Origin of the sequence: Pseudomonas brassicacearum, from assembly GCF_918698105.1 — a bacterium.
In the GTDB taxonomy this organism is placed as follows: domain Bacteria; phylum Pseudomonadota; class Gammaproteobacteria; order Pseudomonadales; family Pseudomonadaceae; genus Aquipseudomonas; species Aquipseudomonas brassicacearum_F.
In genome coordinates this window covers 1-55,443 of record NZ_CAKKMI010000044.1, presented here as the reverse complement: position 1 = coordinate 55,443, position 55,443 = coordinate 1, and the positions used below count along the sequence as shown (strand labels likewise).

53 protein-coding genes and 1 pseudogene are annotated in these 55,443 nt (G+C 59.8%); 23 read left to right on the top strand and 31 right to left on the bottom strand.

Annotated features, from left to right (window positions below; all coding sequences use genetic code 11):
* The 5 genes from LQ215_RS18045 to LQ215_RS18025 form a co-directional block, all read right to left on the bottom strand.
* A partial coding sequence (locus LQ215_RS18045) for a hypothetical protein (protein ID WP_230151826.1) occupies window positions 1-104 on the bottom strand: 104 nt, incomplete at its 3' end.
* Window positions 104-1,144: a hypothetical protein gene (locus tag LQ215_RS18040; RefSeq protein WP_230151824.1), complete on the bottom strand. Its 1,041-nt coding sequence runs from the start codon at window positions 1,142-1,144 to the stop codon at window positions 104-106. The genes LQ215_RS18040 and LQ215_RS18045, both read right to left, overlap by 1 nt.
* Entirely contained in the window at window positions 1,141-2,253 is a 1,113-nt protein-coding gene (locus LQ215_RS18035) for a DUF2169 family type VI secretion system accessory protein (protein WP_230151822.1), read from the bottom strand. Before LQ215_RS18035 ends, LQ215_RS18040 begins: the two co-directional genes overlap by 4 nt.
* Window positions 2,254-2,268: 15 nt before the next feature.
* Window positions 2,269-2,727, bottom strand: coding sequence for a DUF6484 domain-containing protein (locus tag LQ215_RS18030; protein WP_230151819.1), 459 nt, complete (start codon window positions 2,725-2,727; stop codon window positions 2,269-2,271).
* Between the two features lie 16 nt (window positions 2,728-2,743).
* Window positions 2,744-4,969, bottom strand: coding sequence for a type VI secretion system Vgr family protein (locus LQ215_RS18025; protein WP_230151817.1), 2,226 nt, complete (start codon window positions 4,967-4,969; stop codon window positions 2,744-2,746).
* A gap of 549 nt (window positions 4,970-5,518) precedes the next feature.
* On the opposite strand from LQ215_RS18025, the gene LQ215_RS18020 reads away from it, so the two are divergent.
* From LQ215_RS18020 to LQ215_RS17980, 9 genes are all read left to right on the top strand, one after another.
* The gene (locus LQ215_RS18020; protein WP_013693379.1) at window positions 5,519-6,223 is read left to right on the top strand and encodes a heavy metal response regulator transcription factor; all 705 of its coding nucleotides are present in this window, start codon (window positions 5,519-5,521) and stop codon (window positions 6,221-6,223) included.
* The gene (locus tag LQ215_RS18015) at window positions 6,223-7,596 is read left to right on the top strand and encodes a heavy metal sensor histidine kinase (RefSeq protein WP_003201917.1); all 1,374 of its coding nucleotides are present in this window, start codon (window positions 6,223-6,225) and stop codon (window positions 7,594-7,596) included. Before LQ215_RS18020 ends, LQ215_RS18015 begins: the two co-directional genes overlap by 1 nt.
* 128 nt (window positions 7,597-7,724) lie before the next feature.
* A complete protein-coding gene (locus LQ215_RS18010) occupies window positions 7,725-7,985 on the top strand; it encodes a DUF2790 domain-containing protein (RefSeq protein WP_003201919.1) in 261 nt (86 codons plus the stop codon).
* Between the two features lie 45 nt (window positions 7,986-8,030).
* Window positions 8,031-9,077, top strand: a complete 1,047-nt coding sequence (locus LQ215_RS18005) for an oxidoreductase (protein WP_052239519.1) — start codon at window positions 8,031-8,033, stop codon at window positions 9,075-9,077.
* A 70-nt stretch (window positions 9,078-9,147) separates the two neighbouring features.
* Window positions 9,148-10,470, top strand: a complete 1,323-nt coding sequence (locus LQ215_RS18000) for an NTP/NDP exchange transporter (protein ID WP_230151815.1) — start codon at window positions 9,148-9,150, stop codon at window positions 10,468-10,470.
* A gap of 71 nt (window positions 10,471-10,541) precedes the next feature.
* The gene (locus tag LQ215_RS17995) at window positions 10,542-11,042 is read left to right on the top strand and encodes a lipocalin-like domain-containing protein (protein WP_230151813.1); all 501 of its coding nucleotides are present in this window, start codon (window positions 10,542-10,544) and stop codon (window positions 11,040-11,042) included.
* Window positions 11,043-11,167: 125 nt separating this feature from the next.
* Entirely contained in the window at window positions 11,168-11,860 is a 693-nt protein-coding gene (locus tag LQ215_RS17990; protein WP_230151811.1) for a hypothetical protein, read from the top strand.
* Between the two features lie 109 nt (window positions 11,861-11,969).
* Window positions 11,970-12,422, top strand: coding sequence for a hypothetical protein (locus LQ215_RS17985; RefSeq protein ID WP_230151809.1), 453 nt, complete (start codon window positions 11,970-11,972; stop codon window positions 12,420-12,422).
* A gap of 77 nt (window positions 12,423-12,499) precedes the next feature.
* Window positions 12,500-13,552: a DUF6602 domain-containing protein gene (locus LQ215_RS17980; RefSeq protein ID WP_230151808.1), complete on the top strand. Its 1,053-nt coding sequence runs from the start codon at window positions 12,500-12,502 to the stop codon at window positions 13,550-13,552.
* Between the two features lie 205 nt (window positions 13,553-13,757).
* Here the strand turns inward: LQ215_RS17980 and LQ215_RS17975 are convergent, their stop codons facing one another.
* The 11 genes from LQ215_RS17975 to LQ215_RS17925 all read right to left on the bottom strand — a co-directional run bounded on the left by LQ215_RS17975 (window position 13,758) and on the right by LQ215_RS17925 (window position 24,578).
* Window positions 13,758-13,931: a hypothetical protein gene (locus tag LQ215_RS17975; protein WP_230151807.1), complete on the bottom strand. Its 174-nt coding sequence runs from the start codon at window positions 13,929-13,931 to the stop codon at window positions 13,758-13,760.
* Window positions 13,913-14,881 carry an ABC transporter ATP-binding protein gene (locus LQ215_RS17970; protein WP_230151805.1) on the bottom strand — a complete coding sequence of 323 codons (969 nt, stop codon included), beginning with the start codon at window positions 14,879-14,881 and terminating at the stop codon, window positions 13,913-13,915. The genes LQ215_RS17975 and LQ215_RS17970 overlap by 19 nt, the downstream gene beginning before the upstream one ends.
* Window positions 14,881-15,870, bottom strand: coding sequence for an ABC transporter ATP-binding protein (locus LQ215_RS17965; protein ID WP_230151803.1), 990 nt, complete (start codon window positions 15,868-15,870; stop codon window positions 14,881-14,883). The genes LQ215_RS17970 and LQ215_RS17965 overlap by 1 nt, the downstream gene beginning before the upstream one ends.
* A 2-nt stretch (window positions 15,871-15,872) precedes the next feature.
* Entirely contained in the window at window positions 15,873-16,754 is an 882-nt protein-coding gene (gene ddpC, locus LQ215_RS17960; protein WP_013693388.1) for a D,D-dipeptide ABC transporter permease, read from the bottom strand.
* Between the two features lies 1 nt (window position 16,755).
* Entirely contained in the window at window positions 16,756-17,772 is a 1,017-nt protein-coding gene (locus tag LQ215_RS17955; RefSeq protein WP_230151802.1) for an ABC transporter permease, read from the bottom strand.
* 76 nt (window positions 17,773-17,848) lie between these two features.
* Complete coding sequence (locus tag LQ215_RS17950; protein ID WP_230151800.1) at window positions 17,849-19,429, bottom strand: ABC transporter substrate-binding protein; 1,581 nt, start codon at window positions 19,427-19,429, stop codon at window positions 17,849-17,851.
* Between the two features lie 161 nt (window positions 19,430-19,590).
* On the bottom strand, window positions 19,591-20,130 hold the full coding sequence (ddpX, locus tag LQ215_RS17945) for a D-alanyl-D-alanine dipeptidase (RefSeq protein ID WP_230151798.1): 540 nt from the start codon (window positions 20,128-20,130) through the stop codon (window positions 19,591-19,593).
* A 38-nt stretch (window positions 20,131-20,168) separates the two neighbouring features.
* Window positions 20,169-21,023, bottom strand: a complete 855-nt coding sequence (locus tag LQ215_RS17940; RefSeq protein ID WP_003201957.1) for a MurR/RpiR family transcriptional regulator — start codon at window positions 21,021-21,023, stop codon at window positions 20,169-20,171.
* 243 nt (window positions 21,024-21,266) lie between these two features.
* A complete protein-coding gene (locus tag LQ215_RS17935) occupies window positions 21,267-22,178 on the bottom strand; it encodes a helix-turn-helix domain-containing protein (protein WP_230151797.1) in 912 nt (303 codons plus the stop codon).
* 92 nt (window positions 22,179-22,270) lie between these two features.
* Window positions 22,271-23,062, bottom strand: coding sequence for an SDR family NAD(P)-dependent oxidoreductase (locus LQ215_RS17930; protein WP_013693392.1), 792 nt, complete (start codon window positions 23,060-23,062; stop codon window positions 22,271-22,273).
* Window positions 23,055-24,578: an amino acid permease gene (locus LQ215_RS17925; protein ID WP_230151795.1), complete on the bottom strand. Its 1,524-nt coding sequence runs from the start codon at window positions 24,576-24,578 to the stop codon at window positions 23,055-23,057. Before LQ215_RS17925 ends, LQ215_RS17930 begins: the two co-directional genes overlap by 8 nt.
* A gap of 104 nt (window positions 24,579-24,682) precedes the next feature.
* Between LQ215_RS17925 and LQ215_RS17920 the strand changes: the two are divergent.
* Window positions 24,683-24,775: pseudogene (locus LQ215_RS17920) on the top strand (hypothetical protein); the annotation flags it as partial.
* Window positions 24,776-24,931: 156 nt separating this feature from the next.
* On the opposite strand, the gene LQ215_RS17915 reads toward LQ215_RS17920, so the two are convergent.
* The 4 genes from LQ215_RS17915 to LQ215_RS17900 all read right to left on the bottom strand — a co-directional run bounded on the left by LQ215_RS17915 (window position 24,932) and on the right by LQ215_RS17900 (window position 30,848).
* Window positions 24,932-26,554, bottom strand: a complete 1,623-nt coding sequence (locus LQ215_RS17915; protein ID WP_230151793.1) for an acyl-CoA synthetase — start codon at window positions 26,552-26,554, stop codon at window positions 24,932-24,934.
* 135 nt (window positions 26,555-26,689) lie between these two features.
* Window positions 26,690-28,246, bottom strand: coding sequence for an aminomethyl-transferring glycine dehydrogenase subunit GcvPB (gcvPB, locus tag LQ215_RS17910; protein WP_230151791.1), 1,557 nt, complete (start codon window positions 28,244-28,246; stop codon window positions 26,690-26,692).
* Window positions 28,243-29,646 carry an aminomethyl-transferring glycine dehydrogenase subunit GcvPA gene (gene gcvPA, locus LQ215_RS17905; RefSeq protein WP_230151789.1) on the bottom strand — a complete coding sequence of 468 codons (1,404 nt, stop codon included), beginning with the start codon at window positions 29,644-29,646 and terminating at the stop codon, window positions 28,243-28,245. Before gcvPA ends, gcvPB begins: the two co-directional genes overlap by 4 nt.
* A gap of 35 nt (window positions 29,647-29,681) precedes the next feature.
* Window positions 29,682-30,848, bottom strand: a complete 1,167-nt coding sequence (locus LQ215_RS17900) for an ATP-NAD kinase family protein (RefSeq protein WP_230151788.1) — start codon at window positions 30,846-30,848, stop codon at window positions 29,682-29,684.
* Window positions 30,849-31,012: 164 nt separating this feature from the next.
* On the opposite strand from LQ215_RS17900, the gene LQ215_RS17895 reads away from it, so the two are divergent.
* Both LQ215_RS17895 and LQ215_RS17890 read left to right on the top strand, forming a co-directional pair.
* Window positions 31,013-31,612: a TetR/AcrR family transcriptional regulator gene (locus tag LQ215_RS17895; protein WP_230151786.1), complete on the top strand. Its 600-nt coding sequence runs from the start codon at window positions 31,013-31,015 to the stop codon at window positions 31,610-31,612.
* A gap of 79 nt (window positions 31,613-31,691) precedes the next feature.
* Complete coding sequence (locus LQ215_RS17890; protein WP_230151784.1) at window positions 31,692-32,372, top strand: class I SAM-dependent methyltransferase; 681 nt, start codon at window positions 31,692-31,694, stop codon at window positions 32,370-32,372.
* Here the strand turns inward: LQ215_RS17890 and LQ215_RS17885 are convergent.
* On the bottom strand, window positions 32,361-32,933 hold the full coding sequence (locus LQ215_RS17885) for a phosphoglycerate mutase family protein (RefSeq protein ID WP_230151781.1): 573 nt from the start codon (window positions 32,931-32,933) through the stop codon (window positions 32,361-32,363). The two genes, LQ215_RS17890 and LQ215_RS17885, sit on opposite strands and share 12 nt — an antisense overlap.
* 269 nt (window positions 32,934-33,202) lie before the next feature.
* A complete protein-coding gene (locus tag LQ215_RS17880; RefSeq protein ID WP_230151778.1) occupies window positions 33,203-34,444 on the bottom strand; it encodes an OprD family porin in 1,242 nt (413 codons plus the stop codon).
* Between the two features lie 239 nt (window positions 34,445-34,683).
* Here LQ215_RS17880 and LQ215_RS17875 point away from each other — a divergent pair, with 239 nt between their 5' ends.
* From LQ215_RS17875 to LQ215_RS17825, 11 genes are all read left to right on the top strand, one after another.
* On the top strand, window positions 34,684-35,631 hold the full coding sequence (locus tag LQ215_RS17875) for a LysR family transcriptional regulator (RefSeq protein ID WP_230151776.1): 948 nt from the start codon (window positions 34,684-34,686) through the stop codon (window positions 35,629-35,631).
* Between the two features lie 92 nt (window positions 35,632-35,723).
* Window positions 35,724-36,515, top strand: a complete 792-nt coding sequence (locus tag LQ215_RS17870) for a putative hydro-lyase (RefSeq protein ID WP_230151774.1) — start codon at window positions 35,724-35,726, stop codon at window positions 36,513-36,515.
* A gap of 40 nt (window positions 36,516-36,555) precedes the next feature.
* Window positions 36,556-37,095 carry a hypothetical protein gene (locus tag LQ215_RS17865; RefSeq protein WP_230151772.1) on the top strand — a complete coding sequence of 180 codons (540 nt, stop codon included), beginning with the start codon at window positions 36,556-36,558 and terminating at the stop codon, window positions 37,093-37,095.
* Window positions 37,096-37,289: 194 nt separating this feature from the next.
* Complete coding sequence (locus LQ215_RS17860) at window positions 37,290-38,210, top strand: LysR family transcriptional regulator (protein WP_230151770.1); 921 nt, start codon at window positions 37,290-37,292, stop codon at window positions 38,208-38,210.
* Between the two features lie 93 nt (window positions 38,211-38,303).
* Window positions 38,304-39,095: a hypothetical protein gene (locus tag LQ215_RS17855; RefSeq protein ID WP_230151768.1), complete on the top strand. Its 792-nt coding sequence runs from the start codon at window positions 38,304-38,306 to the stop codon at window positions 39,093-39,095.
* Window positions 39,086-39,988, top strand: coding sequence for a fatty acid desaturase family protein (locus LQ215_RS17850; protein WP_230151766.1), 903 nt, complete (start codon window positions 39,086-39,088; stop codon window positions 39,986-39,988). Before LQ215_RS17855 ends, LQ215_RS17850 begins: the two co-directional genes overlap by 10 nt.
* Before the next feature lie 3 nt (window positions 39,989-39,991).
* A complete protein-coding gene (locus tag LQ215_RS17845) occupies window positions 39,992-40,759 on the top strand; it encodes a metal-dependent hydrolase (protein WP_230151763.1) in 768 nt (255 codons plus the stop codon).
* A gap of 93 nt (window positions 40,760-40,852) precedes the next feature.
* Entirely contained in the window at window positions 40,853-42,232 is a 1,380-nt protein-coding gene (locus LQ215_RS17840; protein ID WP_230151762.1) for a UDP-glucose dehydrogenase family protein, read from the top strand.
* A 178-nt stretch (window positions 42,233-42,410) separates the two neighbouring features.
* Window positions 42,411-43,118 carry an HPP family protein gene (locus tag LQ215_RS17835; RefSeq protein ID WP_230151760.1) on the top strand — a complete coding sequence of 236 codons (708 nt, stop codon included), beginning with the start codon at window positions 42,411-42,413 and terminating at the stop codon, window positions 43,116-43,118.
* A gap of 134 nt (window positions 43,119-43,252) precedes the next feature.
* Window positions 43,253-44,359, top strand: a complete 1,107-nt coding sequence (locus LQ215_RS17830; RefSeq protein ID WP_230151758.1) for an enoyl-CoA hydratase/isomerase family protein — start codon at window positions 43,253-43,255, stop codon at window positions 44,357-44,359.
* Window positions 44,360-44,362: 3 nt separating this feature from the next.
* The gene (locus LQ215_RS17825) at window positions 44,363-45,514 is read left to right on the top strand and encodes an acyl-CoA dehydrogenase family protein (RefSeq protein ID WP_003202007.1); all 1,152 of its coding nucleotides are present in this window, start codon (window positions 44,363-44,365) and stop codon (window positions 45,512-45,514) included.
* Window positions 45,515-45,843: 329 nt separating this feature from the next.
* On the opposite strand, the gene LQ215_RS17820 is transcribed toward LQ215_RS17825, so the two are convergent.
* The 9 genes from LQ215_RS17820 to LQ215_RS17780 all read right to left on the bottom strand — a co-directional run bounded on the left by LQ215_RS17820 (window position 45,844) and on the right by LQ215_RS17780 (window position 55,244).
* Complete coding sequence (locus LQ215_RS17820) at window positions 45,844-46,617, bottom strand: enoyl-CoA hydratase (protein ID WP_014338306.1); 774 nt, start codon at window positions 46,615-46,617, stop codon at window positions 45,844-45,846.
* A gap of 13 nt (window positions 46,618-46,630) precedes the next feature.
* Window positions 46,631-47,758: an acyl-CoA dehydrogenase gene (locus tag LQ215_RS17815; protein ID WP_230151756.1), complete on the bottom strand. Its 1,128-nt coding sequence runs from the start codon at window positions 47,756-47,758 to the stop codon at window positions 46,631-46,633.
* A 9-nt stretch (window positions 47,759-47,767) separates the two neighbouring features.
* Entirely contained in the window at window positions 47,768-48,958 is a 1,191-nt protein-coding gene (locus LQ215_RS17810; RefSeq protein ID WP_230151755.1) for an acetyl-CoA C-acyltransferase, read from the bottom strand.
* 12 nt (window positions 48,959-48,970) lie between these two features.
* A complete protein-coding gene (locus LQ215_RS17805; protein WP_230151753.1) occupies window positions 48,971-49,732 on the bottom strand; it encodes an SDR family NAD(P)-dependent oxidoreductase in 762 nt (253 codons plus the stop codon).
* Between the two features lie 16 nt (window positions 49,733-49,748).
* Window positions 49,749-51,413 (bottom strand): AMP-binding protein, encoded by a 1,665-nt coding sequence (locus tag LQ215_RS17800; protein WP_230151751.1) that lies wholly within the window; start codon window positions 51,411-51,413, stop codon window positions 49,749-49,751.
* 262 nt (window positions 51,414-51,675) lie between these two features.
* Window positions 51,676-53,133, bottom strand: a complete 1,458-nt coding sequence (locus LQ215_RS17795; RefSeq protein ID WP_436839586.1) for an ArnT family glycosyltransferase — start codon at window positions 53,131-53,133, stop codon at window positions 51,676-51,678.
* A 67-nt stretch (window positions 53,134-53,200) separates the two neighbouring features.
* Window positions 53,201-53,494, bottom strand: a complete 294-nt coding sequence (locus tag LQ215_RS17790; protein WP_230151748.1) for a lipid-A-disaccharide synthase N-terminal domain-containing protein — start codon at window positions 53,492-53,494, stop codon at window positions 53,201-53,203.
* A 1-nt stretch (window position 53,495) separates the two neighbouring features.
* Entirely contained in the window at window positions 53,496-54,239 is a 744-nt protein-coding gene (locus tag LQ215_RS17785) for a glycosyltransferase family 2 protein (RefSeq protein ID WP_038859625.1), read from the bottom strand.
* 33 nt (window positions 54,240-54,272) lie between these two features.
* Complete coding sequence (locus LQ215_RS17780; protein WP_230151746.1) at window positions 54,273-55,244, bottom strand: NAD-dependent epimerase; 972 nt, start codon at window positions 55,242-55,244, stop codon at window positions 54,273-54,275.
* Between the last annotated feature and the right edge of the window lie 199 nt (window positions 55,245-55,443).

Genomic DNA, 55,443 nt, shown 5'->3' with positions numbered 1-55,443 from the left:
GCCTGGGGCGGGGTGAAACAGACATCTGGAAAGCAGGCGATCGACTTGCCCGCCGCCGATTTGCAGGAAATTTCCATATTGTTGGCGTAGACCTCATTCGCCATCACGCAGCCCTCACAGTCTGATAACTGAGCAATGCAACAGCGCGTTCGCCAGCGTCGTTGCCCAGGTGGCAGAAGATATTCGGACCTTCGCCGTAGCCCTTGCGGCTGGCGGCCAACGCCACGGCGAGCATGGCCGGGCCGATGGCGGCGCCGACTTCGCCGATGCAGTCGGCCGGGTGCCAGAGATGGAAGAATTCCTTGCGCACGCGCAAGGTTCGGCTCAGGGCGAGGGAGGCTTCCTTGAAGTAGTACTGCTCGCCGGAAATGTCGGTGAGCCGATAATCCATTTGCTCCAACCCACAGCCGGCTTCGCTCAGCGCAGCGCGTACGGCTTGAGTCAGGCCTTCGGCGCGCAGGGGAATGTCTTCGGTCTCCACCGTGGCCTTCTCCACACCGAACCCCAGGCCGATGCAGGCCAGTTGCGGCGTTGCGCTGGCAACTGGAGCAGCCAGTACCACGGCCGCAGCACCTTCACCGGGAATAAAACCGTTCGAGTTCTCGCTGGTCAGCAGGCGTTCGCGTTCTTCGAAGGCGGCCAGGGTCGGTCCGCAAAGGAAGGAATCGACGCCGGCGACCAGCACGTGACGATGGCCGCCCCGGTAGATCAGCGTGCGCGCGTCAAGCAGGGCTACGGCGGCGCTGACCCGGCCGCGGGCGATGATGTCGGAGTCAGGATGAAAGCGCAGGCCCAGTTCAGCTTCGATGTCCTGCAACAGTCTTTTATCGAGACCGTCCAGACGGCCGGGGCGCACGGCTTCGGCCACGCCTAGCAGCAACGGGGTTTTTTCCGGGTCGACCCCAGGGGTGCTCTGTAATGCCTCGGCGATCGCTCGGGCGGCCATCTTGATCAGCTTGGTGCGGCCACGCCAGGGCTGTTCCAGAGGTACGCTGGCGGCAATCAGCCATTCGCCACCTTGGTCGATGAAGCGGGTTTCCTGGAAATTATCGATGGCGCAGCGAATCGCCGCGCAGCTTGCGGGCGCACTGAGGCCGACAGCGCTGACCATGCCAGAGCCGATGATGCAAAGCGCGGTCATCAGTCCGCCTCCTCGGGTGCCTGTTTGGCCTTTACCAGGGAGGAGAGCGACGGGTAGTAATCCTTGCCCAATTCACGGGCACGCCACCAACCCGTGGACATCGTGCCAACCAGCACCTGGGCGATCTCGAACAGGTTGCGTCGCAGGGGACGGGAAACACGCCAGGTCAGTTGCACCTGGCGCGTGTCGGTGTCGATCAGCAGGGTGTCGATCACCGCTTGCACAGTCTCATGGCCACCTTTTTTCAGAAAAAAGGTCACCGGCACGTCCATTTCCGGGATGCGAAAGCCCGCGCGCTCCTGGGGCGTGAGGTTGAGCAGCAACACATCCTCGCCGCCACGCAGGTAAGCAATTTGCTGATCTTCCGGGGCTGCCTGGAAGTAGCGACGGTCGAAATCTTGCGGCAGAAACGGAAAGCAGTCGGCCAGCCAGGCATCGTCGTAAGTACCGGCGAAGCGGGCGCGCTGCGGCCAGCTACGGCCGATGGGGCCGAGCGCCATCGGGCGGAAGTCGCCAGAGGGACTTTCGATCGGTTTGCCCAGTTCCTCCGTATTCGGCATTGGCTTGTAAGCGACTTCAGCACTGTCGATGCTGCCTGGGAACCAACCGCAACCGCTCGGGTTGTGCGGGTAGCAATGAAGCATATCCGGATTCTTGGCCATGGGATGGGAGCCCCCGTAGGCCTGGGCATAAGAGATGTCCTGCTCGGTAAAGGGCTGCGGTAAACCGGGAGAAACCCCCAATAACCCCGGTTGCCATTGCCTGGGGCCGAGAACGGAAAAGGCTTTGCTCATCTGACCGATACGAATGCCCGCGGCCAATTGCGTCACGGGCCGCCCGCCTGGGGCATAGGCTTTGCCGTGTACCAGTACATCGCAAAACGGCTTGATCGGGGCGAAGTCCATTTCCTGCAGCGGAGCGCTGAGGCCAGGCTCGCCGAAGAAAGTATCGGCCATCAGCAACGGTTGCTGGGTGTCGATGAGGGTCGCTGCCCGGCCGTCCAGCGGCAAATTGAACGTGCCTTTGGCCACTATCACCAGGGATTCGCGGCCATCGGGCTCCAGGCCCTGGGTGTAGGCAGCAAGCAGTTTGCTGGCGTTGAGCAGTTCCATAGGCCGACTACCTGTCTAGTTGATCTGCACCGAACCGCCCTTGATGCGGTTCACGCCGGATGATCGGCTCGAAAGATAGGTCCCTCGAATCAGTATTTTGCCCTCGCGGGTGAGGGTGATGCTGGCCTTGCCGCAGCGCAGGACGATTTCCCGTTCTGCGGTGAATTCCAAACGCTCGCCGTCGAGGTGGGCGACGGCAGGCGTCGTGGTTTGCGGCAGGCGCTGGATGCGGCCGATCACCAGCGGCCGGGTCAGGTCGCCGGCCTCGAACATCAGGGCGACCTGGGCGCCGATGTCCTCGCGGCTGAGCGGCGTGGTGGTGCGTGCGGCGAGGCCGCCGTCAGCAGGGCAGCCGGGAAATGCCACGACCGGCGCGTCGGCCTTGGGCACATCCAGCAACAGGCCGATCACCACGCCATCCACGCGCGGCGGCGCGGCAGTGGAGGAGGCGGGCAGGTAATATTCGACGGTCATCGCGCACGCTCCATGACTAGTTCTGCAGAATCTTCTGGCCTTTGACGACCACGTTTTTGTTGGCCTTGATCTTGATGGCGCCGGAGCCGTCGATGGTGATGTTCTTGCCGCTGATCATGATCGTGCCGTCCTTCTTCATGGTGATGCTGGCGTCGCCCGTCGTCAGGCTGATGGAGTCGCCGGCGGTAAGGGAGAAGTGCTTGCCGACGTCCAGGCTGTCGTTCTGCTTGATGTTGGTGGCGCGATTCTGGGCGACGTCGCGGGATTCGTTCTGGCCAATCTGGGTGCTCTGGTTGCCGTTGATCTCGATCCCTTCGTTGCCCTGGACCGTTTCGTTACGGTTGCCGGTGATGCTGATCGTTTCGTTGCCGCCCACGTCCTCGGTGCGGTTGCTGGCGATGCTGATTTTCTCGTTGGCACCGACTTTTTCCGTGCGGTCTGCGCCGATGGTGATGGTTTCATTACTGCCCACGTTCTCGGTGCGATTGGCGCCAATGGTGATTTTCTCGTTGCTGCCAACATCCTCGGTGCGGTTCACACCGATGGAGATGGTTTCGTTATTGCCGACCTTTTCCTTGCGATCCACACCAATGGTGATGGTTTCGTTGTTATCGACGGTTTCGGTGCGGTCGTGCTTGACGTGCACGGTCTCGTCGTTGTCGATGGTCTTGCGGCGATCATGGCCGACCCAGTGGGTCTCGTCGTTCTCGACCTCGATGTCCTGGTTCTTCTCGGCGTGGATAAACAGTTGCTCCGAGCCTTTCTTGTCCTCCATGCGGATTTCATTGAAGTTGGCCGGTGAACCGCCCTTGCTCGAGCGGCTTTTCACCCCGCTCTGGGTGGCATTGGCCGGCAATCCGTAGGGCACGGTCTGTTCAGCGTTGTAGACGCGACCGGTGATGATCGGCCGATCCGGATCGCCCTCGAGGAAACTGACGATCACTTCCTGACCGATCCGCGGGAGCTGCACGGATCCCCAGTTCTTGCCGGCCCAGGCCTGGGACACACGAATCCAGCACGAGCTGTTTTCGTTGGACTGGTCATGGCGATCCCAGTGGAAATGCACTTTGACTCGGCCATATTGGTCGGTCCAGATCTCCTCGCCACTGGGGCCGACCACCACGGCAGTCTGCGGCCCGCGAACAATGGGCATGGGTGTGAGGGGGAGAGGGCGGAAGACTTGGCTGGCATCCATGCAGTCCAGCTCGCTGACGAACTGTTCGGCGACGTCCGACTGGCCGCTTTCATAGGCATCCTGACGGATCTGATAACGGGCGGCCACCACCAGGTATTCACGGTTCTGGTCGGCACGGTCGTATCCCGTCAGCGTGAACACATGACCGCAACCGATGCCGCGGGCGCGACCGCGTAATTGCACACGCTCGAACTGGCTGTGAATGGCTTCGATGCGGGTACGCGCGTAGTGATCGCCATCGTTGCTCTGGACGTATTCACCCGGGTAGTCGTAGAGCGGGTAGTCGGCGTTGGTGTGGTTGCGCGGCACGCTGGAGCGCACCTCAAGACTGGCGCGTGGGCGCAGGAAGTCATAGTCGTTCAGCGCCAGCGAACCGGGTTGGACTTCCCGCGCCAGTTGCCAGTCGTAGAAATGATCGCGCTCGCGCATTTGCCGATCAGGCGGATAGAAGGGCACCGAGGCGTAGTCTGGCGCCGTGGAGTGGGCGCCATAGGCGTCGGCCAACACCAATACATGGCGCGCCTCTTCATGGCGAAAGTAGTAATAGATGCCTTCCTGCTCCATCAACCGACTGACGAAGTCGAAGCTGGTTTCGCGGTACTGCACGCAATATTCCCACTCGCGGTAGCTGCCGCTCAGGCTGTCCTCGAAATCGGAGAAACCGAGGTCGCGGAACACCTGCTTGATGATGTCCGGCACGGTCTTGTTCTGGAAAATCCGGCAATCGGAGGTGCGCGTGAGCAGCCAGAACCAGGGGCGCAAGCTGACGCGGTAACCGGCGAACTGACCGTGGCCGGTCAATTGCCGGCAACTGCAGACAATGCCGTGGAAGTAGCGTTTGCCGCCGTCATACAGTTCCAGGGTCAGGCCCATTGGCTTGCCCAGCAGCTGGTCGAACGTGATCGCCCGGTCTTCGGAGGTCAGGTCCAATTCGTAGTGGAACAACCGCCCCAACTCTTCGCTGCCTTCCATGCCTTGCAACAACAGGACATCGCCGCCGAGAGGACTGTCGACCTGTACCAAACGGTTGTTTTGCGTGATTGCCATGAACGGCTTCCTTTGGCTCGTGTTCGGGCGTCAGTTGGCCGTCGTAAAGAAGGTGGCGTCGCATGCATCGTCGTCGCCATAGGGGATGCCAGGGGGAATCGAGTCCAACAATTGCTGCACATCCACCACAGGGGGATCTCCTTATCGGTCTTGCGGTCTTCAATCAAACTGGACGTACGAGCAGATCCTTATCCTGCGGATTAACGTGTGTCTGGAGCCCGTTGGATAACGTTCCAGCATCGCCCCAAATGGGACGGATACCTGACGTCAAGATAGGTGACGGAAGGTCGTCTACATAGTTTCGTTAGCTATAACTGTAATTCCAAATTCGAATAACTCCACGAGAATGACGAACTCGGCCCTTGAAGCATTTTCTGACAAGAATGTCAGGAGGCGGTCAGCCTGCGGACACCTTCACAGCCTAGACTAGGGAAAATGTACATCCAGGCGATCTTGCAGGGGGGCTTGAAGCATCAGCACCAAGCCAAACATCGGGATCGACTATTTGATCTCCCAATTTGTGGCACCGTTTCAGAGAGGCGTTACCCGATGCGTTTGCTCATTGTCGAGGATGAAGAAAAAACCTCCTCCTACGTCCATCGTGGCTTGACCGAGCTCGGCTACATTGTCGACGTTGCCACGAATGGCATCGATGGCCTGCATTACGCGCTGGAATGGGATTACGACGTGGTGATCCTGGATGTTATGTTGCCGGGCAAAGACGGCTACGACGTGCTGCAAGGCCTGCGCCTGCAAAAGAAAACCCCGGTCATCATGTTGTCGGCCAGGGGGACGGTGGATGACCGCATTCGAGGACTGCGCGAGGGGGCCGATGATTACCTGGGCAAGCCTTTTTCGTTTGCCGAACTTGTCGCACGTGTCCAGGCCTTGATCCGTCGTCGCGCCGGTGACACGGTTGACCTGACACATTTGCGCATCGACGACCTGGAAGTCGATCTGCAAGCGCGCAAGGTGACCCGGGGAGGGCTGCGGCTGGACCTGACGGCCAAGGAGTTCTCCCTGTTGAGCCTGTTGGCGCGGCATCAGGGCGAGATCCTTTCCAAGTTGATGATTGCCGAGCAGGTCTGGGACATGAATTTCGACAGTGACGCCAACGTGGTCGAGGTCGCGATCAAGCGTGTTCGCGCCAAGGTAGATGCCCCGTATCCGCGCAAGCTGCTGCATACCGTCCGCGGCATGGGGTATGTGCTGGAAAGCCGTGAGGTCGATAGCAGGCAAAGTGGAACGCCTTGATGAAAAGATCGATCGCCAAGCGGCTTGCCCTGATGTTCGGCCTCGCTGTCCTGCTGATCATGTCGATCAGTGCGACGCTGTTGCGCTGTTCTTTGGACCAAACGCTCGATGAGCAGATGCAAAACGAGCTGGTCTTGCGCCATTCCGTGCTCGACCCGGTACTGGCGAAATACGATTCGCCGACATTCTGGGTCGGTTTGCGCCAGAAGCTCGACGGCTTGACGCCTGCGGATGAACGGGTGCGCTATTGGATCCTGGTTGACAACCCAGACTTCAGTTACGGCGGGGCGATGCCGGACGGGCAGGATTGGTCGAAGCGCTCCGATGGGCTGTTTACCCTCGACCTGCCTGAGCGGGAGCGTCCCATGATGGCTTTGCTCAAGACCATTCCTGCGATGGGCAACCGTCCGGAGCTGCGTTTTATCGTGGGGCTGGATTCAACGCCGTTCAGGAAGACCCTGGACCACTTCACCAAGATTTTGATCCTGACCTCGGCGTTGGGCATCGGGCTGGTTGCGCTGCTCGGTTACTGGATCGCGCGTTTCGGCCTGGGGCCGGTGAGACGACTGAGCCGTCAAGCCAATAGCCTGCCGCCGGGAGATTCGAAGCAGCGACTGGACACCGAGGCGCTGCCTGGCGAATTGCAGGAGCTGGCGGTGTCGTTCAACGGTGCCCTGGCTCGCCAGGAAGCGGCCTGGTGTCAGCTCGAAGGGTTCAATGCCAATGTGGCCCATGAGCTGCGAACGCCCTTGACCAATCTGATCGGACAGACCCAGGTGGCATTGGCCCACGGGCGCGATGTGGGTGAGCTGCAGGATCTGCTGCAGTCGAACCTCGAAGAGCTGGAACGGATGGGCACCATCGTCAACGACATGCTGTTCCTGGCGGGGGCCGAGAGCGGGCAACGGGCAACCGAGCTCAGTGATGTCTCGCTTTATGAAGAGGCGTTGAAAACGGTGGAGTATCTGGAGCCGGTCTTGCACGACAAACAGCTGGGCGTGGTGATCCAAGGTGACATGCGCGTGTGCATCGACCGACGCCTTTTTCACCGTTCCCTGGCTAATCTGATACAGAACGCGGCGCGCTACGCTGTGCCGACCAGCACGATCACGGTGAGCCTGGTCAACCACGGCATGCAGGTCGAGGTGAGCGTTTCCAATGCCGGAGAGCCCATCGACAATTCGCACCTGGAGCGTTTGTTCGAGCGTTTCTATCGCGCCGACACCGCCAGGGCGCGAAGCGATGCGCACCATGGCCTGGGCCTTTCCATCGTGCGGGCGGTGGCGTCCATGCACGGTGGCCGCGTGTTTGCCCACAGCGAGAATGGGCTCAACACCTTCGGATTCTCCTTGATGAACCAGGCGGCGCCTTAGTCGTCGCCTGCGAGTAAAGTCCATCCGCGTTTGACATCTTCCCGTCAGCCAGCAGTCACCTTGACGTCAGTCGCCCCCGCCTAGAGTGCTACGACCATCCCAACGAGGACTGTGTCGTGGAGCCCACTATGAACATTCGAAACCTGTCGATTGCCGGCCTGCTGGCAGTCATCTCCTTGAGCGGTTCACCGCTGCTCGCCAAAGAACAATCGCAGTTTCCGGCCTACGAATATGGCATGCCGCTGGACATCGCCAGGGTCATTCATATCGAGGCGGCGACATCGCCGGTATGCGAGGTCGTGCCAGCCAAGATGACCTACTTGAACACCCAAGGGGTAAAGAAACACGTCAGCTTTCTGCAGTTGGCTGAGGCGTGCTCGACACAGTGACCGTCCGGCGATGCCGGTTCATTTCTTCAGACAGGGACCATCACCATGTGGAATAGCACAACAACACCCACCATTGGCCGCATGAGCCGGCTTGGAAGACTGGCTCGAATCCTCGCTGCGGGCGTCGCGCTGCTCAGTGCGGTGAGTATCGAAGCCTCCACTCGCGTTGCACCGAAACCAGACTGGTCGACCGGCGACATACCGTCCCAAAAAGGTCGAATTGTCCTGATCACCGGTGGTACCAGTGGCATGGGCTACGAGGATGCGCTGGCCTTGGCGCGTGCCGGCGCCGAGGTCATCATCGCCGCGCGCAACCCGGAGCGCGGCGCACAGGCCATTGCGCGTATCCGCGAGTCCGAGCCCGACGCCAAGGTGCAGTTCGAGAACGTGGACCTGGCTGATCTTTCATCTGTGCGCGACCTGGCCCAGCGTCTCAATCAGCGGCTGCCACGCCTTGATGTGTTGATCAACAATGCCGCCGTCATGGCGCCGCCCGAGCGAGGCACGTCCGCCGATGGCTTTGAACTTCAGTTGGCCACCAACTACCTGGGGCACTTCGCGCTGACCGGCCTGTTGGTGCCGCTCTTGCGTCAAAGCGAGGATGCCCGCGTGGTAAGCCTGTCCAGCATTGCTGCGACGCGCGGCGCGATGAATCTTGATGATCTTCAGAGCGAGCAGAAGTACGACCCGTACGCCGCTTACGCGCAATCGAAACTGGCCGTCTTGCACTGGGCATTTGCCTTGCAGCGGCGCAGTGATGCCGAAAACTGGGGCATTCGCAGCATGGCGGCGCATCCCGGCGTTGCCGTTACCGAGTTGGTCGCACGGGGGCCAGGCCTCGACAGCGAGTTCGGTCGGCGCTGGGCAAAGGACCGTGACGCGTACCACTCAGCGGCACAAGGGGCGTTGCCCACCTTGTATGCCGCCACGGCTGCGCAAGCCGTGGGTGGGGCTTATTACGGCCCGACCGGTGACGATGAAAGACGCGGTCCGTTGGGGTTCGCCAAGACACCGCCTGCTGCGAGCACGGAGGCGGATGCCGAGCGGCTCTGGGTTGTCTCCGAGCGCCTGACCGGCGTGACCTATCGCTGATGCAACCCTGGGCGCGGGCGTCCGTTCCGCGCTTGACCATTGCCTTGTTGCCGTCTCCCCGGAGTCCCTTATGAGTGCGCCGTCCTATTTGCACCGGCTGAGTCTCGCCCTGAACGCCCGCGACGGTGAGTTGCGTCCGGCGCTGTGCGGGTTCCTGCTGTTCCTTTGTCTCTTCACCGGTTACTTCATGCTGCGCCCAATCCGTGAGTCGATGGGTATCGCGGCGGGGGTGGAGAACCTGCAATGGCTGTTTACCGCGACCTTCCTGGTCATGCTGGCAGCCGTCCCACTGTTCGCCTGGCTCAGTTCGCGGGTGCCGCGCCTGCGCCTGATCGACTGGGTGTACGGCTTCTTCGGTTTCAACCTGCTGATGTTCGTCGAGTTGTTCCAGTTCCAACCGGACAGTGTCTGGTTGGCCCGGGTCTTTTACGTCTGGATCTCGGTCTATAACCTGTTCGTCGTCTCCGTGGCCTGGAGCCTGATGGCGGATGTATTCGACAGCGAGCAGGCCAAGCGCCTGTTCGCCTTCATCGCCGCGGGCGCCAGCGTTGGCGGTCTGTTGGGTCCGGCCCTGAGCGCGCTGCTCATCGGCCCACTCGGCGCTTCGGGGTTGATGTTTCTGGCGGCCCTGTTGCTCGGTGCCACGCTGGTGTTGAAACGGGCGTTGATGGGGTGGCGCGAAACGGGCGGGGCTGGCCGTCCCGGCGCCGCGCCGACGCAAAGCCCCCGGCAGCCATTGCAGGGTAATCCGTTCAGCGGCCTGACGGCGGTGTTCAGGTCACCTTACCTGTTGGGCATCGCCGGGTTTGTCGTGTTGTTGGCGACGGTCAGCACCTTTCTCTATTTCGAACAGGCGCGCCTGGTGGCCGAGCTCTATCCCGATCGCGCGGCGCAAGTACGCATCTTCGGCACCATCGACATCATCGTGCAGGCCGGTGCGTTGCTGTCCCAACTGTTCATCACCGGTCGCATCGCGCCGAGGCTGGGGGTGCGTACTTTGTTGGCCGTCGTGCCGCTGCTCATGTGCATCGGCTTCCTCGGCCTGGCGTTGGCGCCGGGGTTTACTCTGCTGGCGGCATTGATGATCGTGCGGCGGATCGGCGAGTACGCGTTCGTCCGACCGGGCAGGGAAATGCTGTTCGCGCCGCTGGATGCCGAGAGTAAATACAAGGCCAAGAACTTCATCGACACCGTGGTTTATCGCGCAGGTGACGCCATGAGCGGCTGGGCCAAGAGCCTGCTCGACCTCCTGGGGCAAGGCGCCGCTCCGGCCGCGATAATCGGTGCCTGTTGCGCACTGCTGTGGGGTTACTTGGGCTGGCAACTGGGGAGGAGGGCGGATGATGCCACGTTGCGGGAGTTGCGCTTGGCGGTCATCTCGGCCAGGGCATGAAGACCGTGCCGACCAGAATGAAACCCACTCTATTGTCTGCTGCGTCGTTGCGGCGAGGAAAGGTGAAGCGAATGAGTCTGAAAAACAAGATACTGGCGGTCGTAGCAGTCATTGCCTTCTCGGCGTTCTCCACTGCGTTTGCGGGCAAAGAAAATTCCGTGGTCGGAACCTGGCGCATGGTCAGTGCAACCGTTGAGAGCCAGGGCATTAAATCGAATGCTTATGGCCCCGATCCTCATGGTTGGCTCGTCTTCACGCCAGAGCTGACGTTTGTCGAAGTACTCACGGATCCACGCGTGCCGGCGTTTCGATCCAACGTTCGTGGCGAAGGCACCGATGAGGAAAACCGGGCAGCGATGGCAGGGGGCATCGGTTTTTTCGGGCGATATACCGTCGACCAGAACGGTGAGTTCATAGGCAACACTGTCGAAGGGTCTACGTTCCCGAACTGGGTGGGCGCTGTGCGCACCCGGGACGACCTGCAGTTGAAGGTCGATGGCAACCGGATGGTAGAAGATTTTCGCCGCCCGGATGGGGCGAAGGTTCACATCGTCTGGGAGCGTGTAAGGTGATTTATTGTGAGTTCAAATGTTGACTGTGAAGGCTTCTACGAATGGTACCCCAGGCTTGTCAGAATCTGATTGCGGGGGGAGTGGGGAGGGCGTTTTCGCATGTGTTCCAAGGGGCATAGCGGGTTATGAATAGTTTGGAAGTAGCATCAAGAATGAATTTCCTGCGGTGGTTGGGTCAACCGCCGGAAAACCTGAAGGTTCTGTCGGATTACTGCGCCGCGCTTGAAAAAGGCACGTGGGCACAGTCATTTATCGACTGCGTTTATCAGTACAGCCATCATCACGTGCCCGATATGTATGACAAATACATACTGTTCGATGTTATTCAGGCCCTGAGACGGTGCAACGGAAACTACCTGACCTTTCAAGTGCAGGTGGTTGAAGGGCCTTTTGCCGACAAGGCGATCGATGAAAACAACGAAGTCCTGAGTCAATTGCCGGAGCCATTCGAGTCACGTTTTCTGGGGGGGAATCAGGATGAGGATGGGTATTTTCGGTGGAACCGTCCGATCCATGCGCCCATTGCGGTGGGGACTGAATTTCATTGGACATTGCTCGATGCGCTGTCGCTGCCGCTGGAAGTGGGGACCAACTCTTCTGCCAAGTTCCAGATGTATATGAATACCCGGGGCGGTGTCGCGCGATGGCCCTATGGTGCCGAGCACGTAACGGTGTTTATCAACTGCGACTTGATCAAGCCTTGTGGCAGTGAGGATGAAAAGCATGAAGCGTTACGCTTGGCGAGCAAGGAAAGCATCGCCCAATGCAGGGTAGGGAGGAGCCCTTGGGAAAGGTGGAGGGAAGAGGTAATGGGCTGATCGTTATTCAAGTGCTGTTGGATGCAGCCCCGATTGGGTATTTCATGCAAAAGCCATGATGGCAGTGATAGCATATAGCCTTCACTGGATGATCGATGGAAAACCCGCCATGCAAGAAGAAGGACGCACCTTAAAGAAGAATAAGCTGGCCATTGGAAAGCGCAACGAATTCGCCATCTGGGGGTACCTGCTCGGTGAAGGTTTCGACGTGTTCCCGTCTTTGGTCGATGATAAAGGGATAGACGGACTCGTCGGGTATCAGGGGCGTTATTTTGAGGTACAGATCAAGAGCGGCGTGAACTGGAACAATCAGCGTGGGCTCAGTCGTTTAACGGTCAGTGCAAATCCTGAACGCATTTTTTTGATCTATAACACCACGGTAGATGACGTCCGATATTTCACCGGCCAACAGATTCTGGACGAAATCGATTGGCAGGTTTCAATCGATTGGCCCATCTCGCAGCTCAAGTTGCCTAAACGAATGTTGGAAAAATATCAGGCTCATGACTGGGAAGGGTTCGTTGCATACTTGCGTACACCACAAACCTTAGCGGCACAATGATACGCTTCGGGCTGAAGCTGTCGATATCGATTCGATGACACTAGGGATGCACCTATAACAACCAAAGGAATGAGGCCGTGTTCAACGACGAATCAACCCCCGACTATAAAGTCGACCTCCTCGAATACCTCGAAAGGGAATTTAGGTCTTCAGAAAATTATTTGTCGACATTGAATATAAAAACGTCGCTAATGACGTCACAAGACAACATGGAGCACCAGTATGATTTTCTGCAGGCGGTTGTAGGCTCTGATAGTGGTACTGCTGGAAAAGAGTGCCAAGAAATTTTTAGGAAGTTTCTACGAGATTACCTGGACCCCGAAGTGGAAATCGTTATGGATGGCAGGGTGTTTCTAGGTAGAGATATAGAATCTCCGCAGCTTGATATCATCCTTGTAAAAGATATGCCACCCGTTGTTTCGCGGACTTATGTGCCTGTTCAGTATGTGATTGCCGCCTTTGAAGTAAAACTGACACTTGTGCCGGGACACTTAGAAAAAATTCATAAAACGGCCCAAAAACTGAGATTGCATCATCGTACAGGGACTGCGCGAGAGGAGCTTGTGTCTCCCATTGTCTATGGTGTGCTGGCGCTATCAAGTAAGTTCACGCCCGCCACCAGAAACAAACTCTCAAGAACCTTAGCGACAAATGACGCCGAATGCACAGCGCTTATTAAAAAACTAGAAAGTCTAGGTCCGCCCTCACATCCAGCCAAATCGATTGATCTATTGCTCGTAGCAGATGCATTTTCCATAGTCGCGTCAAAAACCATAAATTATTCTGAAAAGTATCCGGCCGATTGGCTTCCCGATGTACAGCTCTGCTATCGCTTCAGTATATCGAGTCACAGGCTGGCGGAACTCGAAGATGAACAATATTCAATGATGTGGAGATATCCCGGGCACAGTCATATAGGGGCTTTTTTGTCTGGTCTTTATTTGCTCTTGTGGCGAGAAGGGGCTATTTCTGAGCGTAACCCAAGCATTTACTATGATTTTGACTCTAGAATCCTGGCGCCTATTTATGGTTGGAGTATCGACACGCTTGGTGCTGAGTTCAAAAAACACTGGATAGCTAACATCGAAGACGAAACCAACCTAGAGTGGGCGTGGACGCACCCGCAATAAAAGTGCTCGGCTGGGTAAGCATCCACCTCAAAAATCAACCATGAACAAGGGCATGGCCCGTTGAGAGAGTCGACGGCAGAAACGGGCCTGTCGAATCAGTGCGTGACAGATGCTGTGAACAACCCCAAACATGCCGTTTAACATAATATACATTACACGTAACAATATATTTCAGATTCTGCCTGGTTACCCTGTGCAGCCATTCTCAATCGGTCATGATTCGCGAATTGACCTCGACCACATCGACCTGGCTGGACGCCGCTGCATTGGGCAAGTCGATGTTCAATTCCGCGCCGGTTGCGGTAATCAACGCACGCTCGATGACATTCTGCCGTTCGCGGATATTGCCCGGCCAGTGTCTCAATCCTGTAAATGACATCGCACACACTGCTGCTCATTCCCCAGCAATACCTGAGGATTCTCGCAGCCAGCGGTGCATAGATTGCACCGTTCACGAAAGAAGCAGCCACTCGGTAGTCGGCGGTTCCCTGGTAATTCGGTAGGCGCCGCGACTTGCTCGTCGTGCAGCGGCGCGCCCAGTCGTGGTACCGACTCGAGCAACAAACGGGTATAGGGGTGACGTGGCTGATCGAGTACTTGAGCCGCGCTGCCCAGTTCAACGATTTGCCCCAAATACATCACCGCTACCCGGTTAGCCATATGACGCACCACTGATACGTTGTGGGAAATCAGGATGTAAGTCAGATTGCGGGCACTTTGCAGCTCGGCCAGCAGGTTGAGAATCTGCGCCTGGACCGAGATGTCCAACGCCGAGGTGGGCTCGTCCAGGACAATGATATCCGGGTCTGACGAAAGGGCTCGGGCAATGGCAATGCGCTGACGCTGCCCCCCGGAAAACTGGTGCGCGAAGCGGTCCAGGTATTCCGGGCGGATGCCGACTTGGGCCGCGACCCTGGCGGCCACATCCCGCATCTGCGCATGGCTGACATGGCCTCGGGCGTATAACGGCTCGGTGATGATTCTCCAGATAGGCAGGCGCGGATCAAGGGACGACTGTGGATCCTGGAAAACAATCTGAACGTTGCTGCGGCCTTCGCCGCTGCGATTGGCCCAGTTCAGCCCCCCGCTGCTGGGCGGCACCAGGCCCATCAACAGCTGGGCCAAGGTGCTCTTACCGCAACCTGACTCGCCGACAATACCCAGGGTTTCGCCTGCCCGCACCTGAAGGTCAATACCGTTCAGGGCATGGGCATATCCGCGCGGCCGCCCCAACCAATCATTGCTCACGGGGAAACGAACGTGAACATCGTCAAGTTGAAGAATCGTGGGCGCCATTTGGGTGTTGGGTTGAAGGACGGCACTGTTCATCACGAAAGCTCCTTGGCCGGTAACCAGCACGCGCTTTTACGTTGGTCATTACCGTTGATAGTGTTGAGATTCGGGCGCTTGCTACAAATCGGCATGGCGTACGTACACCGCTCCTGAAAAGTACAGCCCACCGGCAAAGAGGCCAGGTTCGGCACTTGACCGGGAATGGTCAGCAGCGGCTGGCCCGGCTCGACCATTTCTGGCAGACCACTGAGCAAACCTTGCGTATAGGGATGTTGCGGATTTCCCATGACATCGGCCGTGCGGCCCTCCTCGACCACTGCCCCTGTGTACATGACGTAGACCCGGTCGCAGAACTGCGAAACCAACGCCATGTCATGGGTGATGAGCAAGATGGCCGTGCCCCGCTGCCTGGCTTTTTCTCGCAACAGCAACAACACCTGGCGTTGCACGGTCACGTCGAGGGCCGTTGTCGGCTCGTCGGCGATCAGCAATTGGGGCTCGCAGGAGAACGCCAGCGCGATCATCACCCGCTGACGCATGCCGCCAGACAGCTCGAAAGGATAGCTCTCCAATACCTGCTCCGGACTGGCAATGTGCATGTCGCGCAACAGTGCGATCGCCTTGAGACGGGCTTGGGCGGCGCTGATTTTCTGGTGATGAATGATCACATCGAGCATTTGCCTGCCGATACGCCGGGTCGGGTTCAAAGCAGTCATCGGCTCCTGGAAAATCATCGCGGCATCGCGCCCACGAATCGTCAGTAACTCCTTTTCAGGCGCTGCCAGCATGTCGCGACCGAGCATGCTCAGGCTGCCGGCGGTGATGCGATAGCTGCGCTCGGGCAACAATCGCATGCTGAGCATGGCCGTGACCGACTTGCCCGATCCGGACTCGCCGACAACGCCGACAATTTCGCCGGGATTGACGTGCAGCGACACGCCGTTCAGGGCTTTGACGTTGTTTTTGTAAGCCGGGAATTCCAGGCTCAGGTTGTCGATGGACAATACTGGACTCGACGCATGCATGGTCATTTCCCCTGTTGCCGTGGGTCGAGCAGATCGCGTACGCCATCGCCCAGCAAGTTGAACCCGGTGGCCGTGATCAGAATCGCCAGGCCGGGAAAGGTCGAGTACCACCAGTTATCGAGGATGTAGTTGCGCCCGGTGGCGACCATCGCGCCCCACTCGGCCGTAGGCTGCTGCGCTCCCAGGCCGATAAAGCCCAAGGCCGAGGCCATGAGGATCGCGCTGCCGATATCCAGGCTCAACTGCACCAGCAATGGCGGCATTGCGTTGCGCGCCACGTGCCAGTGCACCAGGTGCCAGCGCCCTGCCCCGAAGGTTTGGGCGGCCTTGACATAACCCATCTCGCGGATGCTCAAGGCCTGGCCGCGGGCTAGCCGGACATAGGACGGAATTCGTACCAGCGTAATCGCCAGCATCGCGTTGAACAGGCTCGCGCCCAACGCCGCCGCCAAGGCCATGATCAGCACCAGCGATGGCACCGACAGCATGATGTCCATCAGGCGCATGATCAATGCGTCGAAACGCCCACCGATGACCCCGGAAAAGCATCCCAGCAACCCGCCGATAAAACAGGATGCAAAAGCCACGAACAGACCGACACCCACCGACTGCTGGCTCCCGAACAGCACGCGGCTGAACAGGTCGCGGCCGACTTCGTCGGTGCCGAACCAATGGCTGCTGGATGGCGGCGCCAGGCGTTCGGCCAAGTTCAGCGCGTTGGGATCGTGGCTGGCGAGCCAAGGGGCGAAGATCATGCACAGCAAGACGATACAGGTGATCGCCAGGCCCGCCATGGTCAGCGGACTGCGGCGGATGCGGTAGGTCAGATAGGCGAATTTTTCGTTCCAGCGCGGGCGGCGCGTGGCCATCAGGGTAGCGGACATTTCAACTTACCTCGCCGATGCGTGGGTCGATCACGCGGTACACAATATCGATGGCCATGTTCAGCAGCACATAGATGAACGAAACCAGAATGGCGAAGCCCATCACTGCCGGGAAGTCCAGCGACTGGATCGACTTGACGACATAGGCGCCCATGCCGGGCCAGGCGAAGACCGTTTCGGTCAGTACTGCGCCATACAGCAAATCTCCGAGGGTCAGCCCCAGAACTGTCACCGAAGGGATGAGCGCGTTAGGCAGTGCATGGCGCAGGACCACAGTCCAACGGGACAAGCCGTAGGCGCGGGCGGTGCGGATATAGTCTTCGCCGAGTTGATCAAGCATGGCTGAACGAATCTGTCGTGCGACGACGCCCAAGGTCACGAACCCCAGGGTCGCCGCCGGCAGAATCAGATGCTCCACGGCATCGAGAAACAGCGCGCCCTCCCCGGCGAGCAGCGAGTCGAGCAGATAAAAACCGCTGATTGTCGGCGGCGGAGCAAGCCCTTCGGACAGCCGCCCTCCTCCTGGCAACCAGCCCAGATGCCCGTAGAACAGAACGATTGCGCCCAGCCCCAGCCAAAAGGCCGGCGTTGAAATGCCGGTGACTGCAAGCGTGCGGGCGATCTGGTCAATCGCCCGATTGTGGTAAACCGCTGATAGCACGCCAAGCGGCACGCCGGTCAGGATCGCGAGCACCAGCGCTACCAGCGCCAACTCCAGTGTTGCCGGGAAGAACGTCTGCAAGTCTTCCAGCACGGGACGGCTGGTGCGTATCGAGGTTCCCAGGTCTCCCTGCACCAGGTCCATCAGGTAACGACCGTATTGTTGATACAGCGGCAGATCCAATCCCAGTTGATGACGTATGCCTGCCACCAACGCATCACTGGCACGGTCGCCGGCGATCAATCGAGCAGGATCACCCGGGATCAGGTGCGAAATTGCAAAGGTAATCAGCGAAACGCCGAACACGACCAGCAACAGGCCGAGCAGGCGCTTGCGCAACAAAGTCAGGAAGGCCATTTTGGCACCTCAGTAGCACCCACGACGAAAACCAGAAACCGCGCCAGCCACGAATGGCCAGCGCGAGGGAGCCGGTTTATTTGCTCATACTGCCCAAGTTGAACACCTGTTCGAGCATGGGATTGAACACGTAACCCTTGACCGAATCACGCATCGGCAAGGTGTAGCTCTTCTGGTAGAGGTAGGCGTAGACACTGTCCTTGAGCACCATTTTCTGCGCGGTCTGGTACAGCTCGACGCGCTTCGCGGTGTCGCTATTAGCGGCCGCTTCTCGAATCAACTTGTCGACTTGCGGGTTGCTATAGAACGAGCGGTTGCCCTGCAGGCCCTGCATCTTGGAGTCGAACCAGAAGTTCATGAACATGTACGGGTCGGCAAAGTCAGGGCTCCAGGCACCGACCGCGATGTCGTAGTCCGCCTGGCCGACGCGCTCACGCAGCGTGGCGTTGGCGAGCTTTTCCAGCTTGAGGTTGATACCCAGCGGCGCCAATGCTGCTTGCAGGGTCAGGCCGATCGGTTCCCAGTTAGGATCCTTGTCCGAATACATGTAGCTGAGGTTGGTGATTTTCTGCGACGTTTTGGCGAGGCTTTCCTTGGCGGCTGCCATGTCCTGCTTCATCGGCGGCAACGAACTGTCATACGCCCACATGCCGTCCGGGATTGGCCCATTCAGGAGCTTGGCCTTGTCCCTGAGAATGCCTTTGACGATGCCGTTGTAGTCCACCGCTTCGGTGATCGCACGACGAGCATCGACGCTGGTCAGTGGGCCCTTTTTGTTGTTCAGGTAGAGATAGGTGACCCGTAGCGACGGGAACTCCTTCACCACCACGCCGGGCTTGCTGGCAAGAACGCCGAGCTGGTCTTCGGGCATGTCTTCGATGATGTCCAGGTCACCCCGCTCCAATTGCAGGCGACGCACGGAGGGCTCACCGATGATCTTGATGACCACGCTTTTCAGCGCAGGCTTGGGGCCGGCGAAGTAGGTGTTCGGCTCCATGGTCAACGACTGGCCTTTTTGCCAGTTGCTCAAGCGGAAGGGACCGGAGCCTGCGGTGTGGCTCGACAGCCAGGCATTGACGTCCGCGCTTTTATTGACCACAGCGGGGTTGATGATCGACGCACCGTTGTGGGCCAGGGTAAACAGGAACGGCGAGAAAGGCGTCTTCAGGGTGAACCGGATGGTCTGCGGGTCGACAACCGCGACCACCATGTCCTCCGGAAATGCACCGGAAGGTCCCTGCTTGAGAGTCATCAAGCGATCAAAGGAAAACTTCACCGCGGCGGCATCTACAGGGGCGCCGTCGTCAAATTTGTTGCCAGGTTTGATTTTGAATTCCCAGACCAGATTGTCCGGAGAAACGGTCCAACTCTCGGCCAGGTCACCCTGAACTTCGGTGCTGCTTTTGTCGCCTTCGACCTTGTAGCCGACCAGGCGCTGGTACGATGGGTAGGTAATGGTCCAGTCGTTGTTATCAAAGGTCACGGCCGGGTCGAGGGTCTGGGGATCAGCGGGTTTGCCGATGACCAGGGTGTCTGGTGGTACAGCCGCTGTCGCGGCCTGCCAGGCACCGAGGCTCAATGCACTGCACAAAACACTCAGCAATAGCTTGCCGGCGCCGGGAAAGGATTTGCGGGTCACGGTGTTCATTGGGTTCATGCCGGTTTCCTTGATCATTCGATAGAGGGAAGTACGTCAGGTTTTTTATAAAAGCTATAACCGGGCAGTTGCAGGTGAAACGTAAGTAATGCTGTCTTGTTATTGTTATCAGCCGCACTGAGCGTGGGCTGCGCGGTGCTATCTGTTGGTGAATCCGTGGTTTAAACGTCTTCCAGCAAGGGGTAATCGTCGGCATCCGGAAGTTCGTAATGCCACCACTCGGTGGCAATCGCCTGGAAGCCGGCGGCGAGCATGATTCCCACCAACAGCAGTCGATTGCGTTGCACGTCTACTGGCAAGTCGGGATAGAACTGGTGGGATTTCTCTTCCATTGCGTCGAATTCAGTCCCCATATCCAGCGGCTCGCCATCAGTACCGACCAGGGTCAGGTCCACCGCCACGCCACGGCTGTGATGGGAGCCCAAATGTGGGTCACGCACGTAGTCGTTGTTTGGCAGCGCGTCCCACAACAGGTACTGGGCATAAGGCGGCCGATAGGCATCGTAGATGCGAAGGGTAAACCCGGCCTGACGCGCGAGCTGGCTGGCCCTGTACAAACAGTCGGCAGCCTGGCGATGTAACAGGCAACGCGCATTTGGATAAATCACTCTTCCTGCCAGGTTGTCTGCACCGGCGTAGATCAAATCGATTTGCACTTGGTAGCGCTGGGCATCGATCTCTACAAGGGGGCTGTTGTTCACGCCAATACTCCAGTTGGGATTCAGTGGGACGATGAAGATCAGCCTTCGAACTGACCGAAAGCTTTTTGCAATTGACGGTTCTTGGCCAAGCGCTCATCGAGTCGATCCCCGTATTTCTCAGCAACGGCCGACACGATGAGATTCAACAGGCAGGCCAATGGCGCAGGTGAATCCCAGAACTGCCCGACATCGGTTTTCAGTTGCAAGAGGTCAAGTGGGTAGTCTCTGGCCCAGGGGCATTGCAGGTCGGTGATCAGGGCCAATGGGAGATTGTTGTCTATGGCCGCGTCGCAGAAAGTCTGAGTCACGCTGGAATAAGCACGGAAATCCGCAATGATTGCGTAGGGATTGGCAAAGCCGGAATTCAGGGTTTCAGCGTAAATGCCGGACAGTCCATCGACGTAGTAGACCTTGGGCCGGATGTACTCAAGGTGGCTATGGAACGCTGTGAGAATCCCTCGCGTGGACTGAATGCCGAGAATGAACACTGCATCGGCTTCGTAGATGCGTTGCACGATATCGGCGAAGGCGTCGCTGCGCGCCAGACCGTAGACATACCGAATGGCCTCGATCTCGCGACTCAGGGAACGATCAAGAGCATCTTGCTGGTTGCTTTCGGCACGAAAGGCGCCGATGCGATCGGTGATAAGCCACGACGCCGGCGTTTCAACGCGCAGGCTCTGTTTGACTTCATCGATGTTCTGGTAGCCAAGGGATCGAAAAAAGCGCCCTACGGATATTCCCGTGGTGGAGGTCTGCTGCGCGATGCTATCGGCCGACTCGAACGGAAGCTGTTCTGGGTTACCCAGCAGATAACTGGCGATCCGCTTGCCCGTCGGGGTCAGGTTGGAGAACTCTCGCTCCAGCAACTGCAGGAAGCTGTTCTTTTCCATGGATTTTCCAGAGCTCCCGAACGCGAAATGTTATTGTGTTGTCATCAATTTTTGCTGTGTTATAACAATAACATTCGATTTCGAAGCAATACAATGACTATTTTCAGCAGACGTCCTGCAGTGATTGGGCGGGGGCACAACGCGGTTGAGCTTGAAGGGAAACGAATCCCCACTCCCCCCCTTTTATGAAAAAACGGGCTCTTTTCGAGCGCGTGCTCCTGCGGCAATCAACCCTGAACTTCGTTAATGGGCAAAAGCTTCCTGGAACACTCGCGCGTTAACAGCATTGGCAAAGGGCACATTTGAGGTATGACTAAGGACAAAATTCACGAACAGATGAAACAGCTCGGATTGGCTGGAAATGCCGAGCTTGAAATACAGGTGCTTGCGGTGATTTTTTACCGTGCCCTCCGCGATACCAAGGTGCAGTGAAATCGAAAGGCTGGAGTGTCCACGCAGGATCATGCTGACGATCAATTGTTCGCGGGGGGTTAGCTGATCAGCGGCGAATCGCGAAAAAGCGTTGTTCAAATGCTCTTTCAAGGCTGATGCACTGTCGTCGTGATGGGCGCAAACGCCTTGATAGTGACGTTGCAGCAATACATCGACCATCGCACCGCAACCCTGTAAACCTTCGAACTGCAAGGCGGAAAACGTCGGAGAAGCGTTCTGCCGCATCAGTGAATAAGCAAGGTGACCAATGCCCGGCAATGCAGAGATGAAGACAATTTCTTCAGCCAATGTGCCCGACTGCATGGAAATACAGGGATGCACATCGGGGGAATTGAAGTAATCACCCTCGAAGAAAGCATCAGGGGCCAATTCGCTCATGCGATAAAGTCCGGTCGCCTTGCCGTGAGCGCAAGCGGTATAAACCGGGTCCAGCAAATACGTACCGTTAAGATAGCTATGCATCGCCCCCGGTTCGCAGATACCTTGCAGATTGTTGTGCAGTAACACCGGTGAGCCGTCCGTTGGGTAAAACAGCACGCAGCTTTGGTCGAAACTCGCAACGGCCCATAAAGACTCATCCAACTGTCGGGCAAAGCCATCACACTGCAGCAATGCGACCAAGCCGGGCGTCGCGCAGTGCCATGCATCAAGGACGGGCGCGGCATCCATGCCACGTCTGCCATTCGGAACTGAAATTGCCATGCCATCCCCTTGTCTTTATCCAGTGCGCCCTGCTAGTGAGCGCACCCTTAACCCAGCGATAAAGAGCAAGCATATTTCTTGCCACGATTGATTTAGACCGCTGAAAAACCGTTGTCTACAAACAGCTGCGTGCCACTGACAAATGAAGCATCGTCGCTGGCTAAAAACAACGCGGCCCGTGCGACCTCCTCCGGCTCGCAAAGCCTCCCCTGCTGCGACTTGATTGCCGCTTCACTGGCATCCACCCCCATCAGTTGCAAGTCGCGCATTTCCCGCTCGCCGTGCGGGGTACGGATAAAACCCGGGGCGACTGCGTTGCAGCGGATACCGCGATCACGAAACTCGACGGCAATGGCCCGCGCAAACATCTGGCATGCGCCCTTGCTGGCGTTGTATACGACCTCGCCTGGGGTCGCATACTGCGCGGAGATCGACGAGGTGCACACGATACTGCCCGAGCCCTTGGCAAGCATTTGTGGAAGCACCGCCTGAGTAACCAGGTACATGCTCTTGACGTTCACGGCCATAAGCCAGTCCCACTCATGCTCCTGCACGTCCAGAAAAGGCTTCACGATCAAGGTGCCGGCGTGGTTGAAAAGCACGTCCGCCGGGCCAAATTCCGCCAGCCCCCGGGCGATAGCCTCACGCACCTGAACGGCTTGCGAGACATCGGCGCCCAATCCCAACGCTTGGCCGCCGTCGGCAATGATCTGCGACGCCAGGTTGACGGCGGCATCGCCATTCAAATCGATAATGATCACTTTGGCCCCTTCAGCGGCGAACAACCGACTTGCGGCAGCGCCGCAACCGCCGGCGCCACCGGTGATAATGGCCACTTTTCCGGCCAGGCGGCCCTTGCCTTTGGATCGTTCAACATTAGTCATTTTGCGGATTCCCTTCACGACCGCCACTCACGGCGAATGCTTCTTCAGGTGACAACACCAGGCGATGACGACGATAGAAAGCGAAATAAGCAATCCCGATCAGGTACCAGCAGGCAGCAGCGAGGGCCGCCCATTTATAGAGAGGATCGAGGAACTGATAAATCAGTGTCGCGGTTGCAATGATGATCACCGCGACTGCTCCGAATATTCCGTAAGGGCTGCGATAAGGCCGATGCAAATCCGCGAAGGAGCGCCTCAAGCGAATATAAGCGACGCTTTGCAAGATGTAGGAAATCATCCCGGCGAACACAATCATGCTCACCAGGATTCCGCCCATCAATGCGTTGTTATCCTTGCCGAAAGTAAACCAGCAGAGCATCAGGATACCCAGTGCAGCCAGCGCCCCGGTGGCCAGTGCAATATTCGGTGTATTGCGGGTCGGGTGTGTAACCGATAGCCCGGTTGGCAAGTAACCGGCACGCGACAGCGAATAGATATTGCGTCCTGCTGCAAAGCTGCCCGCCAGGAACGACGCCGCCAGCCCCAGCACGGCCACTGCTGACAACAGCTTGCTTGCGGTGTGCCCGAAAATCTCCCGGAAGCCATCGAGTAGCGGTTCGGACGAAGTACTCATGAAGAAGCTGCCGCCGCCGATCGATGCACTGAAAAACAACACACCCAACGCCAATACCGCAAGAATCACGGTGCCCCAGACCAATGCCAGCGGCAAATGCCGGGTCGGGTTATGCGATTCCTCGGCAGTCAGCGGCAATTGCTCGATGGCCAGAAACATGTAGACGGCAAACGGCAATGCAAGCATGACGCCGGTCAGTCCGAACGGCAGCCACGGTCCGTTACCGCCCTGCACTTCGACCGGCTTGCCTGCGGCGTCAGCTGCAAGGTTCAGGGCATTACCGGTGAAATCCATATGCGGGTAAGCCGCAATGAAGAACACAACCAACACTGACACCGCCGCGAGGGTAATGAGCACGACCGCGCGCATCGACACACCCAAGCCCCGGTTCGAAAGCAGCAGCATGCAGGCATAACCTGCCACCCACCAGACAGGTTGCCATTCGGGGCCAGTACCGAAAATTGCAGTCAGGTAGGCCCCCATGAAAAACATGTTCCCCGCAGGGGCCAGGATGAATTCGATGTTTTCCGCAAGGCCTGTACTGAATCCTCCCCACGGGCCCATTGTCGTACGCGCAAAAGAATAGGCGCCGCCGGTATGTGGCAGCGCGGCCGCCATTTCGCCGATTGAGGAGCAAAGAAACAGGTACATGACGGCAATGATCAGCAAGGCCAAAAACATGCCACCAAAGCCTTGGGCCAAGCCAAGGTTCCAACCGGAATACTGACCCGCCACCACCGCACCGACACCGAGAATCAGCAGAGTGAAGAATCCTGCGTGACGCTGCAGGCGACGTTGTTCAAAGTAACCGCTTTCTACACTTTGGTAGCTGATCCCTGACGGGTTAACAGCCGCCGTCGGCGCTTTTGTTGTTCTGTCCACGCGGTGATCCTCCAAATCTTGTTCAGGGCAAACTCCCCGACCGTCATCTTCGAATGCACCGCGCAAGCTGCCTATGTCTCCAAGGGGACATGTCGACGCAGCGTTCTCGTTATGCGATGTTCTGGCCTATCGTTGCGCAGATTGTGGTACTGGACGCGGTCTTTTCCCTGGATGCGGTGATTACGGCCGTGGCCATAAGAAAGAACTGCTAAAGGACAATAAGCTTGGAACGAGACCGCATTCCTGACAGTAATCTCGGTCAGCCTTGGTGGTCATTGCGGTGATTTATCGTCATCTCATTGCACTACCAAGGCATCAGGCGTTCTATTGCTCACCCTCCAATGGGGCTCTGTTCAGAGTGCCTTGGCCCAGTCTCGCAGCAAGTACTTCTGGACCTTGCCTGTCGAAGTTTTCGGCAACTCGATGAACACCACGGTTCTGGGCACCTTGAAGCCCGCCAAATGCTCGCGGCAGAACAGGATGATGTCGGCTTCCTGGGTGTCCTGATGGTCGACTTTGAGCGTGATGTAGGCACACGGGGTTTCGCCCCACTTTTCATCAGGGCGGGCAACCACGGCAGCCTCAAGTACCGCCGGGTGACGATAGAGGACGTCTTCGACCTCTATGGTGGAAATGTTCTCCCCGCCTGAAATGATGATGTCCTTGAGCCGATCCTTGATTTCCACATAGCCGTCAGGGTGACGAACCGCCAGGTCACCGGTGTGGAACCAGTCACCTTCGAACGCTTCGCGCGTCGCTTTCGGATTTTTCAAGTAGCCCTTCATGACGGTGTTTCCACGCATGAAGATTTCGCCAATGCTCGTGCCATTGGAAGTTACCGGCTCAAGGGTTTGCGGATCGGCAACCATCAGCCCTTCCAGCGTCGGATAGCGCACGCCTTGGCGCGACTTGATCTTTGCACGCTCATCCAACGGCTGGTTGTCCCATTGCCCTTGCCAGGCGCAAACGGTCACCGGGCCGTAAACCTCGGTCAGGCCGTAGACGTGGGTGACCTTGATGCCCATTTCCTCCACCGCACCGATGACTTTGGCCGGCGGGGCCGCGCCCGCGAGCATGGCGTGGACCGGATGATCGAGGCCGACCTGTGCCGATTCGGACAGGTTGGCCAACCCATTGAAGACGATCGGCGCACCACACAGGTGGCTGACTCGATGCTCCTTAATCAACGCAACAATCTTCTGCGGGTCGATCCGACGCAGGAATACATGAGTCCCGGCCAGCGCGGTGACTGTCCACGGATAACACCAGCCATTGCAATGGAACATCGGCAATGTCCACAGGAACACCGGGTGGTGTCCCATGGCCCAGGTCATCTGATTACCCAATGAATTGAGATAGGCCCCCCGGTGGTGGTAGATGACACCCTTGGGATTGCCCGTGGTGCCGGAGGTGTAGTTGAGCGAGATGGCTTGCCATTCATCTTCAGGCCAGTGCCAGGCGAACTGCGGATCGCCTTCCGCCAGGAGCGCTTCATAGTCCAGGTCGCTGACGGCGCTGCCTTCGCCGTACTCCGGATCGTTGACGTCGACCACCAAGGGCGGACGGGAGAGCAATCCCAGGGCTTCACGAATCACCGGGTGAAATTCCCGATCAGTGATCAACACCTTGGCTTCGCCGTGTTCAAGCATGAAGGCAATGGCCCGCGCATCCAGGCGTACATTCAGCGTATTGAGGACCGCGCCGATCATCGGCACGCCGAAGTGGGCTTCTAGCATCGCCGGTATGTTGGGCAGCATCACCGCTACCGTATCGCTCTTGCCGATCCCCCGCCGGTCCAATGCGCTGGCCAAGCGCCGGCAGCGCTCATAAGTCTGTTGCCAGTTGCGTCGGATGGCGCCGTGGATCACGGCGGGATACTCGCCGTAGACAGAAGCTGTACGCTCGATGAAGCTCAGCGGAGAGAGGGCGATATGGTTGACGGCCGAGGGCGCGAGCCCTGTTTCGAAAATCGACATGAGGTTTTCCTGTAGGGCGATCGCCAGACTGTTTTGTCCGGCTGGCAACCGCCGATGGCTGATTGTTAGCTCTGATCAGGTTTCAAAAACGGCCCCACCTGCTCGATGGGGCCGCTGCAGCGTCGGCAACTTGGCTCAAGCGGACTGTTGCTTGTTCTTGCGCACGTGTGCGCGCCAGGTCATGGCCCAGCGCGTTGGATCTTCCAGCGGCGCACTTTTCAACCGATGGATCGCCTGGTTATGCGGCGAAGTCTTGACGATTTCCGGGTTCGAGTAGGCCTCGTCGGATATGCGTGCAAGCACTGCAATCCAAGTGTCCAGCGCCTCCTTGCCATACATCTCGCCCGGTTCGGGCGTAAAAGGTTCTGGCACCAGCCACGGATGGTGGCTGCTCCACATCGGATCGATACCGAAATCGCTCATGCGGTTCTGGACATCGTGGACGTCCACCCCGGTGTCCTCCTTGAGCTGCTCGAGGCTGTAGCGTGTCATCTCCATCCTCGGGCTCGTGGCCTCAGGATGGGAGCGAGTCACTCCGCGTATCGCCAGCAGGCCCTTTTCCATGTAGTTGTTGGCCAGTACCGAGATATCCGATGCCTCGGTCATCCCTTGCGCGCCCATGGCACGAGACCAGGCGTAAGCCTTGAGAATGACCGGCACGTTCCCCCAGAACTCGCGGATCTTGCCCGAGCTCTGCGGGCGGTCGTAATCAAGGCAGTAGCGCTCGCCATCGAAGGCCACCACCGGCGCCGGCAAGAACGGCGCCAGCTGCGCCGAACAACCATAGGCCCCCACTGCCGGTCCCCCTACGCCACTTTTTGGCGCGCCGAAGGTCTTGTGCAACATGAACATGCAGGCGTCGAAACCCAGCTCTCGGGCACGGATCTTGGTCATCGCGCCGTTGAAGTTGGCGTGGTCGTAGAAGCACAAGCCACCGGCATCGTGAACCACTTGCACCCACTCGCGGATGTGCGGGTTGTACACGCCCATGTCGTCGGGATTGTTCACCATCAGCGCCGCCGTGCGATTGGACACGGCAGCCTTGAGCGATTCCAGGGACGGGTAACCGTTCTCCTCGATCATCAGGGTGATGACCTTGAACCCGGCGGCAGCGGCCGTCGCGGCGCTGCTGGGGTGAGTCTGGATCGTGGTAATGATCTCGTCTCGCTGCGCCAGCTCGCCACGGGAAGCGTGGTAGGCACGGGTCACGGCGCAACTGGTGTACGCGGCGTCGGCCCCGCCGCCCGCCTGGAAGATGAATTGATCCATCCCGGACAACTCACGCAGGATCATGTCCATGCCATGCACCACTTGCAGCGCGCCTTGCAGGGTGTCCTCGTCCTGGTGTGGATGAACGTGGGTGATTTCCGGCCGCCAGGCCATCGCTTCGTTGATCTGGGCGTTGTACTTCATGGTGCAGGTGCCAAAGAGGCTGATGTTCATCATGCCCAAGGTCTGCTGCGACAGGCGCAGGTAGTGATACAGCACTTCAGGTTCGGACATCTGCGGCAACGCGGGCTGGCGCGGGCGGCGCATGTTGGCCGGGATCAAACCCTCGGCGCTGCCGACAGCCGCTTGTACATCGTCCTCGACCTCGGAAAAGATCACCCCACGACGACCGGGGTAGCCCATTTCCAGAATGACGGGTTCGCTCCAGACAGGGGCATGGTACTGCTTGAGTGTCGTGCTCATTGTGCGATTACCTTGTTGAGTGCAGCCGCCAGGCGCTGGATATCGGCCTGGGTATGAATCTCGGTGACGCAGTAGAGGGCGCTGGCCCCAAGCGCCGGGAAGTCCTGGGTCAGGTCTTTCCCACCGAAGATCCCGAGCGCGAGCAGCCGCTTGTTGATGGCCTTCACGCTCAGCCCGGTGGCGTCGAAATTCACCACGAACTCCTTGAAGAAACCGGAAGCAAACGTCACCTTCACACCCGGAACTTCACCCAGCAACTTGGCCGCGTAGTGAGCACGTTGCAGGATCAGGTTGCCCACATCCTCGAAGCCTTTTGGCCCCATCATTGCCATATAGACGGCGTTGGCGATGGCCCACATGTAAACCGAGTGACCGGTCCAGTCGTTCCCCTTGTCACGCAAGCCATAGGACGATTGTTCGAACAGGCTCAGGCCAAACCCGTATTCGCCGGGCTGGGTGGTTTCGGCGATGCTGATGAACAGCGTCGGATATTGGTGGGCGTACCTTTCCTCGTCGCGAGATGCAATGAAGCCGCTGACGCCGCCACCACAATTCATGTGCACACCCAGCGGTTGAGTGGTACCCACCACGATGTCGGCACCGAAATCAATCGGTGCGGCCAGCACGCCCAGGGAGATCGGGTCGACGCCGACGATGACTTCGGCACCCACGGCATGGGCCATTGCGGCGATTTCGGCGCCTTGCTGTTCGATCACACCGAAATACGACGGTGTTTCGAAATAGACAGCGGCCGTTTGCGCACCGATCGAGGTGCGAAGATGATCAAGGTCAAGCAAGCCGGTTTGCGGGTCAAAGTCGATGAGTCGCACGGTGATGTGCCCCGGCATTTCCACCGGTTCGCAATAATTGCGGATGATCGACAGCCGCTCCGGATCGATGGCACGGACCACCGCCACTTCATTGCGCCCTGTCATGCGGGTTGCCATACGAATCGCGTGGCCCGCCGCGCAACCCCAACTGCGCACGGGCAGGCCGACCAAGTCCATATTCAATAATTCGCCGAGCTGGCTGCAGAACTCAAACCAGGCTTGATTGCGACCGTGGTCGGAGCTGGGCTCACCAAAAACCGAGGTCAGCCACTCGTTGCGACGCACGACTTCGTCACAGGCGGCCGGAACGTGATGCTGCCAACAGCCGGCACCGAGGAAATTGAGGTTTTGCTCGCAGGTCTTGTTCTTCGCCAGCGTGCTGACCAGGTGCCGACGCAGCTCGCTCTCGTTGAGTGCCGGCGGTAAATCAAGCGGACGTTGCAGTCGGTGTTCCTTGGGAATCTGCTGGAACAGCTGCTCAATGCTGTCGACACCGATCGAGTCGAGCATCTGCTGTTTGAGCGCAGGAACGGAGTTCGCCATATAGGGATGGGCGACATGATGACTCATGGGGTTATCCTCGTTTTTTCGGATGAAACAACTGATCAGGCGCGAACCTTGAAAAACACGGACCGGTCAGGCCCGGTGTGCACGCGTAGGTGGCCACTGAGCATGGCGTCGACTTCGGCGTCACCCGTGTCGACGCGCAGGCAGCCGGAATCGAGGGCAAGGAGCTTGTCCATCGAGGAGATCACCGAGATGTGTTCACGCCCTACCCGGCGGATGACCTCAGCGCTGATCTGCTGATTGCCACGGCCGAACAAGCTGCCGTGACCGCCCAGCACGCCGACAATGATGTGGGTCTCATACCCCTCCATCAGACGGATCAACGCGTGCTCATTGAGATCAGCGCCCACCAGGGCACCGTCCATGACCGCGTCTACGCCCAGCAGTGTCGAAGGCAGGCCGAGCTCGGTCATGATGCGCCGCGTCGTGGTGCCGGGCCCCAACAAGTACAGGCAACCAGGCTTCATCGACCGGACGACCTGTCGGGACACGGCGTCGAGCGCCAGGTTTTCATTGGCAACGGAGCCCGCCTTGGCGTTTTGCGTCAGATGGCGCTCGTGGGGGCTGCATGCGTAGCCATAAAGGCGCGCGGACATCTGATCGCTGCGCATTGCAGCCTCATCGATGTCCATGACTTCGGCTTCGCGAAAGCGCACCGAAGGTTCGGCGGCGATGAAGCGTGCCGCAAGATTTCCAGCGTTCTGCGCATTGGTGCCGAACACGGCGGAATACATCTTCACGCCTGTCGGGATACCCAGAATGGGCACGCGATCGTTGACCATTCCCAGCACATCACGCGCCGTGCCATCGCCTCCGGCGAAAAGCAGCAGATCGACCGAGGAGTTCGCCATCACCAACGCGGCCTGTCGTGTGTCATCGGGCCCGCTCGCTCCGGGTGAAGACGTGTAGACGACAATCGGCTCGAGACCGGCGGCGCGCGCGACATCTTCGCCCAGTGCTCCAGAGCCGGTAACCAGTCGAAATGGCACCTTCGAAGCCGCCAGGCGCTTGAGCGCGAGCAAGGCCCGCTCGCTTGAGACGGGTTGCGCACCACGACGCCTCGCTTCCTGCAGGACCTCGGCGCCATCAGTACCCTTCAAGCCCACAGGCCCACCCATGCCGGCGACCGGGTTGACGATCAGCCCGAGGGTTTTCCCCTGACCTGCGTAATGGAGTGAAACATCGGAATCGCGCAGTGCACGCATTGATCGGTATCCTGTGTTGTATGGCGGGCGCCAAAGCCTGGGAACACACGTCTCAGGTCTGTTGCATACGCCGCGTATGTCAGACAAAATACGACATACACGGCGTATGTCAACTCGCATACGCCGCGAATGTTAATTTTATTTTTTTGTAAGGAAGGCAACCGATGGCGCAGAAGCGTGCGGACATGATTGAGCAGACGCGCGGCAAACTGATCAAGGCTGCGCGGGAAGCATTTGCTGCGAAGGGGTATGCGGACAGTTCGATGGACGACTTTACTGCTCAAGCGGGTCTGACCCGTGGTGCGCTGTACCACCATTTCGGTGACAAAAAGGGCTTGCTACAGGCCGTCATTGCCCAGATCGACGGGGAAATGATGGAGCGCCTGTCGATCATCATCGAAAAAGCAAGCACGACCTGGGACGGCTTCATTGATGAGTCCATCGCCTACATCAAGATGTCCCTGGAACCGGAAATCCAACGCCTCGTGTTCCTTGACGGTCCGGCGGTGTTGGGCGATCCATCGCAATGGCCGACCCAGAACGCTTGCATTCGCAGCACCCAGCGCAGCCTTGAAAAGCTGATCGATGAAGGGACGATCCGCACGGTCGACACTGAAGCGACGGCGCGCCTGATCATGGGGGCTCTGCTCGGCGCTTCCTTGTGGATTGCCCATGCAGAGGATCCCCACACGGCCTGCGAGAAAGCCGTCGAGAGTTTCCGGGCATTGGCTGGCGGATTGCTGCTGACCAGTCAGCGTCAGTAACAAGCGCGCAGTTGATCTTCCTGGGCGCGCTGCTGGCGGATTGGCCTATGCTTAGCCAATCCATTGCGGAGCTGGATCAATGTCGTCCTCGCAAACCACCCTCCTCCAAAGCTGGCACCACAACGCTCAATCCTGGATCGAAGCCATCCGCACGGGTGCCATCGAAAGCCGGATGACGGTCACGGACCAGGCCATGCTACTGGCCGTGCAGAGCCGCCAGCCCGAGCGCGTGCTCGATCTGGGGTGCGGCGAAGGCTGGCTGTTGCGCGCGCTGGCTGAACGGGGCATCGAAGCGGTGGGTGTGGATGGCGACGCGACGCTGGTCGATGCGGCGCGGGCGGCGGGTTCCTCGCCGGTGCATCTGGCAAGCTATGACGCGTTGGTGGAGGCGAAAGTGGACGTCGGCAGCGGCTACGACCTGATCTGCGCCAACTTCGCCCTGTTGCACCAGGACATCATTCCATTGCTTGCGGCGATGAACGCCCTGCTCAGCCCTGGCGGCGCGCTGGTGGTTCAGACGCTGCATCCATGGACCGTGGCGGCAGGCGATTATCAGGACGGTTGGCGAGAAGAAACCTTCGATGGATTCAAAGGCCAATGGCAACCCATGCCGTGGTACTTGCGCACCTTGTCCAGTTGGCTTAACGCCCTGGACATGGCCGGTTTTCGGTTGCTGGTCCTGCAGGAACCGCAGCATCCACAAAGCCCAATGCCGCAGTCGTTACTGCTCGTGGCCGAGCAATCCCCGTCATGGCGTTAGCGACTCGACGGTAAAACACCCCGCGCGATACACCCTGCGCGCGTGCAGTCCGCGCTTTTGCAGGGTTTTCCTGACAGTTCTGAGAAACATGCCGTGGGAGATAACGAACGTGGTCTTCCCCGGTTCGCCACAGCTGTTGTAAAGCTCATCGGCGATACCGAGCGCCCGCTGGTGTTCGGCTTTTCGGCTGGCGGCTCCCAGTGAAATCCCCAACAACCACAGGATCCTGTGCAAGGCGAACCAATGCCTCACGCCCATTTTCAGGATGGGAATGCTGCTCAGCCGCAGGTCGTATTCACGTAGTCGAGCATCCTGTTGGATACGTGTGGCTTCAAATAGCCGGCATGCCGTCGCGTAGGCTCTGTTGACGGGCGAGGAAATGATGTTGGCTTCGGTCGCCAAAAGCACTTGGGACAAGTCCGGTTGGCTCAGGAATGCGGCAATTTCACCCTCATCGATGGCTGAGGTCTGATTGTATTCATCCAGCAGCAGTTTGGCTGAATGCGCATTGCAGGGCTTGTAATCGATCAGCGGCGTGGCATGGCGTATCAGGTAAATCACAGCGACAGCTCCCTTGTTTTGTCTTGAAAATCCCTTTCGAAGCGCACCTGTATACACGTAACGACGCCATTCATCGAGTTTGTGAAACATCGTGGCGAGGGAGCTTGTGTAGGAGCTTGTGTAGGAGCTGTGTAGGAGCTGTCGAGTGCAACGAGGCTGCGATCTTTCCCCTAACACTTAAATCTCAAGCGAAAGATCAAAAGATCGCAGGCCTCGCCAGCGCCTACAGAACCCAGCAAGAGCAAGCTCTGACCAGAAATTGTCGGAGCTTACCAAAGCGCCATCGTATAGCTGACAATCAACCGGTTCTCATCCAAATCATTGCCAAAATTCGAGCGCACCGTCGCGTTGCGCCATTTCAAGCCCAGCCCCTTCAACCTGCCATCCTGCACCACATAGGCGATATCCGTGTTGCGTTCCCATTCCTTGCCTTCGTCCGGTGCGCTGCGCTGGACGTTGTCGCCGGAGATGTAGCGGGTCATGAAGGTCAATCCGGGTACGCCAATGGCCGCAAAGTTGTAGTCGTAACGCGCTTGCCAGGAACGCTCGTCGATGTTGGCGAAGTCGCCGATCTGCACGAAGTTGACCAGGTAGGGATCGCTGCGTCCGATGTACGGGAACGGATCGTCGCCGCTCATGCGCTGGTAGCCCAGGCCCAACGCATGGCCCGCCAGGCTGTAGGTAAACATGGCGCCGAAGGCCTGGTTGTCGAGTGGGCGAAAACGGCCGTCTTCGCTACTGCGCGAATAGCGCACGTCACTCTTGAACGACTGGCCTGCGCCCAAGTCCAGCGTGTGGACGAAGCCGAGGTAGTTTTGCTGGTAGATGTCTTCCAACAGGCTGTAGCGATATTGCGCCGTGAGGTTGGGCAGGAACTGATAGTCCGCTCCGGCGAACTGGAACGTGTCGCTGCTGCCGCCGATGCGGTTGGCGGTCATGTCCTGGTAGTCGGTGGAGTCGACAAAGTTGATCTGCGTGAGTTGCCCGGCGGTCAGCTTCAAGCGGTCGATTTCCTGCACGCTCAGCAAGCCGCCCTTGAACGTTCCCGGCAACAGGCGCGTGTCGTTGGAACTCACTGCAGGGTCTTTGATCTGCAAGGTTCCCAGTTTCAAGGTGCTGTTGGATACGCGAACTTTGGCGGTCAGGCCCAGTTCGCCATAGCGGTCTTGCGAACCGCCAGACAAATCCGCTGGCAACAGGTTGGTGCCCGCCGTACCGCCCCCGGAGTCCAGTTTGAAACCGGCTATGCCCAAGGCATCGAGGCCCAAACCCACGGTCCCGGCGGTGTATCCCGACTCCATCCGCAGCAAAAAGCCCTGCGCCCATTCCTCGGCCTTGTCCCGTGCCCCCTCCTGGCGGAAGTCGCGGTTGAAGTAGAAGTTGCGGGCCTCCAGGCTGCCTTTGCTGTCGGCGATGAAGTCGGCCTGGGCGTTCGGCACGCCAATCAGGCTCAGGCCGAGCAAGGTGCCCGCCGAGGTCCAGGTCCATCGAAGGAATGTGGCGTGTTGCATGGCGCGCTCCTTTTATGGGCGCGAGCGAACCCTCCAGGGCTGTGCGCACGCCTCGTTATTGTTGTCATGGGATGCCGACGCAGTGGGCCTGCGTCGTGGAGCGGATTCTTTGCGGCGGATCCGCGCAGCGTCAAACGGGAAAAAAGCCGGATCGGGCATAAGAAAATTTGATGCGCCCGTTGGCCCGATCTGGAGTAACAATTGCAATCATAAGAACCACACGCACCCAGAGCGCCTCCATGAACCTCAAATTCCTCGAAACCTTTGTCTGGGTCGCCCGGCTACAGAGTTTCAGCCTCACCGCCGAGAAGATGTTCAGCACCCAGGCGGCTATTTCCAGCCGCATTGCTTCGCTGGAAGAGGAGTTGGGACTGCGCCTGTTCGTACGGGACTCTCGCGGGGTCTCGCTGACACCCGAAGGCCTCAAGGTGCTCGACTACGCCGAACAGATGCTCGAAGTGCAGCGGGCGTTGAAGCAGTCACTGGACACCAGCAGCCCGCAGCAAGGCCTGGTGCGCATCGGCGTGATGGACACGGTGATTCATACCTGGCTCAGCCCCTTGATGTCGATGCTGATGCAAGCCTTCCCCGCCGTGGAAATCGAAATCACCGCCGATGCCGCGCGCAATCTCTGTGAGCAATTGCAGAAAGGCTACCTGGACATCGTGTTCCAGACCGACCTGGTCCGCCACGAAAGCGTGCGCAACCTGGAACTGGGTCACTACCCCATGCACTGGATCGCCGCCAGCCAGTCGATCTATGCCCGTCCCTATGCGTCGCTGGTGGAGATGGCCGGCGAGCGCATCATCACCTTCGTCAAGCATTCACGACCACATCAAGATGTGCTCAACCTGCTATACGCCCATGGCGTGAGTGCGCCGCGGGTCAGTTGCGTCAACTCGGTGTCGGCCATGACCCGATTGATTCGCGACGGATTCGGCATCGGCGCCCTGCCCGCCGCGCTGGTGGCCAAGCCCCTGGCCAGCGGTGAATTGATCCAGCTCGAACCCGGCACCGCGCTGCCCCAACTCGACGTCGTCGCCTCGTGGCGCGCGGGTGTCGGCCTGGAACTGGTCGAGAACATCGTCCAGATGAGTCGCCAGGTGGTCAGCCAATACGCCGTCGATGTCGGGCCGCAACGCATGGTGGTGGCCCCCGGCCTGAACGGCCAGGCGCCTCTTGAATAACTTTTAGTTGTCACGGGGTACCAATATTCCTTGTTGGACGCCATCGCCACGGTGTTCTCAAAGTAGCGAACGATCGCTTGGAGAGCCCCGTAATGATGTCCTTCGAACAACTGCAGCCATGCACGCCCCTGACCCTGCGCCAAAGCATCGCCGCCGGCCAATACCAGGGCCATACCAGCGGCCTGGGCCAGGGCCGCGTGCAAGCCAATATCGTGATCCTGCCCGGCGACTGGGCCAATGAATTCCTGCGCTACTGCACCCTCAATCGCCAGGCCTGCCCGGTGCTTGACGTGACCGAGCCCGGCGATCCGTTCTTCCGTAACCTGGGCGCCGCCATCGATATCCGCCACGAGGTGCCTCAATACCGGGTCTACCGCCACGGCGAGCTGAGCGAAGCGCCGCTGGACATCGAACACCTGTGGCAGGACGACCTGGTGGCCTTCGCCCTCGGTTGCTCGTTCTCGTTCGAACAACCGCTGCTGGAGGCCGGCATCCGTTTGCGGCACATTGAATTGGGGCGCAATGTCGCGATGTTCCAGACCAACATCGACACACGTCCCACCGCCCGCCTGTCTGGCAAAATGGTGGTGACCATGCGGCCGATGAAAGCCGCCGCGGCGATCCAGGCGATCCAGATTACCGGGCGCATGCCCAACGTTCACGGCGCCCCGGTGCACATCGGCGATCCGTCACTGATCGGCATTCAATCCCTGGACTCGCCGGATTACGGCGATGCCGTGCCGGTGGAAGCGGACGAGATCCCGGTATTCTGGGCCTGCGGCGTGACACCTCAATCGGTGGTCCAGGCCTCGCGTCCACCGTTGTGCATCACCCACGCCCCGGGCTGCATGCTGGTGACGGACTTATGGAACAGTGATCTGTAATCCTCGGACGAGGCTGTTTTTCAACTTGAAGGGATCCACGATGAACACCGCTCAGCGATCGATTCAACAGTACATCAGCGCCAAGGACGGCAACCGCCCTCACCTGCTGGACCAGGCCTTTACGCCGACTGCTATTGTGCACATGGTGGTGCGCACCGGTTCCATCACGTTTCCCGACCACGTCGAAGGCCGCACCGCCATTGGCGACGTGCTGGTCAGTGGCTTTGGCCAGACCTTCGAAAACGTCTACACGTTCTGCCTGGCCGCCCCGCCACCGGCAAACGCCGAGGCGTTCCAGTGCAAATGGCTGGTGGCGATGTCCGACAAGAACAGTGGCGAGGCACGCGTCGGTTGTGGCCTGTATGACTGGCAGTTCGATCCGGCGTCGAGCCTGGCCAAGCGACTGACCATCACCATCGAACACATGAAGACCCTGCCGGCGACCGATCTGCCGATGATCATGGCCTGGGCATCGCGACTGGAGTACCCATGGTGCCGGCCTGAAACGGCTATCGATAACATGCCGGATCTGGACGAGTTGCGAGAAGTGGTTCTGTACATGGCCAATGCCGAGCAGTGAAGAATATGACCTGCCTAGCTACTGTGCGAGGGGACTTCCCTGTGGGAGCAAAGCTTGCTCGCGATGCAGGCGCCTCGGTTCCCAGGGAGACCGCGTTGACCTCATCGCGGGCAAGCCTTGCTCCCACAGGATGTGGGGATACGCCTCTCGCCACAGTTTCTATGCTCCCATGACTGCGCCAAGGAAATGCCCAAATGAACATCAAGTTTCTCGAAACCTTCGTCTGGGTCGCCCGCCTGAAGAGCTTTCGCCTCACCGCGGAAAAGCTGTTCACCACCCAGGCGTCCATTTCCAGCCGGATCGCCGCCCTGGAGGACGAAATGGGCGTGCGTCTGTTCGTGCGCGATTCCAAAGGGGTGTCGCTGACCTCCGAAGGCCAGCGCGTGCTGGAGTACGCCGAGCGCATCATGGACACCATGCAAAGCATGAAAGCCGTGATCAAGGATCCGCGCCAAGTGCGCGGCCGGATCCGCATTGGTGCGATGGATACGGTGATCCACACCTGGCTCAGCCCCTTGGTGACGCGCCTGATGGAATGTTACCCGGCCCTGGAAATCGAACTGTCGGCCGACACCGCGAGCAACCTGTGCTCGCAACTGGAAAAAGGCTACCAGGACATCATTTTCCAGACCGACATCCTGCGCCTGGACAGCGTGCGCAACGCGCTGCTGACCCGATACCCGATGCACTGGGTGGTGCGCACCGGCTCCGCCTATGACCGCTCCTATGCATCGCTGGAGGACTTGTCCCAGGAACGCATCGTGACGTTCTCGCGCAACTCACGGCCCCACCAGGACATTCTCAACCTGCTGCATTCGGCCAACATCGTCTCGCCACGCATCAACTGCGTGAACTCGGCCTCGGCCATCACCCGCCTGGTTCGCGACGGCTTTGGCATTGGCGCCATGCCCGCGGCGCTGGTTGTCGGCGAACTGGCCCAAGGCACGCTGACGTTGGTGGACGGTGTGCCGTTGCCATCGGTCATGGACATCGTCGCCAGTTGGCGGACCGGCGCGGGAATGGAGCGGGTGGAAGACATCGTCAGCCTGACCCGGGAAGTGGTCGGTGAGTTTGTCGCGCAATTGCCGACCGGGTACCGGCTCGATATGAATTAAGCCGGGAATTCATTTCGTCATCAGAGATTCACACCGGTGACATACCGTGGGTGCCGATTGATCCCGTCCCTCGATCGGTGAGCCATCTGCCTGATGCAAGCATTCCTGAAAAAAAACAGAGCGCCCGAAGCGCCCATTACAACGCCAAACCATCTGGCATATCAACGTGACGCACAGAACAGCGACCGGTCCCGTGAGAATGAGATCTGTGTTCGGTTCCTCTCGTGTGCGGACATTCCCTCGTTGCTTGAACTCGAACAAAAGAAATGGACGGACGATCAGCGTGCCGATGCTGCCATGCTGGTCTCCCGAATCGCCGCATTTCCTGCCCTGAGTGTCGGTGCGTTTTGCACGCGTACAGGTACCGCGCAGGCATCGTTATTCATGAAACCGACCCGCCACGGCCACATTCGCCAATGCCTGACCTGGGCGGACTGTGCCAGGAAACAGCACGGCGACGAATCCGCCCGAACGGGGGCGTTGTTCGGCATCAGCCTGAGCAGCGTCGACCCGAAAGCGGCCAATGCGATTTTCGAATTCTTCTGGCCCTACGCACTGAAACAAGGCTGGTCAGCCATCTACCTGGGATCCCCTGTCCCGGGTCTACGGGATTGGCGCTCGAACAATCCTGATGCCACGGTTGCACACTACATCCTGAGTAAACGCCAGGGACTGCCGTTGGACCCACAGCTGCGGTACTACTTCAAAAAAGGCTTTCGCAAGATCGTCGCCATCAAAGACAACTACTTCCCCCATGAGCCTTCGCTGGATGTCGGCGTGCTGATCCGAGGCAAAGTGCCGCTGTCGGGCCTTTCGTTCATCTGGAAGAGAGTTCCGTTGCCTTGGTTGCAGCGCATGAAAAAATGGGTCTTCGTGTGCCTGTGAACACCTCCCGGACTGTAGCCGTTGCGCGTGCGGTGGCCTTTCCTTCATCGAGCAGCAACCTTCCCAGTTATCTATTCATGGTGCTGTGCGTTTTGAATACTGCCGCGATTGCCTGGCTGGCGACGCGTGAGGCATTCGTATGGCTGGCAGTCGCGCCATTGATCCTGCTCCAGGCGATCCTGATGATCGGTGTCCAGGAGATCAAGCATCAAGGCGTGCATCGCCAGTTCCTCGTGGGCACGCGCCTCAATGATGCAGTGGGCATGTTCGCGGCGGGCCTGTTTGCGGCCAACTTCGTGGGTTACCGCTACTTCCACCTCGAACACCATCGCAAAACCTGCCAGGCCGATGACCCCGAAGGCTTGATGTACGAACAGACCTGGCCGACCCGCTGGATCAGCCTGCTGGGCGCCGCCGAGCAACTGTGGGTGGCAATCTCCACCAATAGGATCTCCCGACGCTACCTGCCGCCACACGCAGTCTGGCCTTGGCGCTGGAACAACGCCTTGATCGGCGTTTTTGCTGCGGCGCTGGCGTTCGGTCTCTATGAAACGCCTCGACTGGTCGCCTGCGTCTATCTGCTCCCTTATTGCCTGTTTGCCTGGATGGATTTCTGGCTGACGCAGGCCGAGCACTATGGCGCTAGGATCTCGGACCAAGACTCGCGCCGCGCGCCCTGTGAGATCACTACGGACGTGCGCCTGCCAAAGGCGCTCTCCTGGCTGATTCTGCATCGTTCGCTGCATCGCACCCACCATCATGCGCCGGCCACCCGCTGGTTCCACGCGTACGCTCAATCAAGGGTGCTCGCCAAAGACAAGCCCGGTGGCACGACAGATCTGCCCACCTTCGTTGCGACATGGATGCGACTCGGCCCCCGACTCTGGAAATAAGCCATGAACCTTCCTCAACCAGCAACGACGCACCGCAACGATGAAATCTGCGAGCCCTTCTGGAACGACACACCGATCAGGACCTACCTGTTCGACGCGTTCTCGGTGCTGCTTCCCGCCGGAGAACAGTTCGTGATTTCGGTGGTTGAGTCATCCGCTTCGCAGCTGCCGCCCACCTCGACATTGGCTGAGCAATCGCACGACTTCGTCGCCGAGGAGCGCGCCCATCAGCGAGCCCACCGCCTCTACAATCAACAACTGGAAAAGCAGGGTTTTGAAGTCAAGAAATACGAACACGGAATCGAAAAGGACCTCGACGCCCTGCGCGCCAAACTGTCACTCCGTGCGCAATTGTCCCTGGCCGCGGCGTTCGAGCATGTGACCGCCGTCACGTCGCGGATCGCCTTGCGCAGCGACGGCCTGCTTTCGACCAGGGCTTCCCCGCAAACACGCCTGTGGCGCTGGCACTGCGCCGAAGAAGTGGCTCATCAGCACGTCACCACCGATCTTCTCCTGGCGCTGGGTGTCCCCTATTGGCAGCGAATTTTCTATTTTCTGGCCGCATCGGCACTCATGACTTTCGACATCCTTCGGCACCTGCACGGTTTCGCACGCCTCGACGTTGCCCGCGGCCGCGTCAGCGCCAAACAGCTGCGACGGGCGACGGGCCGCTTGCTGCTGCGCGATGGTGCGAACCTGGTGTTACTGGCAATCGGATGGGCAAGCTACTTTCTTCCGCTGAAAACAAATGCGGTGGCGGACTGTAAGTGAACTGCAACATCCCCGACTTATTCTGGACCGGGCGCACCGCGGCGAATGCTGGCTGTGCATGTCGCTCGCTCGGAATGATCCAGGGAATCCACCATGAAAATCAGTGTATTCGGAAGTGGCTACGTGGGCTTGGTACAAGCCGCCGTATTGGCCGAAGTGGGCCATGACGTGGTGTGCATGGACATCGATGAGCGCAAGGTCGACAGCCTGCGCCAAGGCCAGGTGAGCATTTACGAGCCCGGCCTGGCCGCGCTGGTGCGTGAAGGCCTGGAGGCCGGGCGTTTGCATTTCACCTGCGACGAACAGCTCGCCGTGCAGCACGGCCAGGTGCTGTTTATCGCGGTGGGTACGCCTTCCCGGGACGATGGCAGTGCAGATTTGGCCCAGGTCCTGGCCGTAGGCGAGGCCGTCGCCCGCCACCGCGAGCAACCGCTCATTGTGGTGGAGAAGTCCACCGTGCCGGTGGGCACCGGCGACGTTCTGCGGGCGCACATCGACAAATGCCTGCTCAAGGCCGGTCGCCTGCTGCAGTTCGATATTGTCTCCAACCCCGAATTCCTCAAGGAAGGCTCGGCGGTCGCCGATTGCCGTCGTCCGGATCGCATCGTGATCGGCTGCGAACGCGACGAAGTGCGCGAAACCATGCGCGACCTGTACGCCCCGTTCAACCGCAACCACGACCGGGTGCTGTTCATGGACCTGCGCAGCGCCGAGCTGACCAAATACGCGGCCAACGGCATGCTGGCGACCAAGATCAGTTTTATCAACCAGATCGCCGAACTGGCCGAACACCTGGGGGCCGACATTGAGTCCGTGCGCCTGGGCATCGGCGCCGACTCGCGCATCGGCTATCACTTCATTTATCCGGGATGCGGCTACGGCGGCTCGTGCTTTCCCAAGGACATGCGTGCCCTGATCCACACGGCCGAGCAGGCTCATTGCTCCAGCGACCTGCTGCAAGCAGTGGAAGCCATCAACGGGCGGCAGAAACATAAGCTGTTCGAGCGGATCAATGCGTTCTACCAGGGCGACCTGCGCGGCAAGACCTTCGCCCTATGGGGCCTGGCCTTCAAGCCCAACACCGACGACATGCGCGACGCACCGAGCCGCACCTTGCTGGAATCGCTTTGGGCCGCGGGTGCCAGCGTCCGCGCGTTCGACCCGGAGGCGATGCAGCAGACGCAACTGCTCTACCCCGACGAGCCCCGACTCATGCTGATGGGCACGCCAGAGTCGGTGTTGCCGGGGGCCGACGCGCTGGTCATCTGCACCGAATGGCAGCCCTTCAAGGCGCCGGACTTTGACCTGATCCAGCAACGGCTCAAGGCCCCGGTGATTTTTGACGGCCGTAACCTGTTCGATCCGGAGCGCATGGCCGACAAGGGCTTCACCTATTTCCCGATGGGTCGCGGGCAGTCGCGAAACCTGCCTGTTGCCCAGCAAACGTGGTTCCCGGCTTCGAGAATCGCGTGACCTGTGGCGTAACCTCAAAATTAATGCACTCAACCAGCATTAATATGAATTTGTAAGCAAGCGGCGGGATCGGCACACTGTGCCCCGTTCCTCCCCCAACTGTTGGAACACTTAAAGGGCTTTCTGGGACTTCCCCGTAAGCCCCTTTTTTTGTTCGTTTTTTTTGGATTTATGCTTGATGCTCTCTCGCTGGTTCCCCGCCGCTATCAATACCCGTCCCACCGAATGGAGCCGCGCCGCCATCGGCATGGCGCTGGGGACGATGTTCAGTGTCTGGCTTTGTGGGCAGGTATTTGGCCTTGAGGTGGCGCAGCACCTGATCGGCCCCCTCGGCGCCTCGGCGGTGCTGTTGTTTGCGGTGTCATCGGGCGCCCTCGCCCAGCCCTGGTCGATTGTCGGCGGTTACCTGTGTGCGTCGGTCGTCGCGCTGCTGGTGGCCCATGTATTGGGCCGCACCTTGGGTAGCGCCTGCCTGGCGGCGGGCATGGCGCTGGTGTTGATGTGCTGGCTGCGTTGCTTGCACCCGCCGGCAGGCGCCCTGGCGGCGACATTGGTGCTGGCCGCCCCGTCTATCATTGCGCTGGACTGGCAGGCCGTTGGTGCGGCCATGCTGGCCGGTTCCGGGCTGCTGGCCTTTGCGCTGGCCTACAACAACCTGACGCGGGTGCGCTATCCCAAGCGCGCCAGCGAGCCGGTGGCCGTCATACCGGCTGACCACCCTCCCGTCGACCGCCAGGCGATCACGGCCGAAGACCTGAAACTGGCCTTGGCGGAAATGGAAGCATTCTTTGACGTCACGCCGGAAGATCTCGAGCAATTGATCCACGCCAGCGAGCGAAATGCCAAGCGCCGCAGCATCACGGAGGTTCTCTCTGGTCGCGGTTGAGCCTGTGGCTGCTATAAATATGCAGAAAGGACCTGCACGTATCCCGGTTGTGCAATGCAAATTTGCACTGGTACGATCCTGGACGGGTACGCGCGACACAATTCATAAAGAAGAATAAAAGCAGGGAGTTAGCGATGACAGCTCAGGTTTCATCACACGCCGCGGGAACCCTCGAAACCGCGGCCTATGAGGTGCTGGTCGAAGTTCGCAATCACATTGGCCATTTGACCCTGAACCGCCCCGCCGGCCTCAATGCCCTCACCCTGGGCATGGTGCGCAGCTTGCAGCAACAACTCGATACCTGGGCCCTCGACCCACAGATCCGCGCCGTGGTGCTGCGTGGCGCGGGCGACAAGGCGTTTTGCGCCGGCGGTGATATCCGCTCGTTGTACGACAGCCACAAGCAGGGTGACACCCTGCACGAAGATTTTTTCGTCGAGGAATACGCCCTCGACCTGACGATCCATCACTACCGCAAACCGATCCTCGCTTTGATGGACGGCTTCGTGCTGGGCGGCGGCATGGGGCTGGCGCAAGGTGCCGACCTGCGGGTGGTGACCGAACGCAGCCGCCTGGGCATGCCGGAAGTCGGCATCGGTTACTTCCCGGACGTGGGCGGCAGTTACTTCCTGCCGCGCATTCCTGGCGAACTGGGTATCTACCTGGGCGTCAGCGGCGTGCAAATCCGCGCGGCTGATGCCTTGTACTGCGGGCTGGCCGACTGGTACCTGGACAGTCGCAAGCTTGAACAGCTCGACACGCGCCTCGATCGCCTGGATTGGGGTGATACACCACTCAAGGACCTGCAAAGCTTGCTGGCCAAGCTTGGTGTGCAACAATTACCTGCCCCGCCCCTGGCCGATTTGCGGCCAGCCATCGACCATTTCTTTGGCCTGCCCGACGTGCCGAGCATGGTCGAGCAGTTGCGCCAGGTCACCGTTGCCAACAGCCACGAATGGGCGATCAAGACCGCCGACCTGCTGGACAGCCGCTCTCCCCTGGCCATGGCCGTGACCCTGGAAATGCTGCGGCGCGGTCGGCATTTGAGCCTGGAAGACTGTTTTGCCCTGGAGCTGCATCTGGATCAGCAATGGTTCGAACGCGGTGACCTGATCGAAGGCGTGCGCGCCTTGCTGATCGACAAAGACAAGAACCCGCGCTGGAACCCGCCGTCCCTGGAGGCGCTGGACGCCGACCATGTGGCGAGTTTCTTCGACGGCTTCGACGACCACGGGAACTGAGCCATGCATGACCTCGAACTGACCGAAGAACAAGTGATGATCCGCGACATGGCCCGAGACTTCGCCCGTGGTGAAATCGCTCCCCATGCCCAGGCATGGGAAAAGGCCGGCTGGATTGACGACGGCCTGGTGGCGAAAATGGGTGAGCTGGGCCTGTTGGGGATGGTGGTGCCAGAAGAATGGGGCGGTACCTACGTCGATTACGTCGCCTATGCCCTGGCCGTGGAGGAAATCTCCGCAGGCGACGGCGCCACTGGCGCGCTGATGAGCATCCACAACTCGGTGGGTTGCGGGCCGGTGCTGAATTTCGGCACCGACGAACAAAAGCAGACGTGGCTGGCCGACCTCGCCAGTGGCCAGGCGATTGGCTGCTTCTGCCTGACCGAGCCCCAGGCCGGCTCCGAGGCCCACAACCTGCGTACCCGGGCTGAATTGCGCGATGGCCAGTGGGTCATCAACGGCGCCAAGCAGTTCGTCAGCAATGGCAAGCGAGCCAAACTGGCGATTGTGTTTGCCGTGACGGACCCGGAACTGGGCAAGAAAGGCATTTCGGCCTTCCTGGTGCCCACCGATACGCCGGGTTTCATCGTCGATCGCACCGAACACAAAATGGGCATCCGCGCCTCGGACACCTGCGCGGTCACCTTGAGCAATTGCACCATTCCTGAGGCCAACCTGTTGGGCGCGCGCGGCAAAGGCCTGGCCATCGCCCTCTCCAACCTGGAAGGCGGACGCATCGGCATTGCTGCGCAAGCCTTGGGCATCGCCCGCGCCGCCTTTGAAGCAGCGCTGGCTTACGCGCGTGATCGCGTACAGTTCGACAAGCCGATCATCGAGCACCAGAGCATCGCCAACCTGCTGGCCGACATGCACACCCGCATCAACGCCACCCGCCTGCTCATCCTCCACGCCGCCCGCCTGCGCAGCGCTGGCAAGCCGTGCCTGTCAGAAGCCTCCCAGGCCAAGCTGTTTGCCTCGGAAATGGCCGAGAAAGTCTGCTCCTCGGCGATACAAATTCATGGTGGGTACGGGTATCTCGAGGATTATCCGGTAGAGCGCTACTACCGCGATGCACGGATTACCCAGATCTATGAAGGGTCGAGCGAGATACAGCGGATGGTGATTGCCCGGGAGCTGAAGCACTACCTGGTGTGATGGCTATAAAAGCATCGCGGGCAAGCCTTGCTCCCACAGAGTCCGTGACCTGACACAGTATGCTGTGTGCAGCGCAGATTCAGTGGGGGCAAGCCCAGCTCCCACAGGGTTTAGCAGTGTATACAAATACTGCGTATCCCTCCGATCCATTGTGGGAGCGAGCCTGCTCGCGAAAGCGGTGTATCTGTCACTGAGATGCTGAATGTTCAGCCCGAATCGCGAGCAGGCTCGCTCCCACAGGGTTTGATGGCGTACACAAAGGCTGCATACATCCCAAATTCCCTGTGGGAGCAAGGCTTGCCCGCGATGGCGTCAGTGAGAACGCCGCGTTACTTGTCCTGGAACTCCGCCGCCCGCTTGGCCACGAACGCCGCCATGCCTTCCTTCTGATCCTGCGTCGCAAACGCGGCGTGGAAGACCCGGCGCTCGAAGCGCACGCCTTCGGACAGGCTGACTTCAAAGGCGCGGTTGACGCTTTCCTTGACCATCATGCTGATGGGCACCGACTTGGAGGCGATCAACGCTGCAGTCTTCAGCGCCTCGTCCAACAGTTCATCAGCCGGTACGATCCGCGCGACGATGCCGCAACGCTCGGCTTCCACCGCGTCGATGAAGCGCCCGGTCAGGCACATTTCCATGGCCTTGGCCTTGCCCACCGCGCGGGTCAGTCGCTGGGTGCCGCCCATGCCCGGCAGCACGCCGAGGTTGATTTCCGGCTGGCCGAACTTGGCGTTGTCGCCAGCCAGGATGAAATCGCACATCAACGCCAGCTCGCAGCCACCGCCCAAGGCAAAACCGTTCACCGCCGCGATGATCGGCTTGCGGCGGTTGGCCACGCGGTCACTGTCGCTGAACAGGTCGTCCAGGTAGATCTGCGGGTAGGTCAGCTCGGCCATTTCCTTGATGTCGGCACCGGCGGCAAAGGCTTTTTTCGAGCCGGTCAGCACGATGCAGCCAATCTTCGGATCAGCCTCCAGGCTGTCCAACGCCTGGTTCAACTCGCTGACGATCTGCGCATTCAAGGCATTCAATGCCTGGGGACGGTTGAGGGTGATCAGGCCGACGCGGTCCTTGATCTCCAATAAAATCGTTTCGTAGCTCATGCTGGACTCCTGTTCAAAGATTGCGCGAAATGACCATGCGCTGAATGTCGCTGGTGCCTTCGTAGATCTGGCAGACCCGCACGTCGCGGTAGATGCGCTCCAGCGGGAAGTCGTTGAGGTAACCGTAGCCGCCCAGGGTTTGCAACGCCATGGAGCAGACTTTTTCAGCCATTTCCGAGGCGAACAGCTTGGCCATGGAGGCCTCCACCAGCGCCGGCTGGCCGCTGTCGCGCAGGGCGGCGGCGTAGTGCACCATTTGCCGCGCCACGGCGATCTGGGTCGCCATGTCGGCCAGGCGGAACGCCACGGCCTGGTGCTCGATGATCGGTTTGCCGAAACTGGAGCGTTCCCGGGCATAGTCCCGGGCCGCCTCGAACGCCGCGCGGGCCATGCCCACCGCTTGCGCCGCGATGCCCACGCGCCCGCCTTCCAGGTTCGCCAGGGCGATCTTGTAGCCCTCGCCCTCCTCACCCAGGCGATTGCCCACCGGTACCTTCAAATCCTCGAAGAGGATCTGGCAGGTGTCGGACGCGTGCTGGCCGAGTTTGTCTTCGACCCGGGCCACACTGTAGCCCGGCGAATCGGTCGGCACGATGAACGCACTGATGCCACGCTTGCCGGCGCTCGGATCGGTCACCGCGAACACAATCACCACCCCGGCGTTCTGCCCGGACGTGATGAACTGCTTGCAACCGTTGAGCACGTAATGATCACCCTCCAGCCGCGCCCGTGTCTTGAGGCTGCTGGCGTCCGAACCGGCCTGGGGCTCGGTCAGGGCGAATGCGCCGAGCATCGCACCACTGGCCAGGGGTGTGAGGAATTTTGCCTTCTGCTCATCGTTGCCGAACTTGAGGATCGGCACGCAGCCCACCGAGTTGTGCACGCTCATGATGGTCGAGCACGCGCCGTCGCCGGCGGCGATTTCCTCCAGGGTCATCGCGTAGGCCAGGTAACCGGTGTCACAGCCGCCCCACTGCTCCGGCACCAGCATGCCGAAAAAGCCCAGTTCGGCCATGTCATCGATGGCTTCCCGGGGAAAACGGTGCTCGCGGTCCCATTCGGCGGCGAACGGTTTCAAGCGTTCCTCGGCGAACTGCCGGGCCATGTCGCGGATTTGGGTCTGTTCTTCAGTCGGGAGCATGGTGATTCCTTAATACAGGCATTCGACGGCCATGGCCGTGGCTTCGCCGCCACCGATGCAGATCGCCGCAACGCCGCGCTTGAGACCTTTCTGGCGCAGGGCCGAGAGCAAGGTCACCAGGATCCGTGCGCCAGACGCGCCAATCGGGTGGCCCAGCGCACAGGCGCCGCCGTGGACGTTGACCTTGTCATGGGCGATTTCCAGCTTGTCCATGGTCACCAGTCCCACCACGGCAAAGGCTTCGTTGACTTCGAACAGGTCGACTTGATCCAGCGACCAACCGGTCTTTTGCATCAATTTCTTCACGGCGCCAATCGGTGCGGTGGGAAACAGGCTCGGGGTATCGGCAAACGCCGCGTGACCGTGAATCACTGCCAGAGGCTTGAGGCCACGCTGGGCCGCCTGGCTCTGGCGCATCAGCACCAGCGCCGCGGCGCCATCGGAAATGGAACTGGAATTGGCCGCCGTTACCGTGCCGCCCTCGCGGAACGCCGGCTTGAGCGAGGCGACCTTGTCGATCCGCGCCTTGGGTGGCTGCTCGTCGTGGCGCACGGTCACTTGTTCCTTGCCGACCATGACTTGCAACGGCACGATCTCGGCATCGAAACTGCCGTCCTTGATCGCCTGCTGGGCGCGCGTGGTGGATGCAATGGCGAAGGCATCCTGGGCCTCGCGACTCAAGCCATTGGCTTCGGCGCAATCTTCGGCGAAGGTGCCCATCAGTCGGCCTTTGTCGTAGGCGTCTTCCAGGCCGTCGAGGAACATGTGGTCCAGCACCCGGCCATGGCCCATCCGGTAACCGCTGCGGGCACGATCGAGCAGGTACGGCGCGTTGGACATGCTCTCCATGCCGCCGGCCACCACCACTTCGGCGCTGCCGGCGATGAGCATGTCATGGGCGAGGATCGTCGCTTCCATGCCCGAGCCGCACATCTTGTTGAGTGTGGTGCAGCGGGTCGACTTGTCGAGCCCGGCGCCCAGCGCGGCCTGACGTGCCGGTGCCTGGCCCTGGCCGGCGGCGAGGACGCAACCGAACAGCACTTCTTCAACCGCGTCGGGTGCGATGCCGGCACGCTCCACGGCGGCCTTGATGGCGGCGGCACCCAACTGCGGGGCGCTGAGGCTTTTCAGTTCGCCCTGGAAACCGCCCATGGGGGTGCGGACGGCGCTGACGATGACAATAGGATCGTTGGACATCATGAATCCTCCTGATTATTTGGCTGCCATACGCAAGGCGCCGTCGAGACGGATCACCTCGCCGTTGAGCATGCTGTTCTCAATGATATGCCTGACCAGCGCCGCGTACTCGGAAGGTTTCCCAAGGCGTGGCGGAAACGGCACACCGGCGGCCAGGGAATCTCGCACTTCCGGGGTCATGCCGGCCATCATCGGGGTCTCGAAAATCCCTGGTGCAATGGTCATCACCCGGATGCCAAAACGCGCCAGTTCACGGGCGGCCGGCAACGTCAGGCTGGCGATGGCGCCTTTGGATGCCGCATAAGCCGCCTGGCCGATCTGTCCATCGAAGGCCGCCACCGACGCCGTATTGATGATCACCCCGCGCTCACCGTCGGCGTTGGCCTCGGTTTCGGCAATGGCCGCAGCCGCCAGGCGCAGCAGGTTGAAGCTGCCGATCAGGTTGACGTTGATCACCTGGCTGAAGCTGGCAAGGGCGTGGGGACCGTTCTTGCCGAGGATCTTCTCGCCGCGCACGATACCGGCGCAGTTCACCAGGCCATTGAGGCCACCGAACGCATCGACCGTGGCCTTGACCGCCGCCTCAGCCGCCGCTTCGCTGCTGATGTCGGCCACCACACTCTGGCAGCCAAGCTTTTGCGCCTGGGCGGCCACGGCGTCAGCGTTGAGGTCCACCAGCATCACCTTGGCGCCGGCCTTGACCAGCATTTCGCCGGTGGCCGCGCCGAGGCCGGAAGCACCGCCGCTGACGAGGAAAATCTTGTTGTCGATCTGCATCATGGTTTCCTTGGATTCAAACTGAAACGTTTCGCGCCGCGGTCTCTTGAACCTTGGCGATCTCCTGGTTGCGCAAGATAAAGCGCTGCAACTTGCCGCTTGGGGTTTTCGGCAAGTCGCTGACAAATTCGATTTCACGGGGATAGGCATGGGCCGCCAGGCGCTGGCGCACGTGCAAGCGCAATTCTTCGGCCAGCTCCGATGAGGCACGGAACTGCGCGCTGAGCACCACGAAGGCCTTCACCAACTCGGTGCGTTCCGGATCGGGCTTGCCGATCACTGCCGCTTCCACCACGGCCGGGTGTTCGATCAGCGCGCTTTCCACGTCGAACGGACCGACCCGGTAGCCGGAGGTGGTAATCACGTCGTCGCTGCGGCCCACGAAGCTGATGCTGCCGTCCGGGTTCAGCTCCACGGTGTCGCCGCTCAAGTAGTAGTCACCGACGAAGGCCTTGGTCGGCCCGCCTTCGTAACCGGCGAACCAGCACATGGGCGACTGGCTGCGGTCCAGCGCGAGAATGCCCGGCTGGCCTACGCCCAGCTCGCGCTGGTTTTCATCCAGCACCACGATCCGATGGCCCGGCGAGGCAAAACCGGCCGCGCCCAGGTGCACCGGGTGTTCCAGCCCATGGTGGTTGCACAGCACCATGCCCAGTTCGGTCTGGCCGTAATGGTCATGGATCACCACGTCCAGGTTATCGGCGAACCAACGGATCACCTCCGGGTTCAGCGGTTCACCGGCGCTGCTGACGATGCGCAGTTTGCCCTTGATCGAGCGGGCAAACTGCTCGCCACCGGCGATCAACAGGCGATAGGCCGTGGGCGAGCCGGTCAGGTTGGTGATGCCGTATTTGTTGATGACCCGGCAGGTGCTTTCCAGGGTGAACGGGCCATCGTAGAAGGTAATCGGATGCCCCATGGCCAGCGGCCCGGTCACGCCAAAATAGATGCCGTAGGCCCAACCCGGGTCGGCGACGTTCCAGAAGGCGTCTTCAGGGCGCAGGTCTACGGCGTCACGGGTGTAGCTCTGGAACGCAACGATGGCCTTGAGCGGCACCGACAGCGCCTTGGCAGGCCCTGTGGTGCCGGAGGTGAACATCAACAGGAACGGGTCTTCGCCAGTGAGCATCAGCGGTTCGCACTGGCTGGAGTGGTTCGCCACTTCGGCCCAGAAACTGTAGTCGCCGCGCACAATGCCCTGGCCCTTTTCGCCGCCGACCGTGACGATGGTGGGACAACCGGCGACTTCGTCGAGCTTGGGACGGTTGACCGCATCGGTGACGACCAAGCGTGCCCCCGAGCTGCCGAGGCGGTGTTCGATGGCCTTGGGCCCGAACGCGGTGAACAACGGTTGATACACCGCCCCGATGCGCCAGGTGGCGAGCACCACGATCAGCAGTTCAGCGGTGCGCGGCAGCAGGCCGGCCACTTTGTCGCCCTTGCCGATGCCTTGGGCGCGCAGGAAATTGGCGAACCGCGCGGCGTTGTCCTGCAGGTCACGGTAAGTCCAAGTCGCATCGCTGCCGTCACGCCCCTCCCAGAACAGGGCAATGCGCCCTGGCAACGCATGCCGGTCGCAACACTCTACGCAGGCATTGAGCGCCTCGAGCGAGCCGTGCAGTGCGGTGTTGACGGTGTGCAGGTAATCGAACTGCGAAGTGGCGGACGAATAATCGCGCATGACCAGCATCCCTCTGTGGTTTTTATTGGTTGGGGGAACCGTGAATAGCAGGCAAATACTCGCGCCGAAGGGCTGTGGCGGCAATGGTCAAAGCTTTCAAGTTGCTTGACTGGTTTGGCCATGGTTTAGGGGTGTGGTGTTCTTTAGGCTCTCATCGCGAGCAAGCTCGCTCCCACAGGGGATTGGTGGTGGGCCCCGATTTTGGGGTCGCCCAAGCACTCATGTGGGAGCGAGCTTGCTCGCGAAAGCGATGGTTCAGTCGCTACAAGGGCCGCTGCCAGGCAAACGAATACACCTTCTCCGGCGCTGGCGACTGGCAGGCCTGGTTGTCCGCATCAGGCCCCACAAGGAACCACTCGGCCCTTGAGGTATTGCCGACCCGGCGAGCTTTTTGCGGGTCGTAACAGCGGGCCAGGTCCCGAGCGGGCACCAGGGCGAAGGCCTGCGGGTGGCTGCGCAGCCAGGTGACGGATTGTTCCAGGGAGTTGCCACTATGAAAACCGAAATGCACGATGGGTTGCTGGGCGAACAGCCAATGGCCCTCACGCCAACCCGCGAGCACCAACTCGGCCTTTGACGTCAGCCCGGCGACATCGCGCATCAAGGTCTGGTGTGGGTTGATGCCTTCCTTGTGGGGCTCGACAAAGCCGCGTACAAACCAGGCACACAACCACAGCGCAGCCAGCACGTTGAAGACCGCCCTGCCCCTCGACCGCGCGCCAAACCAGCGGCGCAGCAACCATGGCACAAGCGGCGCCACCACCAGGATCAACGCGGGTAGCGCGGGAAAGATGTACAGCTTGCGCTTGCCGCTGCTCAGGCTAAAGAACACCAACACCAGCAGCACCCAACCGAGCAGCACCAACACCCGACCGTCGTGCTTGAGCAGTTGTTTGCGCCAGGCCGGCACCAGCCAGGGGAGCATGAACACGATCGGCAGCCAGTACTTCGGAATCACCTGGACGAAGAAATACCAGAATGGTTCGCGGTGCTCCCATGCGTTGGCATAACGCCCAGCGGTCTGCTTGAACAGGATTTCCTGGGCGTACGCCAGGCTGTCGGCACTGCCCTGCGCGACAATCATCAGCAAAGGCCCCAGCCATAACGCGATGGCGGCCAATGCGACGACCAGCCCCAGCCACCAGCGTCCCGCCTGGCCAGGCATGGCCACCACCCCTTTCCAACCTTTGCGCAGCGCATAGGCGTAGGGAATCAGCAATAGCACCGGCAGAAAACCCACGCCTTTGCTGATAATCCCCAGCCCCATCGCCGCACACGCCACGTAGTACCAACGCCAGGCCGGGCCGAGCAACACGTGCCGGCACAAGCCATAGATCCCAAGGATGGTCCAGAGCGCAAGGAAACCATCAATCTGCCCGGTGCGCAGGATGCTGTAGGTCTGGTAGGTGGCGAGAAACAACAGCGCCGCGATCACCCCCACGCGCCGTCCCCACAAGCGTCGGCCCAGGTCATACAGGCACGCGGTGGTGACGGCGCCTGCCAGCAGCGCGGGCAAGTACAGGGCAACTTTGGGCAGGTGGGTCAGTTGCACGAACAGCGCCACTGTCCACATGAACAGCGGCGGTTTGTCGGCGTAGATTTCACCGGCGCGATGGGGAATGAACCAAGAGCCGTTTTGCAGCATCTCCAGGGCAACGCCAAGGAAGCGCTCTTCATCGACATTCATCGGTTGGCGCCAGCCAAGGCCAGCGCCCACCATGATCAAGGCCAATACCACAAACGCCAGGAGCTCGAGCCGCGGGGAAGATAATCGTATCCGCACCGTCTCAGTCCTTCTCTGCCAGTTCGCGCTTTTGCTGCTCATGATGCTTGGCGATCAACTGCAAGTTGCGCAGGTAAACGACAAAACCGAAGGACTGGCCGACGATGAAAACAGGGTCTTTGCGGTAGATGGCGTAGGCCAGCAACAGCGCACTACCGATGATGCTCAGGTACCAGAAGCCAACGGGAATCATGCTGCGCTTCTTGTATTCGCTGTACAGCCATTGCAGGGCAAAACGCCCGGTGAATGCCAATTGACCACTGAAGCCAACGGCCAACCACAACGATTCTCTGCCCATTTCAAACCTCGGTTTCTTGTGCGTTGACGTCCAGGCGGGTGCGCTTGATCAGCCACCACACCCCAAACAGATCGACAATGCCCACCAGCGCCCGGTCCAGGTTGCCGTAGTTGGACACCCCGGCCCCGCGCTCACGGTGATTGACCGGCTGAACCAGCATCCGGCCGTTGTGACGGCGGATCAGCGCCGGGATAAAACGGTGCATGTGATCGAAATACGGCAGGCGCAGAAACGCCTCGCGCTCGATCAACTTTATGCCGCAACCGGTGTCGGGCGTCTGGTCCTTGAGCAGGCTGGCGCGCAGTTTGTTGGCAAATCGCGAGGCCCAACGCTTGCTCGCCGTGTCCCGGCGATTGACGCGATGCCCCGCCACCAGCTTGACACCCGCGGGGGTGCCTTCGGAACCGCGCACCAGGTCGAGCATTTTCGGCAAGTCGGCCGGGTCGTTCTGACCGTCGCCGTCCAGGGTTGCCAGCCAATGCCCGCGTGCCACCTCAGCGGCGTGGTAGATCGAGGTGCTCTGGCCCAGGGAACGGCTGTGGCTGAGCACTCGCAATTGCTGGTAGCCACTGCCTTGTAAGGTTCTTAACTCAGCGGCGGTGGCGTCGGTGCTCCCATCGTCCACCACGATGACCTCAAAGTTCTCATTGGCCAACGCCGTGCGCACTTCTTCGAGAAGTGGGATGAGATTGCCTGCCTCGTTTTTGGCCGGAATCAGGACCGACACATAAGGGGTTTCGTGCATGATGCTCCAGAAAAGATGCTGGGAAATGAGGGGTTAGACGGCGTAAAAGTCGCGGTACCAATCGACAAACGACTGCACACCGACCGGCACTGCGACTTGTGGGCGAAACCCCACCCGCTCCTCCAGTTCACGAGTGTCCGCCCACGTGTCGACCACGTCGCCCGATTGCAACGGCAAGAAATTCTTTATCGCGCGCACGCCCAGCGCTTCTTCAATGCACTCGATAAACTGCAAAAGCTTCACCGGTGAGCCGAAGCCGATGTTATAGACCTTGTTGCACACGCCGGTCTCATTGGTCGGCGGCAGCGGTATCAGCCGCACGAGGCCCTCGACGATGTCGTCGATATAGGTGAAATCGCGAGACATCGCACCGTCGTTGTAAACGTCTATGGTGCGACCGTTGAGGATGGCATCGGTGAATTTGAACGGCGCCATGTCTGGCCGTCCCCAAGGCCCATACACGGTGAAAAACCGCAGGCCGGTGGTGGGAATGCCATAGAGATGCGAGTAAGCGTGGGCCATCAGTTCATTGGCGCGCTTGGTCGCCGCATAGAACGATACCGGCTGGTCGACGGGGTCGGTGGTGGCGTACGGCAGGCGGTCGTTCAAGCCATACACCGAACTGCTCGAGGCGAAGATCAGGTGCGCCGGCCGATGGGCGCGGCAGGCTTCCAGCACGTTGAGAAAGCCCACCAGATTGCTTTGCGCATAAAGGTCCGGATTGTCGATGGAATAACGCACACCGGCTTGGGCCGCGAGGTGGACGACGTGGTCGAAGGCATGTTCGGCAAACAACTCCAACAGCGCCTGTTTGTCTGCCACATCCAGCAACTGAAAGCGGAAATCGCGGCACTCGGCCAACTGCGCCAGGCGTGCCTGTTTCAGCTCGACGCTGTAGTAGCTGTTGAGGTTGTCGATGCCAATGACCTGATGGCCGTCGCTGCACAGCCGCTTGGCGGTATGAAACCCGATGAACCCTGCGACGCCGGTGACGAGTACTTTCATACGCGGCTCAAAACGGTCATTTGCATACATTACCCTGATGGATGGCCCGGCTTTTCCGGGGGCTGCACAGGCTTGTATCAGAAATAAATGACGGTTTTATGAGCGTGCCCACTTGCCAAGCACCTCCTCTGTGGGAGCGAGCCTGCTCGCGATAGCGGTGGATCAGTTGACACAGATGTTGATGGTTAGATGGCTATCG

Coding starts and splice junctions, on each gene's coding strand:
- LQ215_RS18035 (WP_230151822.1), bottom strand. CDS start 2,253: ATGGAACTGCTCAACGCCAGCAAACTGCTTGCTGCCTACACCCAGGGC.
- LQ215_RS18030 (WP_230151819.1), bottom strand. CDS start 2,727: ATGACCGTCGAATATTACCTGCCCGCCTCCTCCACTGCCGCGCCGCCG.
- LQ215_RS18025 (WP_230151817.1), bottom strand. CDS start 4,969: ATGGCAATCACGCAAAACAACCGTTTGGTACAGGTCGACAGTCCTCTC.
- LQ215_RS18020 (WP_013693379.1), top strand. CDS start 5,519: ATGCGTTTGCTCATTGTCGAGGATGAAGAAAAAACCTCCTCCTACGTC.
- LQ215_RS18015 (WP_003201917.1), top strand. CDS start 6,223: ATGAAAAGATCGATCGCCAAGCGGCTTGCCCTGATGTTCGGCCTCGCT.
- LQ215_RS18010 (WP_003201919.1), top strand. CDS start 7,725: ATGAACATTCGAAACCTGTCGATTGCCGGCCTGCTGGCAGTCATCTCC.
- LQ215_RS18005 (WP_052239519.1), top strand. CDS start 8,031: ATGTGGAATAGCACAACAACACCCACCATTGGCCGCATGAGCCGGCTT.
- LQ215_RS18000 (WP_230151815.1), top strand. CDS start 9,148: ATGAGTGCGCCGTCCTATTTGCACCGGCTGAGTCTCGCCCTGAACGCC.
- LQ215_RS17995 (WP_230151813.1), top strand. CDS start 10,542: ATGAGTCTGAAAAACAAGATACTGGCGGTCGTAGCAGTCATTGCCTTC.
- LQ215_RS17990 (WP_230151811.1), top strand. CDS start 11,168: ATGAATAGTTTGGAAGTAGCATCAAGAATGAATTTCCTGCGGTGGTTG.
- LQ215_RS17985 (WP_230151809.1), top strand. CDS start 11,970: ATGCAAGAAGAAGGACGCACCTTAAAGAAGAATAAGCTGGCCATTGGA.
- LQ215_RS17975 (WP_230151807.1), bottom strand. CDS start 13,931: ATGTCATTTACAGGATTGAGACACTGGCCGGGCAATATCCGCGAACGG.
- LQ215_RS17970 (WP_230151805.1), bottom strand. CDS start 14,881: ATGAACAGTGCCGTCCTTCAACCCAACACCCAAATGGCGCCCACGATT.
- LQ215_RS17965 (WP_230151803.1), bottom strand. CDS start 15,870: ATGCATGCGTCGAGTCCAGTATTGTCCATCGACAACCTGAGCCTGGAA.
- ddpC (WP_013693388.1), bottom strand. CDS start 16,754: ATGTCCGCTACCCTGATGGCCACGCGCCGCCCGCGCTGGAACGAAAAA.
- LQ215_RS17955 (WP_230151802.1), bottom strand. CDS start 17,772: ATGGCCTTCCTGACTTTGTTGCGCAAGCGCCTGCTCGGCCTGTTGCTG.
- LQ215_RS17950 (WP_230151800.1), bottom strand. CDS start 19,429: ATGAACCCAATGAACACCGTGACCCGCAAATCCTTTCCCGGCGCCGGC.
- LQ215_RS17940 (WP_003201957.1), bottom strand. CDS start 21,023: ATGGAAAAGAACAGCTTCCTGCAGTTGCTGGAGCGAGAGTTCTCCAAC.
- LQ215_RS17935 (WP_230151797.1), bottom strand. CDS start 22,178: ATGGCAATTTCAGTTCCGAATGGCAGACGTGGCATGGATGCCGCGCCC.
- LQ215_RS17930 (WP_013693392.1), bottom strand. CDS start 23,062: ATGACTAATGTTGAACGATCCAAAGGCAAGGGCCGCCTGGCCGGAAAA.
- LQ215_RS17915 (WP_230151793.1), bottom strand. CDS start 26,554: ATGTCGATTTTCGAAACAGGGCTCGCGCCCTCGGCCGTCAACCATATC.
- gcvPB (WP_230151791.1), bottom strand. CDS start 28,246: ATGAGCACGACACTCAAGCAGTACCATGCCCCTGTCTGGAGCGAACCC.
- gcvPA (WP_230151789.1), bottom strand. CDS start 29,646: ATGAGTCATCATGTCGCCCATCCCTATATGGCGAACTCCGTTCCTGCG.
- LQ215_RS17900 (WP_230151788.1), bottom strand. CDS start 30,848: ATGCGTGCACTGCGCGATTCCGATGTTTCACTCCATTACGCAGGTCAG.
- LQ215_RS17895 (WP_230151786.1), top strand. CDS start 31,013: ATGGCGCAGAAGCGTGCGGACATGATTGAGCAGACGCGCGGCAAACTG.
- LQ215_RS17890 (WP_230151784.1), top strand. CDS start 31,692: ATGTCGTCCTCGCAAACCACCCTCCTCCAAAGCTGGCACCACAACGCT.
- LQ215_RS17880 (WP_230151778.1), bottom strand. CDS start 34,444: ATGCAACACGCCACATTCCTTCGATGGACCTGGACCTCGGCGGGCACC.
- LQ215_RS17875 (WP_230151776.1), top strand. CDS start 34,684: ATGAACCTCAAATTCCTCGAAACCTTTGTCTGGGTCGCCCGGCTACAG.
- LQ215_RS17870 (WP_230151774.1), top strand. CDS start 35,724: ATGATGTCCTTCGAACAACTGCAGCCATGCACGCCCCTGACCCTGCGC.
- LQ215_RS17865 (WP_230151772.1), top strand. CDS start 36,556: ATGAACACCGCTCAGCGATCGATTCAACAGTACATCAGCGCCAAGGAC.
- LQ215_RS17860 (WP_230151770.1), top strand. CDS start 37,290: ATGAACATCAAGTTTCTCGAAACCTTCGTCTGGGTCGCCCGCCTGAAG.
- LQ215_RS17855 (WP_230151768.1), top strand. CDS start 38,304: ATGCAAGCATTCCTGAAAAAAAACAGAGCGCCCGAAGCGCCCATTACA.
- LQ215_RS17845 (WP_230151763.1), top strand. CDS start 39,992: ATGAACCTTCCTCAACCAGCAACGACGCACCGCAACGATGAAATCTGC.
- LQ215_RS17840 (WP_230151762.1), top strand. CDS start 40,853: ATGAAAATCAGTGTATTCGGAAGTGGCTACGTGGGCTTGGTACAAGCC.
- LQ215_RS17835 (WP_230151760.1), top strand. CDS start 42,411: ATGCTCTCTCGCTGGTTCCCCGCCGCTATCAATACCCGTCCCACCGAA.
- LQ215_RS17830 (WP_230151758.1), top strand. CDS start 43,253: ATGACAGCTCAGGTTTCATCACACGCCGCGGGAACCCTCGAAACCGCG.
- LQ215_RS17825 (WP_003202007.1), top strand. CDS start 44,363: ATGCATGACCTCGAACTGACCGAAGAACAAGTGATGATCCGCGACATG.
- LQ215_RS17820 (WP_014338306.1), bottom strand. CDS start 46,617: ATGAGCTACGAAACGATTTTATTGGAGATCAAGGACCGCGTCGGCCTG.
- LQ215_RS17815 (WP_230151756.1), bottom strand. CDS start 47,758: ATGCTCCCGACTGAAGAACAGACCCAAATCCGCGACATGGCCCGGCAG.
- LQ215_RS17810 (WP_230151755.1), bottom strand. CDS start 48,958: ATGATGTCCAACGATCCTATTGTCATCGTCAGCGCCGTCCGCACCCCC.
- LQ215_RS17805 (WP_230151753.1), bottom strand. CDS start 49,732: ATGCAGATCGACAACAAGATTTTCCTCGTCAGCGGCGGTGCTTCCGGC.
- LQ215_RS17800 (WP_230151751.1), bottom strand. CDS start 51,413: ATGCGCGATTATTCGTCCGCCACTTCGCAGTTCGATTACCTGCACACC.
- LQ215_RS17795 (WP_436839586.1), bottom strand. CDS start 53,133: ATGGTGGGCGCTGGCCTTGGCTGGCGCCAACCGATGAATGTCGATGAA.
- LQ215_RS17790 (WP_230151748.1), bottom strand. CDS start 53,494: ATGGGCAGAGAATCGTTGTGGTTGGCCGTTGGCTTCAGTGGTCAATTG.
- LQ215_RS17785 (WP_038859625.1), bottom strand. CDS start 54,239: ATGCACGAAACCCCTTATGTGTCGGTCCTGATTCCGGCCAAAAACGAG.
- LQ215_RS17780 (WP_230151746.1), bottom strand. CDS start 55,244: ATGAAAGTACTCGTCACCGGCGTCGCAGGGTTCATCGGGTTTCATACC.